Raw genomic sequence first — 57,671 nt, 5'->3', positions numbered from 1 at the left:
CAACACGCCGGGCATGCTGCGTGCCATGGGCGGCATGATGACGGCGATGGGCGTGAAGCCGGAAATCGAGGCGTTCGACACCGGCCATCTCTGGTTCGCCAAGCAATTGGTGGAAGAAAAGGTGCTGGCGCCCGATGCGCTGGTGCAACTGTGCATGGGGGTGCCGTGGGGTGCCCCGGATGATCTCAACACCTTCATGGCGATGGTCAACAACGTGCCGAAGGAATGGACGTTCTCGGCGTTCGCGCTCGGCCGCAACCAGATGGCCTACGCTGCCGCGGCCGTGCTTGCGGGCGGCAATGTCCGCGTCGGGCTGGAAGACAATCTCTGGCTGGACAAGGGCGTGCTTGCCACCAATGCGCAGCTGGTCGAACGTGCGGTCGGCATTATCGAAAATCTCGGCGCCCGCGTGATCGGGCCGGAAGAAGTCCGCAAGAAGCTCAACCTGACCAAGCGCGCGCCGCTGGCGGCATAAGCTTTGAAAACTTGAAGCCGTTTCGGGGAACGACAGGAATGACAATCGAAAAAGCGGCCGCCATCGGCGGTGGAGTCATCGGCGCCGGCTGGGTCGCGCGCCTGCTGCTCAACGGCATCGACGTCTCGATCTACGATCCCGATCCAGAGGCCTCGCGCAAGGTCAGCGAAGTGATGAAGGGCGCGCGCCGCGCCTACAAGCGGATGCTGCCCGGCGGCCTGCCCAAGGAGGGCAAGCTTACCTTCGCCAAGACGATCGCCGAAGCGGTGACGGATGCCGATTTCATCCAGGAAAGCGTGCCGGAACGGCTCGACCTGAAGCACAGGGTGCTGGCCGAGATCGACCTGCATGCGCCGGCCAATTCGATCATCGGTTCGTCGACGTCCGGCATCAAGCCGTCCGACATGCAGGTGGCGATGAAGAAGCACCCTGAGCGGCTGGTCGTCGGCCATCCGTTCAATCCGGTCTATCTGCTGCCCCTGGTCGAGATCGTCGGCGGCGCGCAGACCTTCCCGGAAGCGATCGAGGTCGCCAGGGAGATCTATTCGTCGATCGGCATGAAACCGGTGGTCATCCGCAAGGAGATCGAGGCGTTTGTCGGCGATCGTCTGCTTGAAGCAGCCTGGCGCGAGGCGCTCTGGCTGATCAAAGACGGCATCTGCACCGTCGAGGAACTCGATGACATCATGCGCTACGGTTTCGGTCTGCGCTGGGCGCAGATGGGCATGTTCCAGGTCTACCGTATCGCCGGCGGCGAGGCCGGCATGCGCCACTTCATGGCGCAGTTCGGGCCATGCCTGCAGTGGCCATGGACGAAGCTGACCAACGTGCCGGAGTTCAACGATGAACTGGTCGACCTGATCGCTGGCCAATCCGACGACCAGTCGTCCAGATGGTCGATCCGAGAGCTCGAGAAGATCCGCGACGACAACCTCGTCGCGATCATGGAAGCGCTGTCAAAACAGAACAAGGGCAAGGGCTGGGGCGCCGGCGCGCTGCACAACAGCTACACCAAGCAGCTGACTGATCTGGCCACGGCAAAGACAAGGATTTCCAGCGCCGCGGCGAAAGCCAAGGCGACCAAGCCAGTGAAAAAGGCGACCAAGAAGACGGCCGGGAAGAAGGGCTGAGCCATGCATTTCGGCCTGACCGAAGAACAGCAGCTTATCGTCGATACAACGCGCGCTTTCGTCGAGAACGAGCTTTATCCGTATGAGCTGGAGGTCGAGCGCAGCGGCCACCTGCGCATGGACCTGATCAAGGAACTGCAGGCCAAGGCGATCGCCGCTGGCCTCTATGCCGCCAACATGCCGGCCGAAGTCGGTGGCGCCGGCCTGGATACGCTGACCTGGCTGCTCTACGAGAAGGAGTTGGGCCGCGCCAACTATGCGCTGCACTGGACCTGCGTGGCGCGGCCATCCAACATCCTGCTCGCCGGCACCGACGCGCAGCGCGAGAAATATCTCTTCCCCTGCATCCGCGGCGAGAAATGGGACTGCCTCGCCATGACCGAGCCTGGCGCAGGCTCGGACCTGCGCGGCATGAAGGCGAGCGCGATCGAGAAGGGCGGCGACTGGGTGCTGAACGGCACCAAGCACTTCATCTCCCATGCCGACATTGCCGACTTCGCCATCTGCTTCATGGCTTCCGGCGAAGAGGACAGCCCGCGCGGCAAACGCAAGAAGATCACGGCCTTCTTCGTCGACAAGGGAACGCCCGGTTTCACCGTGCGCGACGGCTACCGCAACGTCTCGCATCGCGGCTACACCAATTCGGTGCTGGAGTTCGACGACTGCCGCATCCCGCAGGAACAGGTGCTGGGTGAGATCCACAAAGGTTTTGAGGTGGCCAACAGCTGGCTGGGCGCCACACGCCTGCAGGTCGGTGCCACATGCCTCGGCCGGGCCGAGCGCGCGTTGCAGCACGCCATCGACTATGCCGCGCAGCGCGAGCAGTTCGGCCAGCAGATCGGCAAATTCCAGGGCGTGTCCTTCAAGCTGGCCGACATGGCGACGGAACTGAAGGCAGCGAACCTGATGGTGATGGAAGCCGGCTGGAAATACGACCAGGGCAGCGTGACCGACCAGGACATGGCTATGGCGAAGCTCAAAGCCACCGAGGTGCTGGCCTATATCGCCGACGAGGCGATCCAGATACATGGCGGCATGGGCCTGATGGATGACCTGCCTCTGGAGCGTATCTGGCGCGACGCCCGTGTCGAGCGTATCTGGGAAGGCACGTCCGAAATCCAGCGCCACATCATTTCGCGCGCCCTGTTGAGGGCAGTCGGAGGTTAGCCCCGCATCATGGCCCCCTATCATGGCTAAGACCGGCATCAAGGAAACCGACCTTTACCTGCCCGTGAAGCGGCTGCTTGAAGCACAGGGCTACAGCGTGAAGGGAGAGGTCGGGGCCGCCGACATCGTGGCTGTCCGTGATGGCGATGATCCGGTCATTGTCGAACTGAAGGCGGGTTTCTCGCTGGCACTCTTCCATCAGGCGATCCAGCGCCAGGCCATCAGTGACGCCGTCTATGTCGCCGTGCCGCGAGGCGCCGGCCGCGCTTCGCTCAAGGCGCTGGTCGAAAACAGGAAGCTTTGCCGGCGGCTCGGGCTTGGCCTGATCACCGTACGGCTTGCCGACGGCTTTACCGAGATCCATTGCGATCCGGGGGCTTACAAGCCGCGCCAGTCGAAACCACGCAAGACCCGGCTGCTGCGCGAATTCGAAAGACTGGTCGGCGACCCCAACCTTGGCGGGGCGACCCGCCGCAACCTGGTGACCGGATATCGCCAGGAGGCATTGCGCTGCCTCAACCTGCTCGATGAGCAGGGGCCAACAAAAGCGGCCGAGGTCGCCAGGCGGACCAGCATAACGCATGCCCGGCGTCTGATGGCCGACAACCATTACGGATGGTTCGAACGGGTCGGCACCGGCATCTATGCGCTCAGCCCGAAGGGCGTGAAGGCGACGACGGAATATCTGACCGAACTCGAAAAGCTCCGCGCGGCTGGTGCGGACAATGCAGCTGTGACCATCGAACCATGACAATGCCCCGCGACCTTTCCCGCCTGCTGCGCCCGAAGTCCATCGCCGTCGTCGGTGGTGGTTTCTTTGCTCCCAACGTCGTCAGGCAATCGCTCAAGATGGGTTTTGCCGGTGAGATCTGGCCGGTCCATCCGAGCAAGGACGAGGTGGCAGGCGTCAAGGCCTACCGCTCGCTCGCCGAGTTGCCGCATGCACCGGATGCCACCTTCATCGGTGTCAACAGGCATCTCACCATCGATGTGGTGCGCGAGTTGAGCGCGAGCGGCGCCGGCGGCGCCATCTGTTTTGCGGCAGGTTTTCGCGAGACCGCGCACTACGAGGCCGAAGGCCAGGACCTGCAACTGGCGTTGATCGAAGCTGCCGGCGGCATGCCGATCATCGGCCCGAACTGCTATGGCCTGATCAACTACGCCGACGGCGCCTTGCTGTGGCCGGACCAGCATGGCGGTCGCCGGCTGCAGGATGGCGAGAAGGGTGCGGCCATCATCACCCAGTCCTCCAACATCGCCTGCAACCTGACCATGCAGACGCGTGGCCTGCCCGTGGCGTTCCTGATGACGGCAGGCAACCAGGCGCAGACCGGCCTTTCCGAAATGGCGCTCGGCCTCATCGAGGACGAGCGCGTCTCCTGCCTTGGCCTGCACATCGAAGGCTTTGACAAAGTCGACGGCTTCGAGCGGTTGGCGGCACGGGCGCGGCAGCTCAAGAAACCAATCGTTGCCATGAAAGTCGGCCGCTCCGAACAGGCGCGCGCCGCCACCATTTCGCACACTGCTTCACTTGCCGGTTCGGATGCCGCCTCCGATGCGTTCCTGAAGCGGCTCGGCATTCCGCGTGTCGATACCATCCCGTCATTCCTGGAAACGCTGAAGCTGCTGCACGCGGTTGGGCCGCTTTCGAAACCAACGCTGTCGTCGATGAGCTGCTCAGGTGGCGAAGCGTCGGTCATGGCCGATACCGCCGAAGGCCGGCGCGTGTACTTTCCCGCCTTGAGCGAAGCGCATAAGGCGCGCTTGCAGGAAACGCTCGGGCCGCTGGTCGCCGTCGCCAACCCGCTCGACTACAACACCTATATCTGGGGCAAGCAGGACGCGCTCACCGCAACCTTCTCGGCCATGGCGTCCGGTGGCTTCGGCCTCAACATGCTGGTGCTGGATTTTCCGCGCACTGACCGCTGTTCCGATGCCGACTGGTGGCCGACCGTGAATGCGTTCGAGGCCGCGCTGAAGGCCAACGGCGCGCATGGCGCCATCGTCGCCTCGATGGGTGAGAACCTGTCGGAAGATCATTCGACCGAACTGCTCAGGCGCGGGATCGTCCCGATCCATGGCATCGCCGAGGCGTTCGACGCAGCCGAAGCGGCCGTGTTCGTTGCGGAAGCATGGCAGCATCCGATCTCACCGAGCATCGGGATCGGTGGTCCTGCACTTGGCGGAGGCGAGGCTGTCGCGCCTGAGCGGCAGCCGGACGAAGCCACCGCCAAGGCCATGCTGGCGGTTGCCGGCCTGCCGGTTCCGCAAGGCAGGCAGGCGGCGAACGTTGCCGGGGCCGTCGCGGCGGCCGAGGCGCTCGGCTTTCCGGTTGCGCTCAAGGCGCTCGGCGTTGCGCACAAGAGTGAACTTGGCGCCGTGCGGCTCAATCTGAGGAGCGCTGCGGATGTTCATGATGCCGCTACCGCTTTGCTGCCACTGGGCAGCGGGCTTTATGTCGAGGCGATGGTGACCGGCGGCGTCGCGGAGCTGATCGTCGGTCTGACCCGCGATCCGGTCTTCGGTCCGGTGATGACGGTCGGCACTGGCGGGGTGCTGGTGGAGCTTCTGAAGGACAGCGCCACGCTGCTTCTGCCGACCGTGCGCGACGAGATCGAGGCTGCACTGCGCAGCCTGCGCATGTTCCCGCTGCTCGATGGCTATCGCGGCCGGCCCAAGGCCGACCTCGACGCCGCCGTGGCGGCAATCGAGGGGATTGCCCGTTTCGCCATGGCTCATGCCGGTGGCATCGAGGAACTCGACATCAACCCGCTGATCGTCTGCGCCGAAGGCAAGGGAGCGTGGATCGCGGACGCCTTACTCATCACACAACCGGTGCGAGTATGATTGTTCCACCGCCGTCCGCTCAAAAGGAAAGTGAACTTCCACCTTCGGCAATCGATGTCATCACCTATCCGCCATACAAACTCATCTGGTGCTTGGAGAAGTTTAACAAGCAAACCGAGTTACTGGTCGCAGAAGTCGTGCTGAAGGATTTCGATGTCCGGGCTCTTCGACGGATCTACCGGCGTCCACCAAGCGATTCCATGATTGAAGGCGGTTGGCCAATAACCGGACGCGTTCGTGGTCAAATCGAGGCTTTGATTGGCCACAAAATGAACTTGAAGCAACACAGTTGCTTCATTGCTGCAAGCGCCGTGAACTACAACGAGGTGAATAGATCACATGTCTGACGTCGTAAGAACCCGCCGCGAAAGTGTCATCCTCGAAGTCACGCTCGACCGGCCCAAGGCCAACGCCATCGATTTGAAGACGTCGCGCCTGCTCGGCGAAACCTTCAAGGCGTTTCGCGATGACCCGGAACTGCGCATCGCCATCGTCAAGACGGCCGGCGACAAGTTCTTCTCCGCCGGCTGGGATCTCAAGGCGGCGGCTGCCGGCGACGCCGTCGACGGCGATTATGGTGTCGGCGGCTTTGCCGGCCTGCAGGAACTGCGCGACCTGAACAAGCCGGTCATCGCCTGCGTCAATGGCATGGCGGTCGGCGGCGGCTTCGAACTGGCGCTGTCCTGCGACCTCATCTACGCCTCGGATCATGCCAGCTTCGCGTTGCCTGAGATCCGCGCCGGCACGCTGGCGGATGCCGCGACCATCAAGCTGCCGAAGCGCATTCCCTATCACGTCGCCATGGATCTTTTGCTCACCGGCCGCTGGATGGATGTGCAGGAGGCGCATCGTTGGGGCCTCGTCAACGAGGTGCTGCCGGCCGACAGACTGGAAGATCGTGTCTGGGAGGTCGCCCGTCTGCTTGCCGGCGGTCCGCCCCTGGTCTTCGCGGCCATAAAGGAAGTGGCGCGCGCCGCCGAGACCATGGGCTTCCAGGAGACCATGAACCGCATCACCAAGCGCCAGTTCCGCACGGTGGACGAGCTGTATGCCTCGGAAGACAATCTGGAGGGCTTCAAGGCCTTCGCGGAAAAGCGCGATCCGGTGTGGAAAGGCAAGTGAGCGACAGACGGTCATGACCGACTACACCAAGCTGATCGACGCCGAGACCTGGGCCTTCATCGAGAAGACCAATTCCTACTATCCGCCCGACACGATCGATTACACGATCGAGCAGCAGCGCGGTGTCTACAACCGCATGTGCCGCGAGTTCTTTGCGGGGTATCCGGAGGGCGTCTCGGCGGAAACGACCACCATCGCAACGCCCGATCATTCCATTCCGATCCGCATCTACCGCCAGGCGGACGCGGAGCCGCAGGCGCTGGTCCTCTATTTCCATGGCGGCGGGTTCATACTCGGTGGGCTGGACAGCCATGATGACGTCTGCGCCGAACTGTGCGGCCGCACCGGTTACGAGGTGGTTTCAGTCGATTACCGGCTGGCCCCGGAGCATCGTCATCCTGCCGCCTTCGACGACGCGATGGCGGCATTCGGCTGGGCAGCTTCCCGCTACCAGGTGCCGATCCTGCTGGTCGGCGACAGCGCCGGCGGCAACCTGGCTGCTGCGGTCGCGCATACGACGCGCGCGCATCCGCGCCGGGCTGTCGGTCAACTGCTGATCTATCCCGGTCTCGGCGGCGATCAGTCCAAGGGTTCTTACGTCACTCATGCCGAAGCGCCGATGCTGACGATGCGCGACCTGATCTTCTACAAGAATGTCCGCACCGGCGGGGAAGGGCGAATGCTCGACCCAACTATTGCGCCAATGCTGGACCGCGACTTTTCAAATCTGCCGCCCACTGTGGTCATCACGGCCGAATGCGACCCGCTGTCTTCCGACGGCGAAGCCTATCGCGACCGCATCCTGGCGGCCGGCGGCAAAGCGTTTTGGCGAGAGGAAGCAGGCCTTGTGCACGGCTATCTGCGCGCCCGCCACACCGTGACGCGTGCCCGTGAAAGCTTCTCGCGCATCGTGGAAGCCGTGTGGCGACTGGGCAGAAGCGAATGGCCGCATTGAGCCGCGGCCATCGGTAACAGCCTGTATCATAATGTTAGCATTTTAGCGGGTCGTCAGATTAGCGGGTGGATGCTAGCTTGAAGACGGGTGGCATTTTCGACGACAGGAGATCGTCATGGCCACCGTGCGCAACGCCAAGGGCGTGCTGCTTCCTTACAGTGATCCCTCCGTCAGCCACTTTTCGGCGACCAATTCCGGCCCTGACCTCTACGGCAGTGTCCGCAACGATTCGCTGTGGGGCGACAGCAGGGTGAACGTCACCATGCATGGCGGGCTGGGCGACGATATCTACCATCTCTATTCGGCCATCAACCGCGCGGATGAACGCCCGGGTGAGGGGATCGACACTGTCGAAACCTGGATGAGCTACACGCTGCCCGCCAACATCGAGAACCTCACAGTCACCGGCAATGGGCGCTACGCCATCGGCAACGATCTGAACAACATCATCAGCGGCGGTGCCGGCAAGCAGACGATCGACGGTGGACTGGGCGACGACGTCCTGAAGGGCGGAGGGGGCAGCGACACCTTCCTGTTCGAGAAAGGCAATGGCAGCGACCTGATCCTGGATTTCGGCAGCGACGACAATGTCCGCCTGACCGGCTACGGCTTCAGTTCTTTCGCCGAGGTCAGGGCCAGCATGGTCCAGTCGGGCAACGATGTGCGGCTCAACCTAGGGCCAACCGAATTCCTGGTCTTCGCCAACACCACCGTCGACAAGTTGAAGGCGGACCAGTTCGAACTCAGCCTTGACCGGTCCCATCTCAACCTTTCCTTCTCGGATGAGTTCAACACGCTGAGCCTGCGCAACGGCACCAGCGGTACCTGGGACACCAATTTCTGGTGGGGCGCCAAAAACGGAAGCACGCTGACCTCGAACGGCGAAAAACAGTGGTACATCGACCACGACTATGCACCGACCAGTTCGGTCCAGCCGTTCGATGTCGAGAATGGCGTGCTGACCATCACCGCCGCCCGGGCCGAAGACACGATCAAGCCTTACATCAACAACTACGACTACACATCGGGACTGCTCAACACCTACGGATCGTTCGCCCAGACCTACGGCTACTTCGAGATCCGCGCCGACATGCCCGACAACCACGGCGTCTGGCCGGCTTTCTGGCTGTTGCCGGCGGACGGATCGTGGCCGCCGGAGCTCGACGTGGTGGAAATGCGTGGCCAGGATCCGAACACGGTCAATGTCGCTGCGCATTCAAACGAGACCGGCAGCCGTACCACCGTCGGCTCGGCGGTAGGTGTTCCCGATACCGAGGGTTTCCACAATTACGGACTGCTTTGGACCGAGGACGAACTGGTCTGGTATTTCGATGACACCGAGATTTTTCGGACTCAAACGCCGTCAGACATGCACAAGCCCATGTATATGCTGGTCAATCTGGCCGTGGGCGGCGCCGCTGGAACACCGTCGGACGGGCTGGCGACACCCTCCGAAATGCAGGTCGACTACATCCGCGCCTATGAGTTGAACAACGCGAACGTTCAGGCGGACAACGCCCGGATTGATCATGTGGTTCATGCCTATGACTGGTGGCACTAGGGCGGCCTGCGTCCGTTCAGACGGACAAGGTACGCCCTGAAAATTCGCGCATGACGAAGCTCTCCTAACTCATGCGCTGAGCCACCGTCTTCAGCGCCATGCGGCGATCCCTTCCTGCCGCATGGCGCTGTGTTCTTGAGGGTCACGCCTTCAGCCAGCAGGCTCCCAGGGCATAACCATCCATCATCTCGCCCTGCGGATTGGCGGCCCAGCCATCGATCTTGCTGGTCGCCACAGCGTCGATGAACTGGTTGAAGAACGGTACGATCGTGCCGCCTTCGTCGCGCACCATCATTGCCATGTCGTGGAACAGCGCCTTGCGCTTGTCCTGGTCGAGTTCGCCTCGTGCCTTCATCAGCAACTGGTCGAAATCCGGGCGTTTGAAGCGCGTATCATTCCAGTCCGCGGTGGAGGCAAGCGCCGTTGCATACATCTGCGCCTGTGTCGCGCGGCCGCCCCAATAGGAGAGCGAGAACGGCTTCTTGTTCCACACTTCCGACCAGTAGCCGTCACCGGGTTCACGCTTGATCTCGATCTTGATGCCGGCTTTGGCGCAGCTCTGCTGGTAGAGCTGGGCGGCATCGACCGCTCCGGGAAACGCGACATCGGAAGTGCGCAGCAGGATCGATCCCGAATGGCCGGACTTCTTGTAGTGCTCCGCGGCTTTTTCAGGGTTGAATTTGCGCTGCTCGATGTTGTCCGGAAACAGTGGATAGGCCGCGTTGATCGGGAAGTCATTGCCGAGCGACCCGTAGCCGAACAGGATCTTGGAAAGCAGCTCCTCGCGGTCCATGGCCAGTTTCAATGCCATGCGCAGGTCGGCATTATCGAAGGGGGCGGTGTCGCAGAACATGTTCAACGGATAGAAGCCACGCCCCGAGGTCGCTTCCACCGACACGCCCGGCACCCGCTTGACGAGGTTCACCACTTTGGGCTCGACCCGGTTGATGAAATGCACCTGGCCGCCCTGCAGCGCCGCCAGCCGCGCGGTCGCGTCGTTGATGACCACGATCTCGACCTGGTCGGCGTGGCCAAGCTTGTCGCCGCCCCAATAGTTGGCGAAGCGCTCGCCGCCATGGCGCACGCCGGGCTCGTTGACCTTGACCTTGTAGGGGCCCGCGCTGATGCCGGCATTGGGGTTGTCCCTGCCGCCATTCGGCTGGATGACGAGGTGATAGTCGGCCATCAGGTAAGGGAAGTCCGCATCTGGCTCGGCCAGCGAGACGATCACTTCCTTGCCTTCGGCTTTCATCGCCTTGATGTTCTTCAGAACGCCGAGCGCACCCGACTTGGATTTCTCGTCGGCATGCCGCTCCAGTGTCGCGAGCACATCCTCCGCCTTCACGGTCTTGCCGTTGTGGAACTCGATGCCGTCGCGGACCTTGATCGTCCAGATCCTGGCATCGTCCGACGAACCGATCTCCTCCGCGATCATGTTTTCCAGGCCGCCGTCCGGCGTCAGCCGATTGAGGAACTCGCCCCATTGCTTGCAGAAATTGAAGGTGACCTGGCTGAGGTTTGTCGCCGGATCGAGGCTGTTGGTCGACTCGCCGCCTTGCAGGCCGGCCCGAAGGAGACCGCCTTTGGCCGGGGTTTGTGCAAAGGCGCGGTCGGCCAGCGTGCCGGCCATGGCGGCGGTCACGCCGAGCGCTGCGGCGCGGCCGAGAAAATCGCGGCGGGTGATGCCGCCTTTGCCGGCCAGCCTGGCGAGATGATCGAGTTCGGTTGTCATGTTCTGCTCCCTTCCCATTTCGGGCTTGTCCGCCCCCAAGAAGATCACAGTGGCGGCCGCTCGTTGCGGCCGCATGACAGTCAGCTGGAAACCTAGTTCCCGGCGCTCTCCATGCGCCGGCCCTGGATCGCACTTTCCAGCCAGCCCTGCTCCATTTCCGGCACCGAAGAAAGCAGCAGATCGGTGTAGGCGTCGAAGGGGGGCGCCAGCACCTGGCTTTTGGGACCGTAGCGAACGACTTCGCCGCGATACATGACCGCGATCGCGTCGGCGATCGACTTCACCGTGGCGATGTCGTGCGTAATGAACAGGTAGGCGACCTTTTCTTCCTGCTGCAGTTCGAGCAGCAGTTTCAGGATGCCGTTGGCCACCAGCGGGTCGAGCGCGGACGTGACCTCGTCGCAGATGATCAGCTTCGGCTTCGCCGCCAGCGCGCGGGCGATGCAGACGCGCTGTTTCTGGCCGCCGGAAAGCTCGGCCGGATACCGGTCGGCGAAGCCCTGGCCCATCTCGATCTTGTCGAGCAGTTCGGCGACACGCTGGTCGCGCGCCTTGCCGCGCATGCCGAAATAGAATTCGAGCGGCCGGCCGATGATGGTGCGCACGGTCTGGCGCGGGTTCATGGCGACATCGGCCATCTGGTAGATCATCTGCAGTTGGCGCAGGTCTTCCTTCGGCCGGTCGGCGAGGCGGTTGGACAAGGTGCGGCCATCGAAGCTGATCGAGCCCGCTTCCGGAGGCAGAAGCCCGGTGATGGCCCGGGCCAGCGTCGATTTGCCGGAGCCGGATTCGCCGACCACCGCCAGCGTCTGGCCGGGATGCAGGTCGACCGAAACATTCTTCAGGACCTTGACGGCGCCGCCGCCATAGGCCGCCGTCACATTCTTCACCGAAAGCACCGGCGTGGAACTCGGCTGCTTTTCGGCGTGGTCGATCTCGTGCACGGCCACCAGTGCACGGGTGTAGTCCTGCTGCGGCAGCTTGATGATCTGGTGCGTATCGCCGCGCTCGACCAGCCGACCGTGGCGCAGCACCAGGATTTCGTCGGCGACCTGGGCTACCACGGCGAGGTCATGGCTGATGTAGAGCGCCGCGACATGGGTGTCTCGGATGGCATCCTTGATCGCCGCCAGCACATCGATCTGCGTCGTCACGTCCAGCGCTGTCGTCGGCTCGTCGAAGACGATGAGGTCCGGTTCCGAACACAGCGCCATCGCCGTCATCACGCGCTGCAGCTGACCACCCGAGACCTGGTGCGGATAGCGGTTGCCGATGGCTTCGGGATTGGGCAGGCTGAGTTTCTTGAAAAGCGCGATGGCGCGCTTTTCTGCCTCGGCGCGCGTGGCGACACCGTGCAGCAGGGCCGCTTCCACGACCTGATCCATCAGCTTGTGCGCAGGGTTGAAGGCGGCTGCGGCCGATTGCGCTACATAGCAGACTTCCCGGCCGCGCAGCTTGCGCACGCCCTTCGGGTTCAGCGGCAGGATATCGCGCCCGTTGAGCAGGACCTGGCCGCCGGTGATCTTCACACCGCCACGGCCATAAGCCATTGACGACAGGCCGATGGTTGACTTGCCGGCACCGGATTCACCGATGAGGCCCAGAACCTTGCCGCGCTTCAGCGTCAAGGAGACGTCATGCACCAGGGTCACGGTCTTCGGTGCTTCGTCGGGCGGAAACACCCGCGCCTCGATCCTGAGATCGCGGATGTCGAGCAGCATTTCGGGCTTTTGCGTTGCCGCCTGAGCCTTAGCCATTGCCGCGTCCTCCCTTCAGGTCCGAGGTGCGGTTCAGCACCCAGTCGGCGACCAGGTTGACCGAGATGGCGAGCAGGGCGATCGCTGCCGCCGGGATGAGGGCCGCGGGAATGCCGAAGACGATGCCGTCCTTGTTCTCCTTCACCATACCGCCCCAGTCGGCGTCAGGCGGCTGGACACCCAGGCCAAGGAAGGACAGCGCCGACAGGAAGAGCACCGCATAGATGAAACGCAGGCCAAGTTCCGAAATCAGGGGCGAGAGCGCGTTGGGCAGGATCTCACGGAAGATGATCCAGCTCATCCCTTCGCCGCGCAGTTTGGCGGCTTCGACGAAATCCATGACGTTGATGTCGACGGCGACCGCGCGCGACAGGCGATAGACGCGGGTGGCATCGAGGATGCCCATGACCAGGATCAGAGTGAGGATCGTGGAGGGCAGCACCGACAGCACAACCAGCGCGAAGATCAGCGTCGGGATCGCCATCAGCAGATCGACGAAGCGCGACAGGATCATGTCGAACTTGCCGCCGATCGTCGCTGCCGTGAAACCGAGGATGGAGCCCAGGCAGAACGCCAGCGCCGTTGCCAGCACCGCGATGAAGATGGTGACGCGCGCGCCGTAGATCATGCGCGACAGCAGGTCGCGGCCGAGATTGTCGGTGCCCAGCACGTTCGCCGACGACATCGGCGCCCAGACGTCGCCGACGATCTCGCCGTTGCCGTAGGGCGCGATCCAGGGTGCGAAGATCGCGCAGATCAGGAACAGTCCGGTAAGGATCAGGCCGATCCAGGCGGTGAGCGGAATGTTTTTCATGCCGCCCTCACTTCGGATGCCGCAGACGCGGATTGGCGAGGATCGCGGCGATGTCGGCGATCATGTTCAGCGTGATGTAGACCGCGGCGAAGATCAGGCCGACAGCCTGCACCACCGGCACGTCGCGCTTGGCGACATGGTCGACCAGATATTGCCCCATGCCAGGATAGACGAAGATGACCTCGACCACGACGACGCCGACGATCAGGTAGGCAAGGTTCAGCATCACCACATTGACCACAGGCGCGATCGCATTGGGGAAGGCGTGCTTGCGGATGATGTCGAAGGGCGACAACCCCTTGAGCTCGGCGGTCTCGATATAGGCCGACTGCATGACATTGAGGATCGCTGCGCGTGTCATGCGCATCATATGCGCCAGCACGACCAGCGTCAGCGCCGTCGCCGGCAAGGCGATCGCTTTCATGCGCTCCAGGAACGGCATGCCGTCATAGACCGTCGAGATGCCGGGGAAGATCTGCCACTGCACGGCGAAGAAATAGACGAGCAGGTAGCCGATGAAGAATTCCGGCAGTGATGTGGACGCCAGTGCCAGACCCGAAATGAGTTTGTCGACGAAACCGTTGCGGTAGCGCACGGCAAGCAGGCCGAGGCCGATCGCCAGCGGCACCGAGACAATGGCAGCCCAGAAGGCGAGGAACAACGTGTTCCACAGCCGCCCGCTGATGGCGGAAGCGATGTCCTGTCCCGACGACAGCGCTGTGCCCAGGTTGCCGGTCAGGATGCCGCCCAGCCATCTGAAGTAGCGGATATAGGCGGGATCGTTGAGGCCGAGTGCCTCGCGCAGGTTGGCGAGCGACTCTGCCGTCGCCGACTGACCAAGGATGGACTGGGCGACGTCGCCCGGAAGAATCTGCGTGCCGACGAAGATCAGCACGGAGACGGCGAACAGGAGCAGAAGGCCCAACGCGATGCGTTGGGCGATCAGCTTCAGGATGGGCGAACTCACCGGGCGGTCCGGATCAGGCCGCCAGCCAGCAGATCGACAGCGCGTAGCCGCCGCACATCTCCTGCGCCGGGTTGCTTACCCAACCCTGAACACCCTTGCCGGAAGCGTCGATATACTGGTTGAAGAACGGAACGATCAGGCCCCCCTCGTCGCGCATCACCATCGCGATGTCGCTGTACATCTTCTTGCGCTTATCTTGATCGAGTTCGCCACGAGCCGCCAGTACCATCTTGTCGAATTCCGGCCGCTTGAAGCGTGTGTCGTTCCAGTCCGCGCTGGAGATGTAGGCTGTGGAATACATCTGGTCCTGCGTCGGCCGTCCGCCCCAGTAGGAGAGTGAGAATGGCTGCTTGTTCCAGACTTCCGACCAGTAGCCGTCGCCCGGCTCGCGCTTCACCTCGATCTTGATGCCGGCCTTGGCGCAGCTCTGCTGATAGAGCTGGGCGGCGTCAACCGCGCCAGGGAAGGCAACGTCCGAGGTCCGAAGCAGGATGGTGCCGGAATGGCCCGACTTCTTGTAGAATTCGGCGGCCTTCTCGGGATCGAACTTGCGCTGTTCGAGATCGGTCGGGAACAGCGGATAGGCTTCGTTGACCGGGATGTCGTTGCCGACCTTGCCGTAGCCGCGCAGGATCTTCTCCAGCATCTCCTCGCGGTCCATGGCAAGCTTGAGCGCCATCCTGAGGTCGTTGCTGTCGAAGGGGGCGGTGTCGCAGAACATGTTGAACGGGTAGAAACCCTTGCCCGACACGGCCTGGATGGTAACGCCAGGCACGCGCTTGACCAGATCGACGATCTTCGGCTCGACACGGTTGATCATGTTGACCTGGCCGCCCTGAAGCGCGGCGGTACGCGCGGTCGCATCGTTGATGACGATGATCTCGACCTGGGCGGCATGGCCAACTTTGTCGCCCTGCCAGTAATTGGCGAATTTTTCGCCGCCATAACGGACGCCCGGCTCGTTGACGGTCACCTTGTAGGGGCCGGCGCTGATGCCGGCATTTGGATCATCCTTGCCGCCGTTCGGCTGGATGACGAGATGGTAGTCGGCCATCAGATAGGGGAAGTCGGCGTTCGGATCCTTGAGGGTGATGACGACCTCGTCGCCGTTCACCGCCATTTTGTCGATGCCCTGCAGAATGCCGAGCGCTGCCGATTTCGACTTCGCGTCGCTGTGGCGTTCGAGCGTGGCGACGACGTCCTGCGGCGAAACCGTCTTGCCGTTGTGGAACTCGATGCCCTTGCGGATCTTCATCGTCCAGATCTTGGCGTCGTCCGACGACCCGACCGACTCGGCGATGCGGTTCTCCAGGCTGCCATCGGGGTTCAGTTCGACCAGCATCTCACCCCAGCACTTGCCGAAGTTGAAGTTCACCTGGCTGAGATTCAGCGCCGGATCGAGCACGTTGGACGATTCGCCGCCTTGCAGGCCGGCCTTCAAGGTGCCGCCCTTGACCGGGCCTTCCGCCCTGGCGGCATCGCTGAGAAGCGTGTTGGCGAAAGCCGCGGTGACGCCAAGCGCTGCCGCACGGCCGAGGAAATCGCGGCGATTCAGCTTGCCCGCGGCGACGCGGCGGCTGAGGTACTCGAGTTCATTGGTCATTCCTGTTCCTCACTCTTTTGGCTCGACCGTTTGGTCGATTTCTTGTTCTTGTCAGGAGAATAATGGACGTAAGGGAAACTTCAGCGCAAGGCCGCATGCGACATCGACTGCCGCATATGGCATGTCGTTTTTGAACTGTTCATGCGCGTGCGGTTTTTTGCTTTTCAGGAAAATCGCGGCCAGATTGTCCCCAAAACCATTTTTTTCTCCCTTGAAAACGATGATTTTGGGCTGCTGGACGCTGTTTGTCGATTGTCTGTCAGTCGGGATTGGGCCAGTCGCCATGGGGGTATTCTATCTGCGACGTGATTGCGCGGCGTATCGAACGTCCGCGCAACCGATGGCTGCAAAGGTCCAGCCATACTGTCGCCAAGGCTTCCCTAGGCCTGCAGCCAGCATTTGGTCAGAGCATGGCCGTTCATCAGTTCGCTGTTCACATCGTCCACCCAGCCACCGACCTTGGCACTGGTTGCATCGATATAGTCGTTGAACATCGGAACGATGACACCGCCTTCATCCCGCAGCATGACGCCGGCCTGGCGATAAAGCGTCTTGCGCTTGGCCGAATCGAGTTCCGAACGCGCCTGCAGGATCAGCTTGTCGAAATCGTCGCGGAAGAAGCGGGTGTCGTTCCATTCCGCGTTCTTGAGATAGGCGATTGAATAGACTTGATCCTGCGTCGGGCGGCCTGTCCAGTAGGACATGGAGAAGGGCTGCTTGTTCCATACTTCGGACCAGTAGCCGTCGCCGGGCTCGCGCTTGACCTCGATCTGGATGCCGGCCTTGGCCGCACTCTGCTGGTAGAGCTGGGCGGCATCGACCGCGCCGGGGAAGGCGACGTCCGAGGTGCGCAGCAGCACAGGTCCGGAATGGCCGGACTTCTTGAAGTGGAACTTCGCCTTGTCGGGATCGTATTTGCGCTGTTCGATGTCGTCTGAGAACAGCGCGTAGGCCTTGCTCGCCGGCATGTCGTTGCCGACGGTGCCGTAGCCGCCGAGAATCTTCTGCACCATCTCCTCGCGGTCGACCGCGTATTTCAGCGCCAGCCGGAGATCGTTGTTGTCGAAGGGCGCGGTGTTGCAGTGGGCGATGAAGACATAGTGGCCCTTGCCGGCGACGTTGCGGATGGTGACGCCCGGCACGCGTTTGACCAGCGAAACGATCTTCGGTTCGACACGGTTGATCATATGCACCTGGCCGCCCTGGAGCGCTGAGGTGCGTGCGGTGGCGTCGTTGATGACGATGATCTCGATCTGGTCTGCGTGACCGCGTCTGGCCTGGTCCCAGTGGCCTTCGTGCCGGGCGCCGACATGACGCACGCCGGGTTCGTTGGTCACGATCTTATACGGGCCGGTGCCGATGCCCGCGGTCGGATTGTCCTTGCCGCCATTCGGCTGGATCATCAGGTGGAAGTCAGCAGCGACGTAGGGCAGGTCGGCGTTGGGTTCCTTCAGCTTGATGACGACATTGCCGCCATCGGCCTTGACGCTGTCGAACTCGGAGATGAAGGCCAGCGCCGCCGACTTCGAGTTCTTATCGCCATGGCGCTCCAGCGTCGCCACGATGTCCTGTGGCGTAAGGTCCTTGCCGTTGTGGAAGGTGACACCCTTGCGGATCTTGAAGATCCAGGTCTTGGCGTCGTCGGACGACTCGTAGGATTCGGCGAGCTTGGGCTCGATGCCGCCGGTGGGTGTCACTTCCACCATCTGCTCACCCCAGCAGCGGCCGAACGTGTAGGGAACCTGGCTGGCCCAGAGCGCGGGGTCCAGGCTGTCGGTGGCTGCCCCGCCCTGCATGCCGGCCTTCAGCACGCCGCCCTTGATCGGGCCTTCGGCTCTTGCTGCATCGGCGAGCAGCGTATTGGCGAAAGCGGCGCTGACACCGAGCGCCGCAGCGCGGCCCAGAAAATCGCGACGGTTCAGCCTGCCGGCGGCAACGCGACGGCTGAGGTATTCGAGTTCATCCGACATTGGTTCCTCACTCTTTGGCTCGACCGTTCTGGTCGATTTCTTGTTCTTGTGAGGAGATAATGGACGTAAGGGAAATTTCGTCACGAGGCAGAATGCGACATCGATTGCCGCATATGGCGTGTCGGTTTTGGGCTGCTCGTGCGTGTGCGATTTTTGTCGTTTTTGGAAAACGGCGGCCAAAGCAGGTCGGAAACGGCGCTTTTGCCCTTACGAAATGGCGATTTTCAGAAGTTGAACGCGGTTTTTCAGCTTGCCGGGCTGCTGTTTTCGAAGCGGCCTGCGCAGACCATCCTGTTTGCGACGGAAGGCCTCGCGGGCACGCCATGGGCAGGCTTCATCCCGGATGCGGCCGTAAGAGGGTTCCGTGTCAGGATGCTGCGGCTAGTTCAGCGGGATATCGTTATCGGCCTTGCCGTCCTGATAGTCGGCGGAAAGCGCGTCGTATCTGTCGGAGATCGTCTTGATGCGGGTTTCCAGCCGATTGCGTTCCGTTTCCGGCAAGGCGCGTACCAGACGGCGCAGGGAGTAGCTTTTCCAGTAGGCGTTTTCGGCGTTGTAGCCGCCGGGCTCAAGCGTGAAGACCTCCTTCAGTATCTTCAGGTCGTGCGGGATGGCGAAGCTGTCGCGCGAATCCTCGTGGCTGAACAGGTAGTAGAAATTGTCGAAGCCGGTCCAGGTGATCGCAGACAGGCACAGAGAACACGGTTCATGCGTGGCCAGGAAGATCGCATCCTTGGTATCGACCCGCTCGGCCTTGGGCATCTCGTAGAAACGCTTGAGGCAATGCACTTCGCCATGCCACAGCGGATTCTCGGTCTCGTTGTTGGTCTCTGCCAGAACCAGAGAGCGGTCGCTCTTGCGCAGGATTGCGGCGCCGAACAGCTTGTTGCCATCGGCGACGCCGTCTTTGGTCATCGGCACGATGTCGTGTTCGATGACGTCGAGCAGGCGGTCGATCAGGGAAACATCGGTCATGACTGGAACCCTTCGGGCAGGTGGATTTCATACGGGTGCGAGAAGTGGAATTCCTCGACATTGGAGCCGTCGCCGCCACGGTCGACCACGACGAAATCCTGCGGTTCGCCGATCGGCGTGAGCACGCCGTGCCAGAGATTGCGCGGGTAGTTCACGCCCTGGCCGGGCCTGGTGATGAAGGCACACGGCTCGGCCGGGCCATCCGGGCTGTCATGGCAGACCACGACCACGAAGGGGCGCGGTGACAGCGGTACGAAAGCCTGACTGCCGAAGGGATGCCGTTCCACCATCGAGAGCCTCAATGGGAATTCGTAGGGTGTGCCCTTGAACAGGTTGATCAGCACATGGCCGTTCGGACCGGCGGCTTCCGGACGGGCGAGCGCGTGATAGCGTTCGCACCTGCCATTGTTGATCGGGTAATGGCTGTCGGTCTCGGTGTCGATGACTTCGCCGAATTCGGCAAAATTCGCGCGCGTCAGAGGCTTGGCGGTGATGATGCGCGTCATGATCTGACCTTTTTACAGCTCCTGGCCCGACCACTTCGGCGAGGCAACAGCACAGCCTGGGTGTTAGCGTCCAAAACCACCGAGCTTGGCGTGACGGTTGACATCCTTGTAGAGCAGGTAGCGGAACTTGCCCGGCCCCCCTGCGTAACAGGCCTGCGGGCAGAACGCGCGTAGCCACATGTAATCACCGGCCTGCACTTCCACCCAGTCCTGGTTGAGACGGTAGACCGCCTTGCCTTCCAGGACGTAGAGCCCGTGCTCCATCACATGCGTTTCCGGGAACGGAATGATGCCGCCCGGTTCGAACGTGACGATGGTGACATGCATGTCGTGACGCAGGTCCAGAGGATCGACGAAACGGGTCGTTGCCCAGCGGCCTTCGGTATCCGGCATCGGATTGGGGGCGATATCGTTCTCATTGGCGAAGATCGGTTCGGGCACATCAACGCCCTCGGCCTTTTCATAGGCTTTGCGGATCCAGTGGAAACGCGTGGTCGTCTTGCCGTTGTTACGCAATGTCCAGCCGCTTGACGGCGGCAGGAAAGCGTAACCGCCCGGCTTCATCTCGTGGCTTTTGCCGCCAAGCGTGACCGTGACCTCGCCTTCGACCACGAACAGCACGCCTTCGGCCCCGCTGTCCGGTTCAGGCCTGTCGCTGCCACCGCCCGGCTGCACTTCCATAATGTATTGCGAGAAGGTCTCGGCGAAGCCCGACAGCGGCCGGGCGATGATCCACAGCCGCGTCTTGTCCCAGCCCGGCAGGTAGGAGGTGACGATGTCGCTGAATTCGCGTTTGGGGATGACCGCATAGGCTTCTGTGAACACCGCGCGGTCGGTGATCAGGTCGGTCTGCGGCGGCAGTCCACCTTTCGGCGCGTAATAGGTGCGATCGGCCATCTTCATCATATCCATCAGTTCAGACCTATTTGGGCAGTATTTCCTTGAGGCGCAGCAGCGCGATGCGTTCGACCTGCCTGCAGGCGGTTTCGAATTCCTCTCCGCGACTGTTGCCGATGCGGGTCTCGAAAGCCGCCAGGATCTCTTCCTTGGTCTTGCCCTTCACCGCGATGATGAAGGGGAAGCCGAAGGTGGTAACGTAGGCGGCGTTCAGCTTGGAGAACAGCTCGCGCTCGGCGTCGGTCAGCGCATCGAGCCCGGCGGACGCCTGCTCCCTGGTCGAATCCTCGGTCAGCCGCTTTGCCTGCGCCAGCTTGCCGGCAAGGTCCGGGTGCGCGGTCAGCACACCGAGACGTTCGGTCTCGGAAGCCGAACGGAAAGCACGGCAGAGTGCATTGTGCAGGCCGCCGGCGCTGTCATGCGCAGGCCCGAGTTCCAGTTCGAACGCGCGCTCGGCAATCCATGGCGAGTGTTCGAAGATACCACCGAAGCGCTGCACGAATTCCGGCCTGTCCATGCGCGATGGGCGCAGGGCCGCCGGTTCGTAGGGATGATGGTCACGCCAGTGATTGGCGATATCGATGCGGCGTGGCAGCCAGACCCTGTCGTGGCCCTTCACATAGTCGATGAAGCGCTGCAGTGCCGCGGCGCGTCCCGGCCGGCCGATCAGGCGGCAATGCAGGCCGATGCTCATCATGCCGCCGCGCCCGGCCTTGCCTTCGGCATACAGTGTGTCGAATGCGTCCTTCAGGTAGGCGAAGAACTGGTCGCCCGAATTGAAACCCTGCGGGGTGGCGAAGCGCATGTCATTGGCATCAAGCGTGTAGGGGATGACAAGTTGCGGCGGTATGGCGTTGCCGTGGCCGTCATGGTCGAGCCAGTAGGGCAGGTCGTCGTCATAGGTGTCGGAGATCCAGGCAAATCCACCTTCGGCAGCCGCCAGCTTCACCGAGTTCACCGAGGTGCGGCCGAGATAGAGGCCGGTCGGGCGCTCGCCCACGACTTCCTTATGCAGGCGGATCGCTTCGTCGAGGTCGCGCTTTTCATCTACTTCGTCGTGGTCGCGATAGTCGATCCATTTGAGACCGTGCGAGGCGATCTCCCAGCCGGCATCATCCATTGCCGCGACGTGATCGGGTGAGCGGGCCAGCGCCGAGGCGACACCGTAGACCGTCACCGGCACGCCCGCTTCGGTGAACATGCGATGCAGCCGCCAGAAGCCGGCGCGGGCGCCATATTCGTAGATCGATTCCATATTCCAATGGCGCTTGCCAGGCCAGGGAGCGGCGCCGACCACTTCCGACAGGAAAGCCTCAGAGGCGGCATCGCCATGCAGGATGCAGTTCTCGCCGCCTTCTTCGTAGTTGACGACGAATTGCACGGCGACATGGGCGCCACCCGGCCATTTCGGGTCTGGCGGGTTGGCTCCGTAGCCACGCATGTCCCGTACGTAACGCATCATTCCTCCCTGCCGGTTGCTCCGGAAGTGGGCCCAAGATATCCAAAGCTTTGCACCGCCATTACCACGAAATTTTTGAAAGTGCTTTTTGGTGCCGTCCGCTCGACCAGGGCTTATCCATCGCCTTTAATTGGCGCACAATTCATCACTATGTTCGATTGTACCGGAATGGGAGGCGGCAATTGGCGGAAACGTCGCACAACAATGGCGGGCGTCTGACGACGCATGTGCTGGATACGGTGACCGGCAAGCCGGCGGCCGGCCTGCTCGTCGATCTGTTCCGTCTCGAGGACGGCAAACGCACGCATCTGAAGAGTGTGACCACCAACAGCGACGGCCGCTGCGACGCACCGCTTCTGGCCGGTGACGAATTCAAGCTCGGTGAATATGAGCTGATTTTCTCGGCCGGCGACTACCTGCGCCGCTCCGGCACCGAGTTGCCCGAACCGGCTTTCCTGGACATCGTGCCGATCCGTTTCGGCATGGCCGAGGCCAAGCACTATCACGTACCGTTGTTGATCTCGCCCTACAGCTATTCGACCTACCGGGGGAGCTGAGCAATGGCCAAGTTGAAGACCCGCTCCGAGCTGCGCTTCATCCTCAACGGCCGCGATGTCGCTCTGAGCGATGTTGCGCCGGACCAGACGCTGCTCGACTGGCTGCGCCTGTCGCGCTCGTTGAAGGGATCCAAGGAAGGCTGCGCCGAGGGCGACTGCGGCGCTTGTACGGTCCTGGTCGGCAAGCTGGTCGCTGGCAAGCTGGTCTATGAGAGCGTCAACGCCTGCATCCGCTTCATGGGCTCGCTCGATGCCACCCATGTCGTGACCATCGAACATCTCGCCGGCACGGAGGACACGCTGCATCCCGTGCAGCAGGCGATGGTGGATTTCCACGGTTCGCAATGCGGCTTCTGCACGCCGGGCTTCGTCATGTCGCTCTACGCGCTCTGGATGAAGTCGCCAGAGCCGTCCGACGCCGAAATCGAGAAGGCGCTGCAGGGCAATCTCTGCCGCTGCACCGGCTATGAGGCGATCATGCGCGCCGCCCGTGCCATTTCCAGCTACGGCAAGGCAGCGAAGGATCCACTGCAGGCCGAGCGCAAGTCCGTGATCTTACGTCTGACCGAACTTCAGGACGGCTCTCGCGTCGAGGTCGGCACCGGCAAGGACCGCTTCATCGTGCCGGCTGACGTCGATGACTTCGCCAGAGTGCTGGAAGCCGAACCGCAGGCCACCATCGTCGCAGGCTCGACCGATGTCGGCCTTTGGGTGACCAAGCATATGCGCGACATCTCGCCGGTGGTCTTTATCGCCGGGATAGAAGGGCTGCGCACGATCTCCGAGGACAAGGGTGTCATCTCGATCGGCGCCGGCGTCACCTACACCGAAGCCTTCTCCCTGCTGGCCAAACGCATTCCGGCGCTCGGACCGCTCATCGACCGCATCGGCGGCCAGCAGGTGCGCAACATGGGCACGATCGGTGGCAACATCGCCAACGGTTCACCCATCGGTGACACGCCGCCGCCGCTGATCGCGCTCGACGCGAAGCTCACCCTGCGCAAGGGCAAGAAGCGCCGCACCATTTCGCTCGAGAAGTTCTTCATCGCCTATGGCAAGCAGGACCGGCAGCCGGGCGAGTTCGTCGAAGCCGTGCATGTGCCGATCCCGGACAAGGGTGACAGGTTCGCGGTCTACAAGATCACCAAGCGACGCGACGAGGATATCACCGCGACGCTCGGCGCTTTCAGCCTGAAGCTCGCCAAGGATGGCACGGTGGCATCGATCCGCATTGCCTATGGTGGCATGGCGGCGACGCCGAAGCGGGCGAGTGCGGTTGAGAAGGCGCTGGTCGGCAAGCCGTGGACCGAGGCAACTGTGGAAGCGGCGATGGCCAGATACGCCGAAGACTTCGCGCCGCTCACCGATATGCGTGCGACCGCCGAATACCGGGCGCTGGCGGCAAGGAACCTTCTGCTGCGCTTCTACACCGAGACCACCGGCACCAAGGCGCCATTCCAGGTGTCGCGGAACAGGGCGGCGTGAGATGACCAAACACACTCCTAACCTCAAGGCGCAGAAGATCGTCGGCGGCGTTCACACCGACCAGCGCCACGATTCCGCGCACAAGCACGTCGCCGGCACGGCGGTCTATATCGACGACCTGCCGGAACCGGCAGGAACGCTGCATGTCGGCCTCGGTCTCTCGACCGTCACGCACGCCAGGCTGAAGAAGGTCGACCTGTCCGCCGTGCGCAAAGCACCGGGCGTAGTCGACGTGCTGACCTACGAGGACGTGCCCGGCGAAAACGATGTCTCCCCCAGCGGCATGCATGACGATCCGGTCTTTGCCGAAGGCAAGGTGCAGTTCCACGGCCAACCGATCTTCGCGGTCATCGCCGAGACCCGCGAAGCGGCGCGCAGCGCCGCGCGCCTAGCCAGGATCGAATACGAAGAACTGCCGGCGATCCTCAACATCTGGGACCTCGATCCTTTGAAGGACAGGCAGGTGGTGACGCCGCTGACCCTGAAGCGTGGTGACCCGGACGCGGCTATCGCCGCAGCGCCGCGCCGCATCAAGAACCGCATGAAGCTCGGCGGACAGGACCATTTCTATCTGGAAGGCCAGGTTTCCCTCGCTGTTCCCGGAGAGGATGACGAGGTCGTCGTCCATTGCTCGACGCAGGGGCCGAGTGAAACGCAGCACCTCGTCGCCCATGTGCTCGGCGTGCCGAGCCACGCGGTCACGGTGGAAGTGCGGCGTATGGGCGGCGGTTTCGGCGGCAAGGAGACGCAGGCCAACCAGTGCGCCGCCATCGCTGCCATTGCCGCCAAGAAACACAAGCGTGCGGTCAAGGTGCGCCTCGACCGCGACGAGGACATGACGGCGACCGGCAAGCGGCACGACTTTGTCATTGACTACGATGTCGGCTTCGACGACGAGGGCAACATCCTCGGTGTCGACTTCATGTTCGCGCTCAATGCCGGCTTCTCGGCGGACCTGTCCGGTCCGGTCGGCGACCGTGCGCTGTTCCACTGCGACAACGCTTATTTCTACCCGAACGTGCACGCCAAGTCGGCGCCGCTCTATACCAACACCGTGTCCAACACCGCCTTCCGTGGCTTTGGTGGCCCGCAGGGTATGGTCGGCGCGGAGCGCGTCATCGAAGAGGTGGCGTTCGCCGTCGGCAAGGATCCGCTTGAGATCCGCAAGTTGAACTTCTACGACGCCATGGGCGCGACCGGCGAACGCAACGTCACGCCCTATCACCAGAAGGTCGAGGACAATATCATCCACCGCATCGTCGCGGAGCTGGAGGCGAGCGCCGACTATGCCGGCCGCCGTCGCGAGATCGCGGCTTTCAATGCCAACAGCCGTTTCATCAAGCGCGGCATTGCACTCACCCCGGTCAAGTTCGGCATCTCGTTCACCAAGACCGAGTCCAACCAGGCCGGCGCGCTGGTGCATATCTACAATGACGGTTCGGTGCATATGAACCATGGCGGCACCGAGATGGGGCAGGGTCTCCATCTCAAGGTGGCGCAGGTGGTGGCCGAGGAGTTCCAGATCGATCTGGAACGGGTGAAGATCACAGCGACGACCACGGCCAAGGTACCAAACACGGCGCCGACGGCTGCATCCTCGGGTGCCGATCTCAACGGCATGGCTGCCCAGAACGCGGCGCGCCAGATCAAGGACCGGTTGATCGACTTCGCGGCGGAAAAATACTCCGTGCCGGCCGATCAGGTGGTGTTCCTGCCCAACCGCGTCCGCATCGGCAACCAGGAGATCTCCTTCAACGAGCTGGTCAAACAGGCCTATCTCAACCGTATCCAGCTTTCGGCGGCAGGGCATTACAAGACGCCGAAGATCCACTGGGATCGCGCCAAAGGCCGGGGCCACGCCTTCTATTATTACGCCTATGGCGCCGCGTGCTCGGAAGTTTCGATCGACACCTTGACCGGCGAATATGTCGTCGAACGCACCGATATCCTGCACGACACCGGCCGCTCACTGAACCGGGCGATCGATATCGGGCAGGTCGAGGGTGGTTTCGTCCAGGGCATGGGCTGGCTGACAACCGAGGAATTGTGGTGGGATGGCAAGGGCCGGCTGCGCACGCACGCGCCATCGACCTACAAGATCCCGCTGGCGTCCGATCGGCCGAAGATCTTCAACGTCGCCTTGACCGACTGGTCGCAGGCCTATGAACCGACGATCCATCGTTCCAAAGCGGTCGGCGAACCACCCTTGCCGCTCGGTATTTCGGTTTTGCAGGCACTCTCCGACGCGGTGGCCAGCGTGGCCGATCACAAGATCAGCCCCCGCCTCGATGCACCGGCAACACCGGAGCGCGTGCTGATGGCGGTCGAGCGGCTGAAGAAGGAAGCGCGCAGCAAGGCGTGAGCCTGCCGCGCGGGCAATCCGACGCAACAAGTGTTATATTCCCGAGGTGGGAATGCGATCATGACCTCGAAAGTACAGGATCTGAGAGAGTTTCTGGCTGGCCCTGGCCCGGTCGCGCTGGTCGAAGTGGCCGGCACGCGAGGCTCGACGCCGCGCGAGAAGGGTGCCTACATGCTGGTGTCGCCCGAGACGACCTATGGCACGATCGGCGGCGGCCAGCTCGAATACATGGCGATCGACAAGGCGAGACAAATGTCCGGCGTGCTGCCGGTACGCAAGGGCGGGCAGCCCGCGGTGCACCGTATCGATGTCCAGGAAGTCTGCGCGACGCTCGATGTGCCGCTGGGGCCAGAGATAGGCCAGTGCTGCGGCGGTCGCGTCGAGGTGCTGATCAGGCTGGTGGATGGCGCCATGGCTGCTGGATTGATCGTTGCGGCTGAAGCCGAAGAAGAGCACCTGCCACATCTCTATATTTTCGGTGGCGGCCATGTCGGCAAGGCGCTTGCCGCCTCGGTATCGTTGCTGCCCATCCATGTGGTCGTCGTGGAAACGCGCGCCGAGGAATTGGAAGGCATCACCGAAGCGGTCGAGACCAGGCTGACCGCGATGCCCGAGGAGATGGTCCGGCAGGCGCCGGCGGGCTCGGCATTCGCGGTGCTCACCCACGATCATGCGCTGGATTTCCTGATCGCTGCCGAAGCCCTGAAGCGCAGTGACACCGCCTACGTTGGCATGATCGGCTCCAGGACCAAGAAGGCGACCTTCAGGAACTGGTTCCTGAAGACCGCCAATGGCTCGGAGATGGAATTCGAACGGCTTGTCTCGCCGATCGGCGGCGATGCCGTGAAGGACAAGCGGCCGCCGGTTATAGCGGCACTTGCCGCTTCAGAGATGATGACGGCGCTGGTCCGGCATCAGGTCAAGGCCGGCGTGGAAGCCGCCTGAGGCGTTACGCCTCGTCTTTCACTCTTTTTCCTGCGTGTGGGCCTCCAGGAACCAAAGCGACTTGTCGAGTGCGCGCGAATAGGCGGTGAAGATATCGGCCGTGTCGGCATCGCCGGCCTCGTCGGCTTCATCGATCGCTGTGCGGGCGGATTTCGCGACAGCGGCATAGCGGTCGATCAGCGCAGCCAGATGATCCTTGGTCTTGTGGATGTCGGTCGGATAGGGCTTCAGCGTGGTCGTCCTGGCCACATCCTGCAAGGTGCCGTGCGCGGTGCCGCCGAGCTGCACCGCACGTTCGGCGATGGTGTCGACATGACCGTCCAGCTCGGTACGGAATCCGTCGAGCATCTCGTGGATGGCGATGAACTGCGGACCTTTGACGTTCCAGTGTGCCTGCTTGGTGATCAGCGCGAGATCGATGGCTTCGGCGAGCCGCGCGTTCAGGATGGCGATCGCGGTCGTTCGCGTGTTGGATTTCAAGTCGTTCCTGGTCTGGATGTCGGCCATCGGGGTCTCCTGGTTTCGAGTGGGAGGCTGGCAGGATCGGCTGGCGGCGGAAAAGTGACGCCTTCCTGTCCCCCACGCAAGCCGCAACGAACAGGCTGGCCCTATGGTTCCTGCTATTTCCCGGCCAGGATGTCGCGGATCAGTTTCTGGCAGCGGTCGGCCATGAAATCGAGCAGCAGCCGCACCTTGGGGTCCTGCAGTTTCTTGTGCGGATAGACCGCGGCAAACTGCACTGGCGTCGGTGGTGTTTTGGTCAGGATTACCTGCAAGCGCTTGTCACGGATGTACGGTTCGACCTCGAAGCGCGGCTTGTTGATGATGCCGCGGCCGGCCAGCGCCCATTCGGTCAGCACATCGCCGTCGTCGCTGTCGAAGGGGCCATGTACCTCGAATTTCACCACGCCTTCCGGTGTCTGCAGCATCCAGAAGAACTCCCTGCTGCCGGGATAGCGCAGCATCAGGCAGTCATGCTTCCTGCCGATGAGCTCGCTGGAATCGGTCGGTTCGCCGCGCGCTGCGAGATATTTCGGCGAGGCGACCAGCACGCGCTCGCACTCCATGATGCCGCGCATCCTGAGTGATGAATCCTCGATCACGCCGAGCCGGAATGCCACGTCGATGCCTTCCTTCAGGATATCGACATTGTGGTCGGACAGGCGCAGGCGCACCTCGATATCGGGATAGGTATCGTGAAAATCGGGAATGCCGGAGGCGATCAGACGCCGTCCGAGCCCGAGCGGCGCGGTGACGCGAATGGTGCCGCGCGGCTGGCCGGAGAGGGCGGCGACGGCTGCTTCCGCCTCGACGATGGCATCCAGTACCTGCTTGGCGCCGGAATAGAACACGGTTCCATGCTCTGTCGGCATCAATTGCCTTGTCGTGCGGTTGAACAGGCGCACGCCAAGGTGTTTTTCGAGTTCCTTGATGCGGTTTGACGCGACAGCTGGCGAAATGCGCATGTCGCGCCCCGCCGCCGACAGGTTGCCCAATTCGACGACGCGAACGAAGACGGCGATGTTGTCGAGATATGCCATTGTCCAGGACGTCCCCTTTGCGCCTGATTTTGATAGCAGGCTACTATTTTCCAATTTTTTTTGAAAGTCATCGTGTCGCCCGCCTCTTTCGATTTGCGCGCCAGTCCGTAATGTCGACTGACCGGCACGAAGGGGTGGAGCATGCTCGACTATGTGATTTTCTGGGATTGGGCGGCATTCGCGGTGCGCTGGCTGCACGTCATCACCGGCATCGCCTGGATCGGCTCGTCTTTCTATTTCGTCGCGCTTGACCTTGGTCTGCGCCAGCGGCCCGGCCTGCCGGCGGGTGCCCATGGCGAGGAGTGGCAGGTCCATGGCGGCGGCTTCTACCACATCCAGAAATACCTGGTGGCGCCGGCCGAGATGCCGGAGCACCTGACGTGGTTCAAATGGGAATCCTATGCCACCTGGCTGTCCGGCTTCGCCATGCTGGCAATCGTCTATTATGCCGGCGCGGACCTTTTCCTCATCGACCGCAATGTGCTCGACGTATCGGCGCCGGTCGCCATCCTGATTTCGCTCGCCTGCCTGGCTTCCGGCTGGATCGTCTACGATCTGCTGTGCCGTTCGCCGCTCCGCAACCACGACACGCTGCTGATGCTGGTTCTCTACGGGATCCTGGTCTTCATGGCCTGGGGCCTGACGCACCTCTTCACCGGCCGCGCCGCCTTCCTCCATCTTGGCGCCATCACCGCCACGATCATGTCGGCCAACGTCTTCATGGTCATCATCCCGAACCAGAAGATCGTGGTCGCCGACCTCATCGCCGGCCGCAAGCCTGATCCGAAATATGGCAAGATCGCCAAGACCCGCTCGACGCACAACAACTACCTGACGCTGCCGGTGTTGTTCCTGATGCTGTCGAACCATTATCCGCTGGCGTTCGGCACGCAGTTCAACTGGATCATCGCTTCGCTGGTGTTCCTGATCGGCGTGCTGATCCGCCACTTCTTCAACACCCAGCATGCCCGCAAGGGCAACCCGACCTGGACCTGGCTGGCGGCAACCATCCTGTTCATCATCATCATCTGGCTGTCGACCGTGCCGAAGGTGCTGACAGGCGAGCAGAAGGTCTCTTCCGCGGCGGAGGTCTATACGACCTCCACGCATTTTCCGGCGGCGCGCGACGCCGTCCTCGGCCGCTGCTCCATGTGCCATACGCAGGAGCCGGTCTATGAAGGCATTTATCACGCGCCCAAGGGCGTGATCCTGGACAGCGACGCGACGATTGCCGAACACGCCCGCGAGATCTATCTGCAGGCCGGCCGCAGCCATGCCATGCCACCCGGCAACGTCACCCAGATCACCGACCAGGAGCGTGCGCTGCTGGTCACCTGGTTCGAGGAAGCCGGCAAGAAGAAGTAAGCATCGTCGGCACCCGGAAGGGATGCCGGTCGATCCGTTTCGCCGACACCTTCGTGCCGGACCACCGGTGGGCAGGGCTCGGGCAGCAAGACCATCCTCTTTCGGGGCGAAGGTGTCTGCGAAGCGGATGGCGAAGTGAAATTTGATACGGAAGCAAGAGCGACAATGACCACAACACTGCTGCGCGGCCGCACCCTGTCCTTCCTGCGCTGGCCGGAAACGATCGATGATCGCGCCGCCTATGCCTATGAGGAAGACGGCGCGGTACTCGTCGCCAACGGCAAGATCGTCGCTTCGGGCTCCTACGCCGAGGTATCAGCGCGCGCCGGTTCCGCTGCACGCGTGATCGATCATCGCCCGCATCTGCTGCTGCCTGGTTTCATCGATGCGCATGTACACATGCCGCAGATGCAGATCATCGCCAGCTACGGCGCCGAACTGCTCGACTGGCTCAACACCTACACATTCCCCGAGGAGTCGAAGTTCGAGAACGCGCAGCATGGCCGCCGTATTTCCCGGCTGTTCCTCGACGAGATGATCCGTCAGGGCACCACGACGGTGGCCGCCTACTGCTCGGTGCACAAGCAGTCGGCGGAAGCTTTCTTTGCCGAGGCCTACGATCGCGGCATGCTGGTCATCGCCGGCAAGGTGATGATGGACCGCAATGCGCTCGAAGCCGTACACGATACGCCACAATCGAGCTACGACGACACTAAGGCGCTCATCGCCGCCTGGCATGGCAAGGGCCGTGGCCTCTACGCGATCACGCCACGTTTCGCCATCACCTCCACCCCGGAGCAGATGGAAATGGCGCAGGCGCTCGCCCGCGAGCATCCGGACCTGCATATCCAGACGCATCTTTCCGAGAACCACGCCGAGATCGCCTTCACCCAGGAGCTCTATCCCTGGTCGAAGGACTATACCCACGTTTACGAGCACTATGGCCTGATGGGCCCGAAAACCCTTCTCGGCCATTGCATTCACCTTTCCGAGCGCGAAGCCGATGTCCTGTCGGACACCGGCGCGGTCGCCGTCTTCTGTCCGACCTCCAACCTTTTCCTTGGATCGGGCCTGTTCGCCTATCAGGGCTATCGCAGCCGCAAGAAGCCGCTGCGCATTGCGACGGCGACGGATGTGGGAGGCGGCACCAACTATTCGATGCTGCGCACCATGGACGAGGCTTACAAGATCATCGCGCTGCAGGGCGAAAAGCTCAATCCGTTCCAGTCGTTCTGGCAGGTCACGCGCGGCAATGCCGAGGCGCTCTCGGTAGCCGACCGTGTCGGTACGCTGGAGGCGGGAACCGACGCCGACATCGTCGTGCTCGACAGTCGGGCGACACCGCTGCTGCAGGTGCGTTCGGAACGCATCAACTCGCTGGCCGAGGAGCTATTCCTGCTGCAGACGGTCGGCGACGACCGGGTCGTGCGCGAGGTTTATGTCGCCGGAAAGCCGGCCAAGAGCGATCTGGTGATGGCGAATTCCTGATCTGCCCTTGACCCTAGAGCGTTTCCGTTTTTTAACGGAAACGCGGAAACGCTCTAACTCTTTGTTTTCACGCAATTCCGGACAGAAAACCGCTGCGTGCTTTTCCTGGAATTGCTCCAAGGGCAGTTTGCCGTAAACGCGACAGGACATTCGTGCCTTCTGGGAGGAAGCATGGCCGCGAGCGACGATATCGAGACGATCAAGCGTCAGGAGGCGACGCTGGTTTTCGAACGCTTCGATGAGGCTGTGGCCTTCGAGATCGGCAGCGCGATCCGCGAGCGGGCGCTGAAGCAAGACATGCCGATCATCGTCGAGATCCGCACCTTCGACCGTCCGCTGTTCTACGCCGCCATGCCAGGCTCCAATGCCTCAAATCCCGATTGGGCGCGGCGCAAGATCAATGTCGTGAAGCGCTATCTGCGCAGCACCTATCGCCTGGTCCTCGAGCAGCAGCGTCCGGACCGCACGTTCAAGGTCGGCGAGGGGCTGGATGTCTCCGAATATGTGCTGGCCGGCGGCGGTTTTCCTGTCACCGTCAAAGGCGCTGGCGTCATCGGTGTGATCGCCGTTTCCGGGCTGCCAGAACGCGAAGACCACAATGTCGTGGTCGATGCTTTGTGCGTGCACCTCGGCGTGGACCGCGCCGAGCTTGCCCTGCCGCCATCCGGTGACTGACTTCTCCATCCGCCGCTAAACAAAGGCTTCTCCATGACCCTCGATCCGAAGGCCTTCCTCACCGCGATCTTCGAGGCTGCCGTGGCTGCGGCGGACCCTGAACTGACGATCCGCAAGCATCTGCCGGCGAAACCCAAGGGCCGCACGATCGTCATCGGCGCTGGCAAGGGTTCGGCGCAGATGGCGGCAGCGTTTGAAAAGGTATGGGACGGGCCGATCGAAGGGCTGATCGTCACGCGCTACGGTTACGGCGCGCCGACCAGGCATCTGGAGGTGGTCGAAGCCGCGCATCCGGTTCCCGACGCCGCCGGCCTTGCAGCCGCGAAACGATTGCAGGAAATCGTCTCGGGCCTCGGCGAGGACGATCTGGTCGTCGCGCTGGTCTGCGGCGGCGGGTCGGCGCTTCTGCCGGCGCCGGCCGGTGGCCTGACGCTGGCGGACGAGATCGCCGTCAACGAGGCGCTGCTGGCTTCCGGCGCGCCGATCTCGGCCATGAACACGATCCGCAAGCATGTCTCCACCATCAAGGGCGGACGGCTCGCTGCTGCCGCATGGCCAGCCAGGGTAGTGTCGCTGATCGTTTCCGACATTCCCGGCGACAATCCGGCGCTCGTCGCTTCCGGCCCGACCGTTCCGGACGAGGCAAACCGTACCGATGCGCTCGCTGCCATCAAAGCCTACGGTATGAAGCTGCCCGATGCGGTGATGGCCCACATAAACTCACCGGCGTCGGAAGCGCCGCGCCCCGATGATCCGAAATTCGCTCGCAACGAGGTGCATGTCATCGCATCCGCCGCCGTCTCGCTGGAGGCTGCGGCTGCGGAAGCAAAGCGCCAGGGTGTCGAGGCGGTGATCCTGTCGGATGCGCTTGAAGGCGAAGCACGTGAGGTTGGGTCGGTGCATGCCGCGATCGCGCGTGAAGTCGCTGCGCGCAACCGGCCTTTCAAGAAGCCGGTTCTGATCCTGTCCGGGGGTGAAACCACGGTGACGCTTCGCGCCAAGGGCAAGGGCGGGCGCAATTCGGAATTCCTGCTGGCCTTCGCCATCGGCGTCGATGGCGTCGAAGGCATCGATGCCCTCGCCGCCGACACCGACGGTATCGATGGTTCGGAAGACAATGCCGGCGCTTTCTGCAACGCCTCCAGCGTGACACGGATGCGCGGCAATGGCGTGGACGCCAAGGCGGTGCTGGCCGGCAACAACGCCTGGACTGCCTTCAACGCCGTGGACGACCTTTTCGTGCCGGGGCCGACCGGCACGAACGTCAATGATCTCAGGGCGATCCTGGTGCGCTAACCCTGTCCGAACCGGGCAGGGCGACGCCTACACCTCGTGCAGATAGAGGTGATAGTCGAGCTCGCTGACCGTGCGGGCGACACGCAGATATTCCGCCCATTTGATCTCGACGAAGGTCCTGTGCAGGTCCGGTCCGAGCGCACTCTTCAGGAAGGTTGAGCCGCGTGCCGCGTCGATTGCGGCACGCCAGTCGATGGGCATCTTGTTCTTCGCCTCGCCGGCGGCCTCATAGCCATTGCCGGTAACTTCCGGACCCGGATCGAGCTTTTCCTCGATGCCCTTGGCAACGCCCGCCAGGATGGTGGCGGCGACCAGATAGGGATTGGCATCGACACCGGAAGGCCGATGTTCGATCCGGCGGTTCCTGGCATCGCCGGCTGGCACGCGCAAAGCCACGGAGCGGTTGTTCACACCCCATGTCGGCGCCACCGGGGCGTAGGACTGCGAAACGAACCGGCGCCAGGAATTGGCGTGCGGGGCAAACACCAGCATGGATTCGGCCATCGTCCCGGCGAGCCCGCCGAGCGCGTTGAGCAGCAGCGGCGACCATGCGCCCGGTGTGGTCTCGGTGAAGACGTTCCTGGCCTTGTCGTCCAGCAGCGAGACATGGAAATGCATGCCGGAGCCGGCGTATTTTTCGATCGGCTTGGCCATGAAACAGGCGGTGACGCCGTGGCGGCGCGCCTGCATGCGCACCACCCGCTTCAGCATGATGAGATCATCAGCGGCGCGCATCACGTCCTTGCGGTAGTTCAGCGTCAGCTCGTACTGGCCCGGCGCATATTCAGAGATCACCGTTTCGGCCGGAATGCCTTGCGCCCTGGCGGCAGCGTAGATGTCGGAGAACAACGGCTCCATGCCATGCAGATGGTCGACGGAATAGACTTCGGTCTTGCCGCTGCGGCGCCCGTCGAGCACGGCATTGGCCGGCTGCACCTTGCCGTCGGCGTCACGCTCATTGCCGAGCAGGAAGAATTCCAGCTCGAAGGCGCCTGCCGGATGGAAGCCCTTGGCGGCCAGCGCCTCGACCTGGCGAGCCAGCGCATGGCGGGGGTCCGACGTCATCGGCTCGCCGTCGAGGTGATACATCGCCATCAGGACCTGACCACGCGGCGGATTGGTGCCATGCAACGGCACCAGCGTGCCGGGGATTGGCCAGGCGCGCAGGTCGCCGTCGCCAGAGTCCCAGATCAGGCCGGTTTCGTGGACATCTTCCCCGGTGATGTCGAGGCCGAGGATCGAGATCGGCATATGACGGCCGTTTTCATAGACGCCGGCGAGTTCATGGCGGCGCAGGATCTTGCCTCGCCCGACGCCGTTGGCGTCGGTCAGGATAATGTCAAAGGCTTCGATTTCAGGATGGGCATCGAGGAACGCCGTAGCCTCGGCAGGCGTCGAGCCGGAAGGTGAAGTCATGATTGCACTCTGAAGGATTGTTGTCTGGCTTGTCTCATGCCGCGAGCTTGGCGGCAACTTCGGTGAAGGCGGCGATCAGCCGTTTCACCTGTGCCGCCGTGGTGACCGGGGAGATAAGCATCATGTTGTGGAACGGGGCGATCAGGACGCCGCGATTGACCAGCGCGACGTGTACTGCCGCTTCCAGGTCCGGTGCATGCGCGCCCTCGGCCTCGGCGCCGTTGCCAAGCGGGCCTGGGGCACAGATGAACTCGACGCGGGCACCGACACGCATGACATGCCAGGGCAATTGATAGCGTGTTATCGCGGCTGACAGCCCGGTAGCCAGTTTATCCGCCAGCCTTTCCATATGGCTGTAGTTTTCCGCAGTCATCACTTCTTCCAGCGTGGCGCGCATGGTGGCGAACTGCAGCGGATTGGCGGACAGCGTCGTGCCCATGCCGGAATAGCCGGGCTCCTTGCCTCGGTTGTAGGCGGCATAACGCGAGGCGGTATCTTCGCTCATGCCCCAGACGCTCGCCGGCACGCCACCAGCGACGGGCTTGCCGAGGACGAAGAGGTCGGGCTCGAGACCATGGGTTTTCGTGTAGCCGCCGCGGCCAGTCGAAATCGTGTGCGTCTCATCGATCAGCAGCAGCGTCCCAGTCTCACGGGTCAGGCGCCTGAGCGCCTCGTGGAAGCCGGATTGCGGCAGCACCATGCAGGAATTGGTCAGCACCGGCTCGGTAATGACACAAGCCACATCCTTCGCCTTCAGCGCTGCTTCCAGCGCCGGCAGGTCGTTGAACTCGACGATCTTGGTGCGTTGGGTCAGATCCCGGAATTCGCCCGCAAGTCCAGGCCGGTTGATCGGCTTGCCGTCCTTCATGCGCACCATCGTCTCGTCGACGGAGCCATGGTAGGCGCCATTGAAGACGAGGATCTTGTCGCGGCCGGTCACGGCGCGCGCGACGCGCAGTGCGAAGCGGTTGGCGTCGGTGGCAGTGGTCGCGATCTGCCAGTAGGGCAGGCCGAAAAGCTCCTGCAGCAACGTGCCAACGGCCAGCGCATCCTCGGACGGCAGCATATAGGTGAGGCCGCGCCCTGCCTGCCTGCGGATAGCGCGGGCGACCGGTGTCGGCGAATGGCCGAACATGGAACCGGTGTCGCCGAGACAGAAATCGTCCAGCTGGTTGCCGTCGACATCGATGATGGTGGCGCGTCTGGCGCTTTCGACAAGGATCGGGAACGGCGTCGGCCAATCGGTCATCCAGTGCATCGGCACGCCGTCGAAATAGCCGGCGATGCCATTGCCGGTGCGGGCCAGCGATTTCGGACGGGCTTTTCGGAAAATCTCGGCCTCTGCTGCCCGCAGCTCGGCGATGCGCCTGGCGTCGATGCCGCCGATGATGCTGTTCGAACCCTTGCTTACGCTCATTCACTCCCCCTGTTGGCGTGGCGCCACTCTAAGCAAATGCGATCGCAGACCGCAATTGGCCGCCAGGCAAAGGAGTGTTGGTTCAGTGATTTTATTCGAAATTCAGCTAGAAAATCTGCAGCGATGCGCGCAGATCAGTCGTCATGCATGGCCGCAATGGCGCGGCGCATCAGCGCGAGGAACATTTCCTTCTCCTGATCGGTGAAATCGGCCAAGGCCGTTGCGTTCTGGGCGCGGGCAGCATCGGTGGCCGGGTCACGGAGATGTTTCGACCTTTCCGTCAGATGAATGGACTGCGATCGCCCGTCCGACGGGTTGGATCGCCGCTCGATCAGCCCGTCGCGCTCCATGCGTGTCAAGGTGTTGGCCATGGTCGCCTGCTCAACGTCCAGGCGACGCACCAGTTCACTCTGCGTCAAGCCATCTTCGTCCCACAGCGCAAGCAGGGTCATGAATTGCGCAGGCGCCAGGCCCAGCGGGCCGATGCGTCGCTGCAGACCTTTGGCAAACAGGCGCGCCATCTGGTTGGCGAGGAAACCTGCCGAGCGTTCTTTCTGGAATCTCATGGCTCAGGAATAGCTATTGAATAGCATGCTATGCAATGATATATAGCATGCTATTCAAATCGTGGGAGATCGCAATGAAAGCGAAGATCCACGCGACGGCTGGTTCCGTCGCGCTGCTTGCCGTCGCCTGTTTTTGGTTGTCGACGGTGGTGGCCGAACTCTTGGGGGATGTGGAAACGATCGCAGCGGTGAAGTCCGCTATTCTCGGTGGCATGGTCGTGCTCATTCCGGCCATGGCTTTGGCGGGCGCCTCCGGTTTTTCACTGGGCAAAGGCTGGAGAAGCCACGTCGTCCAGCGCAAGAAGCGCCGCATGCGGTTCATCGCCGCCAATGGCCTGCTGGTGTTGCTGCCGTCGGCCTATGCGCTTGCGGGTTGGGCCGGTGAGGGGCGTTTCGATGCGGCATTCGTCGCCGTGCAGGCGCTCGAACTCGTGGCGGGAGCGGCAAACATCACTCTGCTGTCCCTTAACATGCGAGACGGGCTCGCGCTCCGGCGCAAGGCTTCTGCGCAGCCGGCTGAGATCAGCCCGTGATGTCGATAATACCGCAATCACCGGCGGCGCTGCCAAACGCCAGCCGACGCTCGGCCTTGTCCCAGGTCAGTGCGGTGATGGCACCCTTGCCCGGGCGGCGCAGCATGACTTCCTTGGCGTCGTGGAAACGGGCTGCGATCACCATGCCGTCTTCGTAGCCGATCGCAACCACCTCTTCCGTGGGATGGCATGCCACCGCCGTCACCATTGTGTTGCCGCGTGTGCCGAGCTCCAGCGGCGCCTTGCCCATCGGCCCATCCTTGGCCTGGAAGGGCCAGACGATCGCTGCCGGAGCGCCGGAACTGGCCAGCCACTTGCCGCGCGCGCTCCACGACAGGCTCTTGACCTTGGCGGGGTAACCCGACATGCGCATGTGCTTGGCATCAGCCAGTTTCCAGCCATGCAGGGCGTTCTCCTGCATGGTGGTGACCAGGAAATTGCCGTCCGGCGAGAAGGTGACGCCGGTATGCGCGCCTGCCCATTCCAGTTCGGTCGGTTTGCCGTCGGTGGCCGGGAAATGCAGCGTGGCGCCATTGTAGCGGGCGACGGCGATGCGCATGCCGCGTGGTGCGAAAGCCACGCCCTCCACGGTACGCGGGTGCTGGAATTCCTTGACCTTGCCGTCCTTGAAGCGGACGAAAGCGCTCTTGCCCGCACCATAGGCAACCGCTTGCTGCGGTCCGGCGGCAACACTGCTGATCCACTTGCGACCCGCCGCAGCCAGTTCCTCGACAATGCCTTCAGGCTTGATCGAGAACACCTTGCCGTCCTCGCCGCCGGTGATCAGCCGTTCGTCGACCTGGTCATAGGCCGCCGCAAGCAGACCATCATTGGCCTGGACGGTCTTGTGGCCATTGTCCAGCCTGTGCACCGCGCCGTCGGCAAACGCGAAATGCGGGACGTCGTTCAGGAAAACGGCGGCGACGCAATGGCCGTCTACATCAAGCGGGGCGACTGTAGGCATCGGGCAGAAATTCCATGCGATAGTTCGGGCAGGCCATCAAAAAACAGCCCCTCATCAGCTGAAAGCCGGTGAGGGGCTTACTCGACCTTGCCGATCCAGGCAAGGAAAGTGCTTACGCCGCCTGGCAGGCGTCGAAACTCGACTTCAGCCGTTCGGCGTCAAGCTTGCGGCCGATGAACACCAGCCGGCTCTCGTGCTTCTCGCCATCTTTCCAGGCGCGCTGGTGATCGCCTTCGATGATCATGTGCACGCCCTGCAGCACGTAGCGGTCCGGATCGTCCTTCAGCGCAATGATGCCCTTCAGGCGCAGGATGTTCGGGCCTTCCATCTGGGTGATCTTCTCGATCCAGGGGAAGAACTTCTTCGGATCCATCTCGCCGCCGCGCAGCGACACCGACTGCACCGTCACGTCATGGATCGGCGAGGCATGGTGATGGTGATCATGATCGTGGTGATGGTGATCATGGTCGTGATGATGATGGTGGTGGTGGTCGTGATCGCAGTCAAGACCGCATTCATGGTCATGGTCGTGGTCATGTGCTTCCAGGAAATGCGGATCATTCTCCAGCGCGCGCTTGAGGTCGAAGGCGCCGCGGTCGAGCACTTCGGTCAGGGCTACGCCAGAGCGCTGGGTGCGATGGATCCGGGCTGACGGGTTGATGGCGCGAATGGTCGCCTCGACCGCGGCGAGCTCTTCGGGCGTCACCAGATCGGTCTTGTTCAGCACCACCACGTCGGCGAAGGCGATCTGGTCTTCGGCTTCCCTGGAGTCCTTCAGGCGCAACGGCAGGTGCTTGGCGTCTACCAGCGCCACCACGGCGTCGAGCTTTGTCTTGGAGCGGACGTCCTCGTCCATGAAAAAGGTCTGGGCAACCGGTGCCGGGTCGGCGAGGCCGGTGGTCTCGACCAGGATGGCGTCGAAGCGGCCCGGGCGGCGCATCAAGCCTTCCACAGTGCGGATGAGGTCGCCGCGCACCGTGCAACAGACGCAGCCATTGTTCATTTCGTAGATTTCCTCGTCGGACTCCACGATCAGGTCGTTGTCGATGCCGATCTCGCCGAATTCATTGACGATGACGGCATAACGCTTGCCATGGTTCTCGGAGAGGATGCGGTTGAGCAGCGTCGTCTTGCCGGCGCCGAGATAACCGGTCAGCACGGTTACGGGGATCTGCGTCTGTGTCTCGCTCATACTGGTGCCTCGAAGGGAAATTTCCCTCCATATAGGACGTCGTCCCGGCTTTTGCACCTGTCAAACCGCTGATCCAGACACGATGCTGTCATCGTCGGTTTGAGCATTTTGCGCTGCAATAATGCTTTGTCATCTAACTGAAATAATGATCTGTCATTAGCCACGGCGAATGTTGCGTGGCTTGCCGGCAAAGCGGTTCATTGGCCGGCCTCTTTGAACACTCATTGCCAATCCGAGCGCCACGGCTATTGTGCCGGTTTCGGCGCGGTCCAGGAGACTGACCATGGCCAAGGCTGATAAAAGTGCAACGATGAGCCGGCTGCATTCTGCGGCCAGACTGGCAAGGACTGCCCTTGCCGCCCGGCTGCTGACGCATGGCTTTTATGCCGGGCAGGACCAGATCATGCTGGCGCTCAGCCGCGAGGACGGCCAGACACCCGGTACGCTGGCCGATCGGCTTGGCGTTCGTCCGCCCACCATCACCAAGACGATCAACAGGCTGCAGGCGCAGGGCTTCCTGGAAAAGCGCGCTTCCAATGCCGATGCCCGCCAGGCGCATATCTTCCTGACCGATTCGGGCCGCGAGACCATCCACGCCATCGAGAAGTCGGTGAAGAAGACCGAGAAGCAGGCGCTGCGCGGTCTCGACAAGAAGGACCAGAAGACGCTGTTCAAGCTTCTGGCCCGCATCGAGGCGAACCTGTCGGATGAAGAGATCGTGCTCGCCGACGAGGACGAGGACGAACAGGAGATCCGTCCCGCGGTCGCGGCGGTTTAAGCGGCGGTTCTGATTTCGATAGGCCTCTCGCCACGGATAAGCGCCGACCAGCGCCCGGGTGTCATGCCGTATGCCTTCTTGAACTGACGGTTGAAATGGCTCTGGTCGCTGAAGCCGGCAGTTGCGGCGATCTCGGCCAGCGGCGTGCCGGCCGTGATCATTTTCTTGGCGTGTTCCAGCCGCCGCATCACCAAGAAGCGATGTGGGCTGGTGAAGAAGGCCGCGCGGAAATGGCGTGATAGCGCATAGCGGTCGAGACCGGTCACCGCTTCCAGCTCTTCCGATCGCACAAGATCGAGTGCGTTGTCCGTCAGATAGTCTCGTGCAAGGTTTGCGGTGCGCCAGGCTGTTTTGCCCAGCGGTTTGGCCGGACGATCCGCATGTTGTTGCATGAAACCCGCAAGCTGGGCGATGAAGTCGTCGACGAACAGTTCGTCCAGTTCCCGATCGAGGTCACCGAGTGCGCTGGCGAGCGTGGTACGAAAACCCGCGTCGTCGATGATGCCTTCCGGCACAAAAGGAAGCGGCACGCCGCCCATGGCTGCGGCAAGCAGTGACGGCTCCACGTAGAGCATGCGGTAGCGCAGGCCGGTTTCCGTGCCGGCACCGCCATCATGAACTTCGTCCGGATGCAATACGATCAGCTGGCCGGGCAGGCTGTGCCGCACCGCGCCGCGATAATGAAAGCTCTGAACACCGGAAAGCGTGACGCCGATCGCATAGGTGTCGTGGCGATGCGGGTCGAAAACCGGACCATGGAACCAGGCCTCGATGCGCTCCATGCCCGTGGCGCCTGGTGCCTGCACGATGCGGTCACCGCCGTCGTTTGCGCACAAACGTCCAAGACCCTGGAAGGCCTCGGCAACTAGATCGGTGGGCATCATCTCATTCATCGTGCTCAATATAGGAAGCTGCCATGTTCGATACGAAATTCACAGTCGTGCTGAGGGAAGATCTCGCCGTCTGGCAGAAACTCAACGTTACCGCATTCCTGAGCACCGGGGTCGCCGCCCAGTTCCCGGACATGATCGGCGAGCCCTATCGCGATCGCACCGGCAATCTTTACAACGCACTGTCCATACAGCCGGTCATCGTCCTGTCGGCGGACCAGGCGACCCTGTCAACGATCCATCGCCGCTCATTGGAGCGGGACGTCAAGGTGTCGCTTTATGTCGAGGAGATGTTCTCGACCGGCTTCGATGCGCTCAACCGCGAGACCTTCGCCAGGTTCGCGCCGGACGATGCCAGGGTTGTCGGCATTGCCTTGAGGGCGGACAAGAAGGTCGTCGACAAGATCACCAAAGGCGCGCGCATGCACGCGTGATCGACCAAATCACATGTGGCGGTCTCCGGGGCGCAAAATTCCGCGGCGAATGACATCTTTTGTGTTGCTGCTGCACGCCTCTTCCCGCACAAGCGGGCAAGATCATTTTCATGACGCCTGCCACCGTGAACCAGCCAGACAGACAGGATGAGAGCGCGACGCCGCCGGCGGCGATCGCCTACATGCTGTCCGTCTATGTTGTTTTTTCTTTCCTCGACACGTCGATCAAATATCTGGTGCTCGCAGGCCTTGCGCCGCTGTTCATCGCCTGGGTCCGTTTCAGTGTCCATGTCGTGCTGGTGATGGGTCTGTTTCGGGCTTGGCGGGGTGTCGGCCGCTTTCGGCCCGTCAATCTCAAGGCGCATATCCTGCGCGGCATGCTGCTGGCGGGTTCCACGCTCTGCAACATCGTCGCGCTGCGCACGCTGCAACTGGCCGAGACGACGTCGATCTATTTCTTCGGTCCCATGGTGATCACGGCACTTGCCGGTCCGCTGCTTGGCGAATGGGCCGGGTGGCGGCGCTGGCTGGCGATCCTGGCTGGTTTCATCGGCGTGCTGGTGATCACCCGACCGGGTGTCGGCGTGTTCGGCGTCGGCCATCTGTTCGCCCTCGGATCGATGCTCTCCAACTCGCTTTACGTGATCATGACGCGGCGCATGGCTTCGACCGAGACGCCGGAAAGCCTGATCTTCTATTCGGCGCTGGCGCCAGCCGTTATCCTTTCACCGACGCTGTTCTTTTCCGCCACCCTGCCGGCGGATGCCTGGCATTGGACGATCCTGCTCCTGCTCGGTGTCTTTGGCGGCTGCGGTCACTGGTTGCTGATCCGCGCCTACAAGTTGGCGACCGCGACGGCGCTGGCGCCATATCCGTATTCACAGATGATCTGGATGATCGGTTTCGGCTACTTCATCTTTGGCCAGTTTCCCGACGGCTGGACACTTGCGGGTGCTGCCATCATCGTTGCCAGCGGGCTCTATATCCTGCATCGCGAACACCGGCTGCGTGTCCGCCACAAGGCCGCTCTGGACGCCGAAACCGGCGAGCTGGCAAAAAAGCTTTGATTTGCCGTCGTTCGATGGCATAAGCCGCTTTTAAACAGTTTAAATCGCGAGCGGGAGCCTAGGGCGCTGGCACAGAAGATCAAGCTTTCGACCATTGCCGATGCGCTCGGCGTCTCCACGGCCACTGTTTCCCTGGCGCTGCGCGACAGCCCGCTGGTGGCGGGCTCGACCCGTGAGAAGATCAAGGAACACGCCCGCGAGATCGGCTATATCTACAACCGTCGTGCCGCGTCGCTGCGCACTTCGCGCTCCGGCATCGTCGGCGTTGTCGTGCATGACATCATGAACCCTTTCTATGCCGAGATCCTGCGCTCCATCGAACACGAGCTGGATCGCAGCCGGCAGACCTTCCTGCTTTCCAATCACTACGACCAGCTCGACAAGCAGCGCACCTTCATCGACACGCTGCTGCAGCTCGGCGCCGATGGCGTGATCATGTCGCCAGCCATCGACACACCGGCTTCCGACATCATCATGGCGGAAGAAAACGGCTTGCCGGCGGTGTTGATCGCACGTGATGTCGACGGCGCGCATGTCCCCGTGTTCCGCGGCGACGATGCCTATGGCACCGCGCTTGCCACCAATCACCTGATCTCGCTCGGCCACAAGCGTATCGCCATGGTCGGCGGCACCGACCAGACCTCCACGGGCCGCGACCGCTATCAGGGCTATGTCAATGCCATGGAGGCGGCGGGTCTTGAAGTGATGCCGTCCTGGCGTGTCCCGGGACCGCGCACCAAGCAGGGCGGCTTCGAGGCCGCGGCGCAGTTCCTGGCATTGAAGGACAAGCCGACCGCCGCCTGTTGCTGGAACGATCTCGTTGCCATCGGCCTGATGAACGGCATTGCCCGTGCCGGCCTTGTGCCAGGCGTCGATATTTCGGTGACGGGCTACGACGATCTCGAGGAAGCACAGATCGCCACGCCGGCGCTGACCACCGTCTGGAATGGTCAGCGCGAAGTCGGCCGCCGAGCCGCGAGCGCGTTGCTGGACAAGCTGAACGGCCAGACCGTGCGTCCCTCGCAGGAACTCATCAAGCCCGAGCTGCATGTTCGCCAGTCGACCGGACGGCCGGTGGAACGTCGCTGAGCCGCCCGAGACATAGCCTGATCCAACTCTCTTTCTGACGTGCTCCCGAGCCCGGGAGTGCGTTGGCGTGTGCTGCTGCCGTATCGCGGCTGTCTCCATCGACACGATGCCAGCCCTTGCTGTGTGCCCTCGATGCCGCACTGCAGCATCTCATCGCGAAAACTTGACTATTTTTGTAGCCTTCAAACTTGACTCGTTTTGTTAAGTTATTTAGGCGCGCTTCAGAGGAGCCGCGAGAGGGCGTTGCTGGCTCCGCAATCTGGGGGTGTAAATGCACAAGCTTGTCGTCGTGTCGTTGCTGTCTTTCTCGATCCTGGCCGGGCCGGCCCTTGCGCAAAATGCGCAGAAACCGGCAACGGCGCAGGATGCGCAAAAACCGGCGTCCAACACGACGATGCTAGACAAGATCATCATCACCGGGCGCGACGACCGCTCGATCTCGAGCGTTGCACAGTCGGTGCAGGTGATCGACCAGAATGCCATCGGAACGGCGGTGGGGCAGGGGGAGAATGCCTCCGACCTGATCGCGCGCGTGGTACCTGGTTACGCACCGCGCAACGAAACGATCTCGGGTGCTTCGGAAACGTTCCGCGGCCGCAGCGTGCTGATCATGGTCGATGGCGTGCCGCGCAACACGCCGCTGCGCGATGTCTCGCGCATCCTTGCCACCATCGACCTGGACACGGTCGAGCGTGTGGAAATCATCAACGGCGCCTCCAGCCTTTATGGCGCCGGCGCGACCGGCGGCACCATCAACTTCATCACCAAGCGCGGCACCAGCGATACGCCGAAAGTCACGGTGCGCACCGGTGTCACCGCCTTCACCGAGAATTTCGGCAAGTCGGCAGCACCCAGCGGCAATGTCCAGGTCGAGGGCCGTAGCGGCGAATTCGATTATTTTGCATCCGCATCGGGCAATTTCAGCCGTCGCACCTATGACGGCCACGGCAACGAGATGGCCTCCGACGCCATGCTGGGGCAGGGCGGTGGCGATCGCACCGGCTGGGGTGATCTCTCCGGCGTGGTCGGCTACGAGAACGGTTCCAAGCGCATCGAACTCAGCGCCGACTGGACCTATGCGCGGCAGAAGGCCGACTGGTTCACGGATTATCTGAGCAACCCGGTCAAGCCGAACTTCTCCGACGCCTACACCGGCGAGCCGCTCATCGAGGATTCCAAATATCTCGCCGCCAAGTTCACCGACAGCGATTTCCTGTTCGGCAAGCTCGAAGTGAAGGCGTTCTACAACGACATCTTCAAACAGTCGCCTTTCACCAAATTCTCCCGGGTCAACTCGCAGGTCTACCTTCCGACCAATCCGGCGCGGCCGACCCTCTTGCCGATCAACCGCGACCCGACCGCTTCCTTCAACCAGACGGCCTTGGCCGTGCAGCGTTCGGGCCTAAACGTCACCGTCAACACGCCCGTCGATTTCATCACCCAAGGCAGCACGCTGACCTGGGGCTTCGACTTCACGCATGATCAGACCGGCCAGACGCTCCTGAACGGCCAGGATGCCATTGCGCCGTCGTCGCAGAATTCCGTCGCTGCCTTCGCGCAGGCAGAAGTCCCGGTCACCGACCGTTTCCGCCTGCAGGGCGGCGTCCGTTTCGACCAGTTCTATCTCGATGTCGATAATTTCAAGCGACCGGCGGCCGCGGTTCTGGTCGGATCGAACCTGGTCGGGCTGCCGGCGATCGACGTTATCGGCGGATCGTTCGACTACAACGCCGCCACGTTCAATGCTGGTGCGGTCTTCGACATCACCCAGGAACTGCAGGCCTTCGGCAACTTCTCGCAGGGCTTCAGTCTCACCGATATCGGCGGTTTCACCCGCCGTGCCGGTCTCAACACCAATGCAGAGACCTGTGATGCCTACGGCACCAGCATCCGGCCACTTCTGCCCTGCACGAATGCGCCGGACTATCGCGTCAGCTATGCCGACATCGCGCCGGAGCCGCAGGTAGTCAACACTTGGGAAGGTGGTCTTCGCGGCGACTGGGGCAATGTGAGGGGGGGCGCCAGCGCTTACCTGTCGACCTCCGACAATGGCGTCAACTACGACATCGCCGCCAACCGCGTCTCGCAGCAGAAGGAACGCATCTGGGGTTTCGAGGCCACCGCCGAATACGACGTCAACGAGATGTTCACGCTGGGCGGATCGGTCGGCTACGTGGAAGGCAAGTACGACGCGAACAGGGACGGCAAGATCGGCTCGGACGAATATCTGCCGAACAACCGCATCCCCACCACCTACAAGGGGCTGGCCTATGTCGTCACGCATTTCGACAACAACCTGACGCTGCGCACCGAACTGGAGATGTTCTCCGGCCGCGATCGCATCGCGAGCCAGCAGCTGGACGGTGCGGTTCTGGCCAATATCGGCGTGACCAAGAAATTCGCCGGCGGTCAGGAACTCAACTTCGCCGTGCGCAACATCTTCGACACCTACTACGTCAACCCGACCGCTTCCGCGACGCGGGGTGCCGATGTGCCGGGTCTTGGCCGCACGATTGCGGCGTCCTTCAAGGTCACCTTCTAGGAGCGGCGGCATGAGCGCGGCGGAATTCCCAAAAGTCCAGGAAAACCGCTCGCGGCTCAGGCTTTTCGCCGTGCTCGGCGGCCTCTATCTGGCGCAAGGCATCCCGACCTACCTGTTCGCGGCGGCGATTCCGCCGATCCTGCGCGAGCAGGGCGTGTCACGCACGGCCATCGGCATGCTCTCGCTTCTGATGCTGCCGCTGGTGCTCAAGTTCCTGTGGGCGCCGCTGATTGACCGCTATCGTCCCTTCGCACGCGCGCATCGTGCCAGCTGGGTCATCATCACCCAGCTCGGCATCATCGCGGCGCTGTTCGGCATGCTTGCCGTCGAGCCGACAGACGTCTGGGCGATCTTTGCGGTCGGCTTTTTCGTTGCCATGCTGCTGTCGACGCAGGATATCGCCACCGACGGCTATGCCGCGAAATATCTCGATCCTGCCGACCGGCCGATCGGCAATGCCATCCAGGGCGGTTCGGTGGCGCTCGGCGTCGTCATTGGCGGGACGCTGGGGCTCATCCTCTATCATCGCTATGGCTGGGACGTCACGATCGTCACGATCGCCGTGCTGTCGTTCATTCCCCTGGTCGCCGCGCTTGCCATGCGCGAGACCGACCCGGCCGCGGACAAGCAGGCAGTCCTGACCAGACCCTCCATCCGCAACTTCCTGGCGAGGCCAGAAGCGCGGCGGATCCTATGGATCGCACTGGTCTACCGTGCGAGTGAAGGCCTGGTGAAGTCGATGGAAGGCGCCTATCTCGTCGATGCCGGTGTCCCGCTCGACTGGATCGGCTATCTCTCCGGGGGTGCTGCCGTCACCGTTGGCCTCGGCGGTTCCTTCGTCGCGGCGCTCCTCCTGCGCAAATATGGCTCGGCTTCCGTCCTGGCGCTGCTCGGCGGCCTGCGCACCATCTGCTTTGCCATCTTCATGCTGCATGCCTTCGCGCTGTTCTCGGGCGCGGCGCCGATCTTCGGCGCGTCGTTCCTGCAGACGATGGTGCGCTACATGGAGATCGTCGCGCTCTACAGCCTGTTCATGTCGGTGACCTCGTCGCAACAGCCGGGCACCGATTTCACCATCCTCTCCTGTGCCCAGCTCATCGTCTACCTCGTCGGCTCGATGGTTGCCGGGCGCCTCGCAGACATGATGGGCTACGGCCCGCTCTTCGCACTGGCGACGGCAATCTCCGGCATCGCCGTGATCATGACCTACGGCATGCTGCGCAGCGCCGCGGCGGCTGAGCGCCCGGCGGAGGCCATCTCATGATCGCGCGCGGGTCGATGGCTTCAACGCTGCATGCCGCCACGCCTGTCGAGCGTAGCGGCGATCGCGGCGGCGGCGAGCGCCAGGCCCGCGCAACCCAGAAGTGGCAGCTCTGGCGCCAGTTGAAAGACGAAACCGCCCATCAGGGCGCCTGCCGTCTGGCCGATGATGTGGGCACTCGACAGCCAGCCGGCCGCGGCGCCTTGTTCATGGATGGCCACGCGCCGTGCAAGCCAGGCCGTGTAAGCCGGCGTCGCCAGCGCCGTGCCGAAACCCGTGGCCACCAGCGCCAGGGCACCGACGCCAGAATCGTTAGCGATCGCAAGGCCGGCCATTCCGGCCACGATCAGACCGGTTCCGGCAAGGATGCCGCTGCGCTCGCTCCAGCGCAGCCTGGGCAGCACAAGCGTCTGCACCGCGATCATGCTGACGGCCACCAGCGCGAGCGCAGCGCCGGTCGCGGCCGTCGCCTGGCCGGCGTCGAGGCGGAGCTTCGACTGCAGCAACGGCCCGAGAATGATCTGCACCTGTCCAAAACCGGCGGTCATACATATGCCGATGAACAGGAAGGGCAGGACGCGCTTGTCGAATGGCGAGAGCCTGGGGGTGCTGATGCGTGCGCCGGCTTCGACCTTCACCGCGCCCCTGGGCGTCAGCCACAGCATCACGGGCGCCAGCATGAACAGGGCGACGGTAAGCGGCGCTGCGATTGCCGCGGCGGCTCCAGCCAGGGAACCCGAGAGTCGGCCGAGATTGAGGCCGGCGCTCAAGAGCCCGAAGGCTGCCTGCCGTCGACCGGCTTCGACCGCGCCTGCAAGCCATGCCTGGGCGGCAGGCATGACGCCGGCGGCAGCAAAGCCATAGATCAGGCGCGAGAGGATCAGGCCGGCTATTGCGATGGCGTAGGCAGTTGGTCCGGCCGACAGCTGGATCACCAGCAGTGCCTGTGCAGCCAGCATCGCCAGCCCGAGCAGGCGGATCATGCGGCCGTGGCCGATGCGACCAGCCGCACCGCCCCACAGTGGCGCGCCGATCAGGAAAGCGAGTGTGCCTGCAGCCACGGCCAGGCCAAGGTCGAAGGTCGTCAACCCGAGCCGAGCCATCACCAGTGGCACCAGCACGATAAAGGCCGATTGGCCGAAGCCGATCGACATGACGCCGAGTGCGAGGCGCCGCGCGAGTTTTGTTTCTTCGAGAGGAGAAATGGAGATCATCGCAGGTGGAGGAAAAATTCTTCAGAAGACATCTGTGTTCAATTTCACAATAAATATGCAAATGCAACTGTCTAGGGTTAAAACAATGGATGCTGTTACTTATGTAGACGACAGAAGTAATACTGCTCCATCTGTCGATAGATTATTGAATGCTCTTGTTCGGGAGTGGGGCGGATGCCGTTTCGATCGCGCTGAACGCTTTGGCATCCCACAAGAAGGCAAAGACGTTCTTGTCCTTGATTTGCCAGCAACAGGCGTGGTTGTCGTCGCGCCGCTGCGTCATCGGTCACGTGTCGGCTATCACGGTTTCGAAGGCCGGATGTGGCTTCTGGCCGACGGCGCGACCATCGAGATCGAACTCTTCGATGTCCTTGCCATGCTGTTGCGTGAGCAGGATATTCGTGGCCGTTCCAGTGGTGGCAGCAGGCTGAACTTGCAGAGGCGAGCGGCCGCCAGTGTCGCAGCGATCGCGCAAACCGTCGCGGCCCGGGGGACTGCACGACCGTTTGCCGACGGTGTGCCGGACTTCATCGAGGCGGAAAGCGCGTTGCGCTTCGGTCACGCCGTCCACCCGACGCCGATGAGCCGCGATGAGTTTTCCGAGGAAGACTCGCGCCGCTTCGGCCACGAATATGGTGGCGCTTTCCAGTTGCGCTGGTGGGCCGTGCACCCGGACGTCTTGGCCTGTGGCAGTGTCGAACCACACGATGTCGCCGAAATGGTGCCGGGGCTCGTCGGCGATGACCTTGCATCGCTTCTGGAGAAGGCCGAAGCCTCGCGGCTTTTCCCCATGCACCCCTGGCAGGCCTCGCGGCTGATGCTGGTGCCGGCCGTGCAGGGTCTCTTTGCAGTCGGCCTCGTGCGAGATCTTGGCCTCGCCGGACCCTCATGGCGTGCGACGACGTCGCTGCGCACCATCCATTCCGCGGACAGCGCCTGGATGCTGAAATTCTCGCTCGACCTCAAGCTGACCAATTCGCGGCGGGTCATCGAACGGCACGAATGCGACCGTGGGCTTTCGGTGCACAGCCTGGTCAAGGGTACGTTGGGCGACAAGCTCAGGGATGCCTGCCCGACGCTGACCGTGCTCGGCGAGCCGGCATGGATGGCTTTGCGCGACGGGCCTGACGGCGCGGTGCTCACCAGCACCATCGTCTCCTTCCGCGAGAACCCGTTCCGGCGCGACAACGCGCCCAAGGCAGCCGTATTGGGCGCGCTGTGCGAGCGTCACCCGGGGCAGGCGGAGAGCCATCTTTCCGATCTCGTCCGGCTTGTTGCGAAGCAGGAGGGTCTGGAGCCATCCGTTGTTGCGGAATGCTGGTTCGAACGGTTCCTCGATACCGCGATCGAACCTTTCTTCCTTGCCTTCTCGGAATTCGGGCTGCTGTTTGGTGCACATCAACAGAACCTCGTCGTCGGGTTGAATGATGGCTGGCCCAGCCATCTCTATTTCCGCGACTGCCAGGGCACCGGCTATGTCCGGGAATTCCTGCCGATGCTGCGTGAGCACCTGCCTTCCGCCGGCGGCAAGGGCGATCATGTCTTCGATGCGGAGGCCGCTGCCCGCCTGTTCGGCTACTACCTCGTCATCAACGGGGTCTTTGCCGTCATTTCGGCGCTCGCCGATGCCGGATTGTCCAGCGAAGAAGCGCTGCTGGCCCGCTTCCGCCTGCTGCTGGAAAGGCTCGCCGCGCGGGCACCCGGCAGCCCGGCCTGCATCGACTACCTGCTCAATTCGCCCACGCTCGGCAGCAAGGGCAATTTCCTGTTTTCGTTGAAGAACACCAACGAGAACACCGAGGTGACCGATCCGCTCGCCGGCTACGTTCCGATGTCAAACCCGCTTTTCACGAGGAAGCCCGCATGAACATCCAGCTGAGAGAAAACCCCGACCGAACTGATGGCATTCTTGCCCTCAGCAAGCATTTTCTGGCTTCGGACGACGGCGCGTTCGAGGTCCGCTATGACGGCAGCAAACTGACGCTGGTGTCTCCAGCCGGTGTCCGGATCGCGCAGGCGGCACTGATCCGGCACCAGGCCGAACTGCTGCTCGAAGACGTTGTCTTCGAGGCTGGCAGGCAGGACCAGCCGCAAATGCTTGCGGCGCTTGCCGACGCGGTCTTCAGCCGTTTTCCCGACGCCGGGCAGATCCTGTTGCCGGCTGTCGAGGAGACCTGGCCGGTGATCGCGCTGGCGACGGCACGCACCGCGGAGCCTGTGGCGGGCAGGTCGCGCACGGTGCTAAGGCGTTCTGTGTTGCAGCAGTTGCCTCTGCTCTGGCGCAAGCAGGCGTCGCACCTGACCTATCCTGCGATCGAGACATCGATCGGCCCGGCCGATCGGCTGCCGCCGCTGCGTTCACCTCGCCCCAATGGCGTCATGTATGAACGGTGGCTGCCCGATCTTGATCTAACCCTGTCGTTCCGGCCGATCGATCGGCGCACGGATCTCGATCTTTTCCATGCATGGATGAATGACGGCCGCGTCTCCTTCTTCTGGGAGTTGGCGCAGAGCCGGGAGGAACTGGACGGCTATCTCGCCGCCCAGGAACAGGATCCGCATATCTTCGGTGTCATCGCCAGCCTGGATGGCGAGCCGAGCGGCTACCTTGAATTCTACTGGGGCAAGGAAGATCGCCTCGGACCTTACTATGAGCCGACCGATTACGACCGCGGCTGGCATGGTCTGATCGGCAACAAGCGGCATCTCGGCAGGCCGAAGACGCTGGCGCTGTTCCGTTCGGTGACACATTACCTGTTTCTCGACGATCCGCGCACGCAGCGCATCGTTGGTGAGCCGCGCGCATCGAACCATAAGATGCTGAGCTATTGCGCCGATGCTGCTTACGACAAGGTCAAGGAATTCGACTTCCCGCACAAGCGTGCGATGTTCGTCTGCTGCCAGCGCGAGCGCTTCTTCAGCGAGGTGCCGCTGTGAGTGCGTACAGTACACCACTCGGTCCCTTGCCCAAGGGACGAGCCGTCACCGGCGAGCTCTGGCGCCGCGCCAACCAGGCCATTCTGGCGCGCGCCATTTCGGAACTGATCTATGAGGAGGTGCTGCCAGTCCGGCCGCTGAACGCGGCTGGCCGATATTGGGAAGTGCCGCTCGGCGATGACGTTGCCTACCGCTTCGAAGCCGAGCGCCGCATCTGGGGTCAGTTGTCGATCGACCCGGAAACGCTCACGCGTGTCACGGCTGTCGATAGTCAGTCGGCAGACGACGCCGTGGCGTTCTTCGTCGATGCGCGTGCCACGCTCGAAATCTCCGCACCCACGCTGAGCACCTACGCCAAGGAACTCTACAGCACGTTGATGGCGGATGTTCGCATCCTTGCGGAGCGTCAGGCATTCACCGCCTTCGACCTCGCCAGGCTGCCGGATCTCGATCTGCAGCGCCTGCTCGACGGCCATCCGAAGGCGCCGGCGAACAAGGGGCGCATCGGCTGGGGGCTCGAGGCTTTCGAGGCCTATTCGCCGGAGTTCGTATCCGAGTTCCAGCTGTTCTGGATTGCTGCCCAACGGACGCATCTGCGTTTTTCGACCGATCCCGACGTGACCGAAGCCACTTTGCTTGAGGCTGCTCTAAACCAGACGGAACGAGCGCGCCTGGAGGCTGCTCGCGATGCTGCGGGCGCGTCTGCCGAAACGCATCTGTTGATGCCTGTCCATCCCTGGCAGTGGCAGGCCATGCTTGCTGCAAACTATGGCGGCGAGATCGCTGCTGGACGCATCGTGCCGCTCGGCCGGTTCGGCGACTATTTTGCCGCCCAGCAATCCTTGCGCACTCTGGCCAACGTCTCGCGGCCCGAGGCGCTGCATGTGAAGCTGCCGCTCACCGTGCTCAACACCTCGGCATGGCGTGGCGTGCCCGGAAAATACATGGATATCGGCCCGCTTCTGTCCCGTTGGCTGGCCGATGTGGCAGCCGCTGATCCGGTGCTGAAGCCGGCTCGCGTGCTTGGCGAAGTGGCGGGTGCCTTCTATCCGCATCCTCAATTCGAGCGCATCGAAGCCGCACCCTACCAGCACCTGGAAATGTTGGGTGCTATCTGGCGCGAGAGCCCGCTCCAGAATCTGCCGAAGGGCAAGCGGCCGATGATGATGGGCGCCCTCACGCAAACCGATGCGCAAGGCCGTCCCGTGATCAGCGCTCTGATCGAGCTCTCGGGTCTCGGCCACGAGGTCTGGCTGCAGCGTCTGTTCTCCGCCGTCTTCGTGCCGCTCTATCACTTCCTGTGCCGTTACGGTGTCGGCTTCATCGCCCACGGCCAGAACATCACCATCATCTTTGAGGGTGACGTACCGGTCGGCGTTGCGGTCAAGGATTTCCAGGGCGATCTCGACCTGATCGATGCCGATTTCCCCGAACTCGCCTCGCTCGACCCGGCGGTTCGCGCCACGTTGAAACGACGCCCGCCGGCGCATCTGCTGCAGCATCTGCAGACCGGCCACATCGCCAGCGTGCTGCGCTTCGTCTCGGCTGCACTGGCCGATTTCGACGGACTGGACGAGGCAGTCTTCTACCGTGTGCTCGCCGACTGCGTCGTCTCCTATCAGGCGCGGCATCCCGAACTTGCGGAGCGTTTCCGCCTGTTCGATCTGCTCCAGCCAAAAATGCCGCGCATCGCCATCAACAAGGTGCGTTTTGCCATCGGCTATGGCGATGCCGGCGAGCGCCCGGTTCCCGCGCTCGGCACTGAGCTCGACAATCCATTGTACCTCGGCCTGACCATCGGCCGGGGAAAAGCGGCCTGAACAACAACGGAGCTGTCCATGACATCCCCAGTCCTCGACCTCGCAGGGATCGGCATCGGTCCCTTCCATCTGAGCCTCGCTGCGCACCTCGACGCGATCCCTTCCGCCGATGTGTGTTTCTTCGACGACAAACCGGCCTTCGACTGGCATCCAGGCATGATGCTGGAAGGCGTGGAACTGCAGACCTCCTTCATGAAGGATCTGGTAACGGCCACGCTGCCGACCAGCCCCTGGAGTTTCGCCAGCTATCTGGTTTCGCAGAAGCGGTTCTATGAATTCCTCAACGCCGATTTCGGTGCGATTCCACGGCGTGAGTTCGCTCGCTATCTGTCCTGGGTCGCGGCCGGGCTCGACAATCTCCGCTTCGGACGGTCCGTGCGCGAGGTCCGCTTCGACGAAGGAACTTTCCATGTTCGCTTCGACAATGAAACACGCCTGGCGCGCAACCTCTCTCTCGGCGTTGGGTTGAAGCCGAACATTCCAAACTGGGCGCAGGCGGCTCTGGGCAAGACCTGCTTCCACACCAGCCAGGCAGCTTACCAGCTGGGTGGTTTGGACGGACGGCGGATCGTCGTCATCGGTGGTGGCCAGAGCGGCGCCGAGATCATGCAGCATCTGCTATCGCAGCCGGCGGCGGCGGATCAGTCGATCGCCTGGATCAGCCGCCGCCAGAATTTCCAGACGCTGGATGATTCTGCCTTCACCGACGAATTCTTCACCCCGCAATATGTCGAACGGTTCCATGCGCTGCCGCGCTCGCGCAAGCTGCCGACTGTGGCACAGCAGAAACTGGCAGGCGACGGCATTTCGGCCTCGACGCTGCGCGCGATCTACCAGAAGAGCTACGCGCTGCGTCACCTTTCCGCCAAGGAGCATGACCTTGCTTTCCTGCCGCATCGCGAGGTTCTCGCCCTGCGCCACGAGGGTGGCGAGTTCCGCCTCGTCATGCGCAACGGGTTCGACGGCAAAGTCGAGATGGTGAGTGCGGACGCCGTCGTGCTCGCCACCGGTTATATCTTCACGGTGCCCGAGTTCATGGCGCCGCTCGGCGAGCGGCTCGATCTCGATGAGCGCGGCCTTTACCAACTGCGTGAGGATTTTTCCGTGGAATGGGACGGGCCCGAGGCCGCGCGCATCTTTGCGCTCAATGCCGGTCGTCACAGCCACGGGATTGCCGAACCGCAGCTCAGTCTGATGGCATGGCGCAGCGCCGTCATCGTCAACGCCTTGCTGGAGCGCGAGCATTTCGATCTCGCCCTTCGGCCATCGGCGGTGAAATGGGTGAGCGATTCTGCGGATGTACTATCCCAGAGGGCACAAGGCTCCGCTCTGTAGAAGGCAGCAACCCTGAGGGTGGTTGCCGTGATAGGCGGTATCGAGGGATTGAACAAGCGCTTGCCTCGCAAGCGCTTGTTTTGTTTTGATTTTATTGATGCGCCGCCAAGGCGGAAAGGTGCACGCCTTCCGCTAGTGCATGTGTGCTAATGGTCGCCGTACTCCTCAAAAGGCTAGATCGCGTCGTTGCGGTTTAAGCGTGGTCGTCGGGCGGGCGGGCTTTGACGGTCACGCTTCATTGTTCGGCGACGAACGCTTTGCACTTAATGAGGGACGTGTCTTGATCGGAAATACGATCGGAAAATCAGGCGCAGCGCGCTGGACGAAAATTCTCCTGGCTTCCACGATTCTGGGCGGCGGTGGTGCAAACATCGCGCCTGCGATTGCGCTGTCTGCGGCTGTGTCGCTGGGCGGGGTCAGCCAGGCTTTCTCAGCCACGCCGCCGGACAGAGATGATCTGCTGCTGGATGGTGCTGGCGAAAGCGACACTTGGTCGAGCGATCACACCCTGCTCCACGATTTTCTCGTTGGTCTCAATCTGAAGGGTGCGGTCCTAACAATCAACAGCGGTGCCAAAGTCACTGTTGGCGACAACATGATCATCGCAGGTGTTGCGGGAGCTCAAGGCACCGTAGTCGTGACGGGCGCGGGCTCGGAATTGAACGTTCTGCGCACGGGGAACGGAGACAAGTCACTCAATGTCGGCGGTGGCGGTGACGGCTATGCGGCGGTCCCGATCACAGGCGGCGATGGCACCTTGCGCATCGAAAATGGCGGCAAGGCGGATGCCAAGTATACCTATGTCGGCACTGGGCAGCAGGCCAAGGGAACATTGATAGTCACGGGTCAGGGTTCGTTGCTGACCACGGACGAACTTCGTCTCAACACGGGCCTGGATGCCCCCGGGAGCAGCACCATCACGATTGAGAACGGTGGCTCCATCGCCACCAACTATGCTGAGACGGGCGGCGTATTTGCCGATACACCCGATGCCAAGGTGGTGGTGACGGGTGATGGCTCGAAATGGGTCAACGCCGGTAACTTCAAGATTGGCGGAGACATGACCGTCGAAAACGGTGGTTTTGTCCAGACGTCCATTGCCGAGATTGGAAATCTCTCCGGGTTCGGCAGCTCATCCCTCGACGAAAACACAGTCTATCTCACCGGCGACAAGTCGTCGTTCAATGTCACCGACACGTTGACCATCAAAAAAGGCAATCTGTCGATAGCCAATGGCGCCAAGCTGAATGTCGCCAACAGCATCGATCTGCGTGGCGAAGGCGGCTACCTGACCATCGGCGGTAAGATCGACATGTCGGATGTCTTCGATGAGCCGAAGGCGCTCGCCGCCGAGGCGGCTGGCAGCATCAACAAGGAAGCCGTCATCACCTTCGGGTCGACGAAGAACGAGGGTCACCTCAACTTCAACCATACGGGTACTGGCAGCGCCGCTTATACGCTTGAGAATGCGCTGGTCGGTGATGGCATCATCACGGCATTGGCCGGCGAGACCGTCCTGTCGGGTGACCTGACGAAGTTCTATTCCACCGCCGGCAGGCTGGGTGGCGGTGTTGTCATCGATGGCGATAGCGCCAAACTGGTCTTGAAGGGGGACCTGGGCACAGCGGCGTCCGATCCGCATCCGATCAGTCCAACCCGGACGAGCTTCAGGGTGAACAACGGTTCACTGGTTCTCGGCGGCGCGACCGGCCAGCTTGTCGCGAACAACAGCTACTACTCCAGTGTGGTTGATGTGAACGCCAAGGGCTGGCTTGAAGGCTGGGGCACCATCGGCTCGACGGATGTCAACGGGGGGGTGATCGCGCCTGGAACATCCGATAACCGCATCGGCACCATTACCGTCAAGGGCAACCTGACATTCTATGCCAATTCGAACTACAACGTCGACATTGCAGGCAATGGCATGAGCGACAAGATCGTGGTCGAATCGGTGAACCAGAACGGCATCGCCGACATCAAGAACAACGTCAACGTCAACGTGACGGCGTTGGAAGCCGCAGCGAACTACCAGACCGGACAGACCTACACGATCCTGACGGCGGCGGGTGGTATCACCGGCCAATTCGCGCAAGCGGTTTCGCAGTCGGCCTTCCTGGATGTGTCGCTGGATCAGCAGGCCAATCAGGTCGACCTGAAGATCAAGGTGAAGCAGGATCCCACCGAGCCTGGTGGACCTGGAGGAGAGCCTGGTGGGCCTGGAGGAGAGCCTGGTGGACCTGGAGGAGAGCCTGGTGGACCTGGAGGAGAGCCTGGTGGACAGAATCCTGGCGGTCAGCCCTCGCGTCCCGGTCCGAATGTCAGCGGTCCGTTCGATGACGTGACCGAGACGCGCAACCAGTACGAGACGGCGGTGGCCCTAAACTCGCTGCCGCAGGACGGTGGCGCCGGCCACGCGCTCTACAATGCGCTGTTGCCACTCAATGCCGCCGACGGTCGCGCCGCTTTCGAACAGCTGTCTGGTGAGGTGCATGCCTCCGGTACGACCGCGCTGATCAATTCGTCGCAATATGTGCGCAACGCAGCCAACGATCGTGTCCGTGCCGC

48 protein-coding genes and 1 pseudogene (1 of these 49 running past the window's edge) are annotated in these 57,671 nt (G+C 62.5%); 29 read left to right on the top strand and 20 right to left on the bottom strand.

From position 1 onward, the window contains the following. The 9 genes from ACFWYE_RS19595 to ACFWYE_RS19555 all read left to right on the top strand — a co-directional run. Window positions 1-475, top strand: the 3' portion of a protein-coding gene (locus ACFWYE_RS19595) for a 3-keto-5-aminohexanoate cleavage protein (protein ID WP_379113688.1). It extends 443 nt beyond the left edge of the window; the window shows 475 of its 918 coding nt (coding positions 444-918); the start codon falls outside the window, past its left edge; the stop codon is at window positions 473-475. A 38-nt stretch (window positions 476-513) separates the two neighbouring features. Further along, window positions 514-1,605: a 3-hydroxyacyl-CoA dehydrogenase NAD-binding domain-containing protein gene (locus ACFWYE_RS19590; RefSeq protein WP_379113687.1), complete on the top strand. Its 1,092-nt coding sequence runs from the start codon at window positions 514-516 to the stop codon at window positions 1,603-1,605. A 3-nt stretch (window positions 1,606-1,608) separates the two neighbouring features. Further along, a complete protein-coding gene (locus tag ACFWYE_RS19585; RefSeq protein ID WP_379062080.1) occupies window positions 1,609-2,772 on the top strand; it encodes an acyl-CoA dehydrogenase family protein in 1,164 nt (387 codons plus the stop codon). A 22-nt stretch (window positions 2,773-2,794) separates the two neighbouring features. Continuing rightward, window positions 2,795-3,523, top strand: coding sequence for a DUF2161 domain-containing phosphodiesterase (locus ACFWYE_RS19580; RefSeq protein WP_379113685.1), 729 nt, complete (start codon window positions 2,795-2,797; stop codon window positions 3,521-3,523). Then, window positions 3,520-5,619 carry an acetate--CoA ligase family protein gene (locus ACFWYE_RS19575; RefSeq protein WP_379113683.1) on the top strand — a complete coding sequence of 700 codons (2,100 nt, stop codon included), beginning with the start codon at window positions 3,520-3,522 and terminating at the stop codon, window positions 5,617-5,619. The genes ACFWYE_RS19580 and ACFWYE_RS19575 overlap by 4 nt, the downstream gene beginning before the upstream one ends. After that, entirely contained in the window at window positions 5,616-5,966 is a 351-nt protein-coding gene (locus tag ACFWYE_RS19570; protein WP_379113681.1) for a hypothetical protein, read from the top strand. Before ACFWYE_RS19575 ends, ACFWYE_RS19570 begins: the two co-directional genes overlap by 4 nt. Then, a complete protein-coding gene (locus ACFWYE_RS19565) occupies window positions 5,959-6,741 on the top strand; it encodes a carnitinyl-CoA dehydratase (RefSeq protein ID WP_379113680.1) in 783 nt (260 codons plus the stop codon). Before ACFWYE_RS19570 ends, ACFWYE_RS19565 begins: the two co-directional genes overlap by 8 nt. 13 nt (window positions 6,742-6,754) lie before the next feature. Then, window positions 6,755-7,696 (top strand): alpha/beta hydrolase, encoded by a 942-nt coding sequence (locus ACFWYE_RS19560; protein ID WP_379113678.1) that lies wholly within the window; start codon window positions 6,755-6,757, stop codon window positions 7,694-7,696. Between the two features lie 115 nt (window positions 7,697-7,811). Continuing rightward, window positions 7,812-9,257 (top strand): family 16 glycosylhydrolase, encoded by a 1,446-nt coding sequence (locus tag ACFWYE_RS19555; protein WP_379113676.1) that lies wholly within the window; start codon window positions 7,812-7,814, stop codon window positions 9,255-9,257. 142 nt (window positions 9,258-9,399) lie between these two features. Here ACFWYE_RS19555 and ACFWYE_RS19550 read toward each other — a convergent pair whose 3' ends face one another. The 11 genes from ACFWYE_RS19550 to puuE form a co-directional block, all read right to left on the bottom strand. After that, window positions 9,400-10,989: an ABC transporter substrate-binding protein gene (locus tag ACFWYE_RS19550; protein ID WP_379113674.1), complete on the bottom strand. Its 1,590-nt coding sequence runs from the start codon at window positions 10,987-10,989 to the stop codon at window positions 9,400-9,402. A gap of 92 nt (window positions 10,990-11,081) precedes the next feature. After that, the gene (locus ACFWYE_RS19545) at window positions 11,082-12,746 is read right to left on the bottom strand and encodes an ABC transporter ATP-binding protein (RefSeq protein ID WP_379113673.1); all 1,665 of its coding nucleotides are present in this window, start codon (window positions 12,744-12,746) and stop codon (window positions 11,082-11,084) included. Beyond that, on the bottom strand, window positions 12,739-13,560 hold the full coding sequence (locus ACFWYE_RS19540; protein ID WP_379113672.1) for an ABC transporter permease: 822 nt from the start codon (window positions 13,558-13,560) through the stop codon (window positions 12,739-12,741). Before ACFWYE_RS19540 ends, ACFWYE_RS19545 begins: the two co-directional genes overlap by 8 nt. Window positions 13,561-13,567: 7 nt before the next feature. Next, window positions 13,568-14,527, bottom strand: coding sequence for an ABC transporter permease (locus ACFWYE_RS19535; RefSeq protein WP_379062060.1), 960 nt, complete (start codon window positions 14,525-14,527; stop codon window positions 13,568-13,570). 13 nt (window positions 14,528-14,540) lie between these two features. Then, on the bottom strand, window positions 14,541-16,130 hold the full coding sequence (locus ACFWYE_RS19530; RefSeq protein ID WP_379113670.1) for an ABC transporter substrate-binding protein: 1,590 nt from the start codon (window positions 16,128-16,130) through the stop codon (window positions 14,541-14,543). A 51-nt stretch (window positions 16,131-16,181) separates the two neighbouring features. Beyond that, on the bottom strand, window positions 16,182-16,415 hold the full coding sequence (locus ACFWYE_RS19525; protein WP_379113668.1) for a hypothetical protein: 234 nt from the start codon (window positions 16,413-16,415) through the stop codon (window positions 16,182-16,184). Window positions 16,416-16,510: 95 nt separating this feature from the next. Next, window positions 16,511-18,100, bottom strand: a complete 1,590-nt coding sequence (locus tag ACFWYE_RS19520; RefSeq protein ID WP_379113666.1) for an ABC transporter substrate-binding protein — start codon at window positions 18,098-18,100, stop codon at window positions 16,511-16,513. Between the two features lie 381 nt (window positions 18,101-18,481). Next, a complete protein-coding gene (locus ACFWYE_RS19515; protein WP_379113664.1) occupies window positions 18,482-19,075 on the bottom strand; it encodes a nucleoside deaminase in 594 nt (197 codons plus the stop codon). Continuing rightward, window positions 19,072-19,581, bottom strand: coding sequence for an ureidoglycolate lyase (locus ACFWYE_RS19510; protein ID WP_379113662.1), 510 nt, complete (start codon window positions 19,579-19,581; stop codon window positions 19,072-19,074). The genes ACFWYE_RS19515 and ACFWYE_RS19510 overlap by 4 nt, the downstream gene beginning before the upstream one ends. Window positions 19,582-19,644: 63 nt before the next feature. After that, entirely contained in the window at window positions 19,645-20,478 is an 834-nt protein-coding gene (locus ACFWYE_RS19505) for a bifunctional allantoicase/(S)-ureidoglycine aminohydrolase (protein ID WP_379113660.1), read from the bottom strand. A gap of 25 nt (window positions 20,479-20,503) precedes the next feature. Continuing rightward, entirely contained in the window at window positions 20,504-21,937 is a 1,434-nt protein-coding gene (puuE, locus tag ACFWYE_RS19500) for an allantoinase PuuE (RefSeq protein WP_379113658.1), read from the bottom strand. 182 nt (window positions 21,938-22,119) lie between these two features. Between puuE and uraH the strand changes: the two genes are divergently transcribed. The 4 genes from uraH to xdhC are packed head-to-tail and all read left to right on the top strand — an operon-like array spanning window position 22,120 to window position 27,286. Further along, complete coding sequence (uraH, locus tag ACFWYE_RS19495; protein ID WP_379113656.1) at window positions 22,120-22,494, top strand: hydroxyisourate hydrolase; 375 nt, start codon at window positions 22,120-22,122, stop codon at window positions 22,492-22,494. Between the two features lie 3 nt (window positions 22,495-22,497). Next, the gene (xdhA, locus tag ACFWYE_RS19490) at window positions 22,498-23,979 is read left to right on the top strand and encodes a xanthine dehydrogenase small subunit (protein ID WP_379113654.1); all 1,482 of its coding nucleotides are present in this window, start codon (window positions 22,498-22,500) and stop codon (window positions 23,977-23,979) included. A 1-nt stretch (window position 23,980) separates the two neighbouring features. After that, entirely contained in the window at window positions 23,981-26,341 is a 2,361-nt protein-coding gene (xdhB, locus tag ACFWYE_RS19485) for a xanthine dehydrogenase molybdopterin binding subunit (protein ID WP_379113653.1), read from the top strand. A 60-nt stretch (window positions 26,342-26,401) separates the two neighbouring features. Continuing rightward, complete coding sequence (gene xdhC / locus ACFWYE_RS19480; protein WP_379113651.1) at window positions 26,402-27,286, top strand: xanthine dehydrogenase accessory protein XdhC; 885 nt, start codon at window positions 26,402-26,404, stop codon at window positions 27,284-27,286. A gap of 18 nt (window positions 27,287-27,304) precedes the next feature. Here xdhC and dps read toward each other — a convergent pair whose 3' ends face one another. Further along, window positions 27,305-27,793: a DNA starvation/stationary phase protection protein Dps gene (gene dps, locus ACFWYE_RS19475; protein ID WP_379113649.1), complete on the bottom strand. Its 489-nt coding sequence runs from the start codon at window positions 27,791-27,793 to the stop codon at window positions 27,305-27,307. A gap of 113 nt (window positions 27,794-27,906) precedes the next feature. After that, a complete protein-coding gene (locus ACFWYE_RS19470; protein ID WP_129410866.1) occupies window positions 27,907-28,827 on the bottom strand; it encodes a LysR family transcriptional regulator in 921 nt (306 codons plus the stop codon). Window positions 28,828-28,968: 141 nt separating this feature from the next. On the opposite strand from ACFWYE_RS19470, the gene ACFWYE_RS19465 reads away from it, so the two are divergent. From ACFWYE_RS19465 to ACFWYE_RS19450, 4 genes are all read left to right on the top strand, one after another. Next, window positions 28,969-30,192: a urate hydroxylase PuuD gene (locus tag ACFWYE_RS19465; RefSeq protein WP_379113648.1), complete on the top strand. Its 1,224-nt coding sequence runs from the start codon at window positions 28,969-28,971 to the stop codon at window positions 30,190-30,192. Window positions 30,193-30,357: 165 nt separating this feature from the next. Next, window positions 30,358-31,680: a guanine deaminase gene (gene guaD / locus ACFWYE_RS19460; protein ID WP_379113647.1), complete on the top strand. Its 1,323-nt coding sequence runs from the start codon at window positions 30,358-30,360 to the stop codon at window positions 31,678-31,680. 171 nt (window positions 31,681-31,851) lie between these two features. Continuing rightward, window positions 31,852-32,355: a heme-degrading domain-containing protein gene (locus ACFWYE_RS19455; protein ID WP_379113645.1), complete on the top strand. Its 504-nt coding sequence runs from the start codon at window positions 31,852-31,854 to the stop codon at window positions 32,353-32,355. Window positions 32,356-32,388: 33 nt separating this feature from the next. After that, complete coding sequence (locus ACFWYE_RS19450) at window positions 32,389-33,651, top strand: glycerate kinase (protein ID WP_379113643.1); 1,263 nt, start codon at window positions 32,389-32,391, stop codon at window positions 33,649-33,651. Window positions 33,652-33,678: 27 nt separating this feature from the next. Here ACFWYE_RS19450 and ACFWYE_RS19445 read toward each other — a convergent pair whose 3' ends face one another. The 3 genes from ACFWYE_RS19445 to ACFWYE_RS19435 all read right to left on the bottom strand — a co-directional run bounded on the left by ACFWYE_RS19445 (window position 33,679) and on the right by ACFWYE_RS19435 (window position 37,050). Then, window positions 33,679-35,067: a glutamine synthetase family protein gene (locus tag ACFWYE_RS19445; protein ID WP_379113641.1), complete on the bottom strand. Its 1,389-nt coding sequence runs from the start codon at window positions 35,065-35,067 to the stop codon at window positions 33,679-33,681. Window positions 35,068-35,101: 34 nt separating this feature from the next. After that, entirely contained in the window at window positions 35,102-36,484 is a 1,383-nt protein-coding gene (locus ACFWYE_RS19440) for an aspartate aminotransferase family protein (protein ID WP_379113639.1), read from the bottom strand. Between the two features lie 134 nt (window positions 36,485-36,618). Further along, window positions 36,619-37,050, bottom strand: a complete 432-nt coding sequence (locus ACFWYE_RS19435) for a MarR family winged helix-turn-helix transcriptional regulator (RefSeq protein WP_379062027.1) — start codon at window positions 37,048-37,050, stop codon at window positions 36,619-36,621. A 74-nt stretch (window positions 37,051-37,124) separates the two neighbouring features. Here ACFWYE_RS19435 and ACFWYE_RS19430 point away from each other — a divergent pair, with 74 nt between their 5' ends. Continuing rightward, the gene (locus ACFWYE_RS19430; protein WP_379113637.1) at window positions 37,125-37,583 is read left to right on the top strand and encodes a hypothetical protein; all 459 of its coding nucleotides are present in this window, start codon (window positions 37,125-37,127) and stop codon (window positions 37,581-37,583) included. Here the strand turns inward: ACFWYE_RS19430 and ACFWYE_RS19425 are convergent. Together ACFWYE_RS19425 and ACFWYE_RS19420 are read right to left on the bottom strand one after the other, a co-directional pair. Beyond that, window positions 37,573-38,547, bottom strand: coding sequence for a WD40 repeat domain-containing protein (locus ACFWYE_RS19425; RefSeq protein ID WP_379113635.1), 975 nt, complete (start codon window positions 38,545-38,547; stop codon window positions 37,573-37,575). The two genes, ACFWYE_RS19430 and ACFWYE_RS19425, sit on opposite strands and share 11 nt — an antisense overlap. A gap of 112 nt (window positions 38,548-38,659) precedes the next feature. Continuing rightward, window positions 38,660-39,739 carry a CobW family GTP-binding protein gene (locus ACFWYE_RS19420; RefSeq protein WP_379113634.1) on the bottom strand — a complete coding sequence of 360 codons (1,080 nt, stop codon included), beginning with the start codon at window positions 39,737-39,739 and terminating at the stop codon, window positions 38,660-38,662. 283 nt (window positions 39,740-40,022) lie between these two features. Between ACFWYE_RS19420 and ACFWYE_RS19415 the strand changes: the two genes are divergently transcribed. Beyond that, window positions 40,023-40,517, top strand: coding sequence for a MarR family winged helix-turn-helix transcriptional regulator (locus tag ACFWYE_RS19415; protein ID WP_379062020.1), 495 nt, complete (start codon window positions 40,023-40,025; stop codon window positions 40,515-40,517). Here the strand turns inward: ACFWYE_RS19415 and ACFWYE_RS19410 are convergent. Next, window positions 40,514-41,398 carry an AraC family transcriptional regulator gene (locus ACFWYE_RS19410; protein WP_379113632.1) on the bottom strand — a complete coding sequence of 295 codons (885 nt, stop codon included), beginning with the start codon at window positions 41,396-41,398 and terminating at the stop codon, window positions 40,514-40,516. The two genes, ACFWYE_RS19415 and ACFWYE_RS19410, sit on opposite strands and share 4 nt — an antisense overlap. 35 nt (window positions 41,399-41,433) lie before the next feature. On the opposite strand from ACFWYE_RS19410, the gene ACFWYE_RS19405 reads away from it, so the two are divergent. The 5 genes from ACFWYE_RS19405 to ACFWYE_RS19385 all read left to right on the top strand — a co-directional run bounded on the left by ACFWYE_RS19405 (window position 41,434) and on the right by ACFWYE_RS19385 (window position 47,803). Next, entirely contained in the window at window positions 41,434-41,841 is a 408-nt protein-coding gene (locus ACFWYE_RS19405; RefSeq protein WP_379113631.1) for a DUF2000 family protein, read from the top strand. Between the two features lie 182 nt (window positions 41,842-42,023). After that, window positions 42,024-42,908 carry a DMT family transporter gene (locus ACFWYE_RS19400; protein ID WP_379113938.1) on the top strand — a complete coding sequence of 295 codons (885 nt, stop codon included), beginning with the start codon at window positions 42,024-42,026 and terminating at the stop codon, window positions 42,906-42,908. 66 nt (window positions 42,909-42,974) lie between these two features. Continuing rightward, window positions 42,975-43,997, top strand: coding sequence for a LacI family DNA-binding transcriptional regulator (locus ACFWYE_RS19395; protein WP_129410852.1), 1,023 nt, complete (start codon window positions 42,975-42,977; stop codon window positions 43,995-43,997). A gap of 271 nt (window positions 43,998-44,268) precedes the next feature. Next, window positions 44,269-46,539 (top strand): TonB-dependent receptor, encoded by a 2,271-nt coding sequence (locus tag ACFWYE_RS19390; protein WP_379113630.1) that lies wholly within the window; start codon window positions 44,269-44,271, stop codon window positions 46,537-46,539. Window positions 46,540-46,549: 10 nt separating this feature from the next. Then, window positions 46,550-47,803 carry a RhtX/FptX family siderophore transporter gene (locus ACFWYE_RS19385; protein WP_379113628.1) on the top strand — a complete coding sequence of 418 codons (1,254 nt, stop codon included), beginning with the start codon at window positions 46,550-46,552 and terminating at the stop codon, window positions 47,801-47,803. Window positions 47,804-47,823: 20 nt separating this feature from the next. Here the strand turns inward: ACFWYE_RS19385 and ACFWYE_RS19380 are convergent, their stop codons facing one another. Continuing rightward, window positions 47,824-49,014: an MFS transporter gene (locus tag ACFWYE_RS19380; protein WP_379113626.1), complete on the bottom strand. Its 1,191-nt coding sequence runs from the start codon at window positions 49,012-49,014 to the stop codon at window positions 47,824-47,826. A gap of 256 nt (window positions 49,015-49,270) precedes the next feature. On the opposite strand from ACFWYE_RS19380, the gene ACFWYE_RS19375 reads away from it, so the two are divergent. From ACFWYE_RS19375 to ACFWYE_RS19355, 5 genes and pseudogenes are all read left to right on the top strand, one after another. Beyond that, complete coding sequence (locus tag ACFWYE_RS19375; RefSeq protein WP_379113625.1) at window positions 49,271-50,881, top strand: IucA/IucC family protein; 1,611 nt, start codon at window positions 49,271-49,273, stop codon at window positions 50,879-50,881. Beyond that, window positions 50,878-51,951, top strand: coding sequence for a GNAT family N-acetyltransferase (locus tag ACFWYE_RS19370; protein WP_379113623.1), 1,074 nt, complete (start codon window positions 50,878-50,880; stop codon window positions 51,949-51,951). Before ACFWYE_RS19375 ends, ACFWYE_RS19370 begins: the two co-directional genes overlap by 4 nt. Beyond that, entirely contained in the window at window positions 51,948-53,771 is a 1,824-nt protein-coding gene (locus ACFWYE_RS19365) for an IucA/IucC family protein (protein WP_379113621.1), read from the top strand. Before ACFWYE_RS19370 ends, ACFWYE_RS19365 begins: the two co-directional genes overlap by 4 nt. Before the next feature lie 18 nt (window positions 53,772-53,789). Next, the gene (locus ACFWYE_RS19360) at window positions 53,790-55,106 is read left to right on the top strand and encodes a lysine N(6)-hydroxylase/L-ornithine N(5)-oxygenase family protein (RefSeq protein WP_379113619.1); all 1,317 of its coding nucleotides are present in this window, start codon (window positions 53,790-53,792) and stop codon (window positions 55,104-55,106) included. Window positions 55,107-55,386: 280 nt separating this feature from the next. Continuing rightward, window positions 55,387-57,671 (top strand): annotated as a pseudogene (locus ACFWYE_RS19355) (hypothetical protein); the annotation flags it as partial.

Origin of the sequence: Mesorhizobium sp. NPDC059025 (genome assembly GCF_042739655.1) — a bacterium.
Lineage (GTDB): Bacteria > Pseudomonadota > Alphaproteobacteria > Rhizobiales > Rhizobiaceae > Mesorhizobium.
Note: the sequence above shows the minus strand (reverse complement) of the source record. Positions and strands in the feature narration are given on the sequence as shown.

What these genes read in the sequence shown, in the direction of transcription:
- ACFWYE_RS19590 (WP_379113687.1), top strand. Translation starts at nt 514, where the DNA reads ATGACAATCGAAAAAGCGGCCGCCATCGGCGGTGGAGTCATCGGCGCC.
- ACFWYE_RS19585 (WP_379062080.1), top strand. Translation starts at nt 1,609, where the DNA reads ATGCATTTCGGCCTGACCGAAGAACAGCAGCTTATCGTCGATACAACG.
- ACFWYE_RS19580 (WP_379113685.1), top strand. Translation starts at nt 2,795, where the DNA reads ATGGCTAAGACCGGCATCAAGGAAACCGACCTTTACCTGCCCGTGAAG.
- ACFWYE_RS19575 (WP_379113683.1), top strand. Translation starts at nt 3,520, where the DNA reads ATGACAATGCCCCGCGACCTTTCCCGCCTGCTGCGCCCGAAGTCCATC.
- ACFWYE_RS19570 (WP_379113681.1), top strand. Translation starts at nt 5,616, where the DNA reads ATGATTGTTCCACCGCCGTCCGCTCAAAAGGAAAGTGAACTTCCACCT.
- ACFWYE_RS19565 (WP_379113680.1), top strand. Translation starts at nt 5,959, where the DNA reads ATGTCTGACGTCGTAAGAACCCGCCGCGAAAGTGTCATCCTCGAAGTC.
- ACFWYE_RS19560 (WP_379113678.1), top strand. Translation starts at nt 6,755, where the DNA reads ATGACCGACTACACCAAGCTGATCGACGCCGAGACCTGGGCCTTCATC.
- ACFWYE_RS19555 (WP_379113676.1), top strand. Translation starts at nt 7,812, where the DNA reads ATGGCCACCGTGCGCAACGCCAAGGGCGTGCTGCTTCCTTACAGTGAT.
- ACFWYE_RS19550 (WP_379113674.1), bottom strand. Translation starts at nt 10,989, where the DNA reads ATGACAACCGAACTCGATCATCTCGCCAGGCTGGCCGGCAAAGGCGGC.
- ACFWYE_RS19545 (WP_379113673.1), bottom strand. Translation starts at nt 12,746, where the DNA reads ATGGCTAAGGCTCAGGCGGCAACGCAAAAGCCCGAAATGCTGCTCGAC.
- ACFWYE_RS19540 (WP_379113672.1), bottom strand. Translation starts at nt 13,560, where the DNA reads ATGAAAAACATTCCGCTCACCGCCTGGATCGGCCTGATCCTTACCGGA.
- ACFWYE_RS19530 (WP_379113670.1), bottom strand. Translation starts at nt 16,130, where the DNA reads ATGACCAATGAACTCGAGTACCTCAGCCGCCGCGTCGCCGCGGGCAAG.
- ACFWYE_RS19525 (WP_379113668.1), bottom strand. Translation starts at nt 16,415, where the DNA reads ATGGCGACTGGCCCAATCCCGACTGACAGACAATCGACAAACAGCGTC.
- ACFWYE_RS19520 (WP_379113666.1), bottom strand. Translation starts at nt 18,100, where the DNA reads ATGTCGGATGAACTCGAATACCTCAGCCGTCGCGTTGCCGCCGGCAGG.
- ACFWYE_RS19515 (WP_379113664.1), bottom strand. Translation starts at nt 19,075, where the DNA reads ATGACCGATGTTTCCCTGATCGACCGCCTGCTCGACGTCATCGAACAC.
- ACFWYE_RS19510 (WP_379113662.1), bottom strand. Translation starts at nt 19,581, where the DNA reads ATGACGCGCATCATCACCGCCAAGCCTCTGACGCGCGCGAATTTTGCC.
- ACFWYE_RS19505 (WP_379113660.1), bottom strand. Translation starts at nt 20,478, where the DNA reads ATGGCCGATCGCACCTATTACGCGCCGAAAGGTGGACTGCCGCCGCAG.
- puuE (WP_379113658.1), bottom strand. Translation starts at nt 21,937, where the DNA reads ATGCGTTACGTACGGGACATGCGTGGCTACGGAGCCAACCCGCCAGAC.
- xdhA (WP_379113654.1), top strand. Translation starts at nt 22,498, where the DNA reads ATGGCCAAGTTGAAGACCCGCTCCGAGCTGCGCTTCATCCTCAACGGC.
- xdhB (WP_379113653.1), top strand. Translation starts at nt 23,981, where the DNA reads ATGACCAAACACACTCCTAACCTCAAGGCGCAGAAGATCGTCGGCGGC.
- xdhC (WP_379113651.1), top strand. Translation starts at nt 26,402, where the DNA reads ATGACCTCGAAAGTACAGGATCTGAGAGAGTTTCTGGCTGGCCCTGGC.
- dps (WP_379113649.1), bottom strand. Translation starts at nt 27,793, where the DNA reads ATGGCCGACATCCAGACCAGGAACGACTTGAAATCCAACACGCGAACG.
- ACFWYE_RS19470 (WP_129410866.1), bottom strand. Translation starts at nt 28,827, where the DNA reads ATGGCATATCTCGACAACATCGCCGTCTTCGTTCGCGTCGTCGAATTG.
- ACFWYE_RS19465 (WP_379113648.1), top strand. Translation starts at nt 28,969, where the DNA reads ATGCTCGACTATGTGATTTTCTGGGATTGGGCGGCATTCGCGGTGCGC.
- guaD (WP_379113647.1), top strand. Translation starts at nt 30,358, where the DNA reads ATGACCACAACACTGCTGCGCGGCCGCACCCTGTCCTTCCTGCGCTGG.
- ACFWYE_RS19455 (WP_379113645.1), top strand. Translation starts at nt 31,852, where the DNA reads ATGGCCGCGAGCGACGATATCGAGACGATCAAGCGTCAGGAGGCGACG.
- ACFWYE_RS19450 (WP_379113643.1), top strand. Translation starts at nt 32,389, where the DNA reads ATGACCCTCGATCCGAAGGCCTTCCTCACCGCGATCTTCGAGGCTGCC.
- ACFWYE_RS19445 (WP_379113641.1), bottom strand. Translation starts at nt 35,067, where the DNA reads ATGACTTCACCTTCCGGCTCGACGCCTGCCGAGGCTACGGCGTTCCTC.
- ACFWYE_RS19440 (WP_379113639.1), bottom strand. Translation starts at nt 36,484, where the DNA reads ATGAGCGTAAGCAAGGGTTCGAACAGCATCATCGGCGGCATCGACGCC.
- ACFWYE_RS19435 (WP_379062027.1), bottom strand. Translation starts at nt 37,050, where the DNA reads ATGAGATTCCAGAAAGAACGCTCGGCAGGTTTCCTCGCCAACCAGATG.
- ACFWYE_RS19430 (WP_379113637.1), top strand. Translation starts at nt 37,125, where the DNA reads ATGAAAGCGAAGATCCACGCGACGGCTGGTTCCGTCGCGCTGCTTGCC.
- ACFWYE_RS19425 (WP_379113635.1), bottom strand. Translation starts at nt 38,547, where the DNA reads ATGCCTACAGTCGCCCCGCTTGATGTAGACGGCCATTGCGTCGCCGCC.
- ACFWYE_RS19420 (WP_379113634.1), bottom strand. Translation starts at nt 39,739, where the DNA reads ATGAGCGAGACACAGACGCAGATCCCCGTAACCGTGCTGACCGGTTAT.
- ACFWYE_RS19415 (WP_379062020.1), top strand. Translation starts at nt 40,023, where the DNA reads ATGGCCAAGGCTGATAAAAGTGCAACGATGAGCCGGCTGCATTCTGCG.
- ACFWYE_RS19410 (WP_379113632.1), bottom strand. Translation starts at nt 41,398, where the DNA reads ATGCCCACCGATCTAGTTGCCGAGGCCTTCCAGGGTCTTGGACGTTTG.
- ACFWYE_RS19405 (WP_379113631.1), top strand. Translation starts at nt 41,434, where the DNA reads ATGTTCGATACGAAATTCACAGTCGTGCTGAGGGAAGATCTCGCCGTC.
- ACFWYE_RS19400 (WP_379113938.1), top strand. Translation starts at nt 42,024, where the DNA reads ATGCTGTCCGTCTATGTTGTTTTTTCTTTCCTCGACACGTCGATCAAA.
- ACFWYE_RS19390 (WP_379113630.1), top strand. Translation starts at nt 44,269, where the DNA reads ATGCACAAGCTTGTCGTCGTGTCGTTGCTGTCTTTCTCGATCCTGGCC.
- ACFWYE_RS19385 (WP_379113628.1), top strand. Translation starts at nt 46,550, where the DNA reads ATGAGCGCGGCGGAATTCCCAAAAGTCCAGGAAAACCGCTCGCGGCTC.
- ACFWYE_RS19380 (WP_379113626.1), bottom strand. Translation starts at nt 49,014, where the DNA reads ATGATCTCCATTTCTCCTCTCGAAGAAACAAAACTCGCGCGGCGCCTC.
- ACFWYE_RS19370 (WP_379113623.1), top strand. Translation starts at nt 50,878, where the DNA reads ATGAACATCCAGCTGAGAGAAAACCCCGACCGAACTGATGGCATTCTT.
- ACFWYE_RS19360 (WP_379113619.1), top strand. Translation starts at nt 53,790, where the DNA reads ATGACATCCCCAGTCCTCGACCTCGCAGGGATCGGCATCGGTCCCTTC.